58 protein-coding genes, 11 tRNA genes and 3 pseudogenes (2 of these 72 only partly in view) are annotated in these 57,671 nt (G+C 37.4%); 22 read left to right on the top strand and 50 right to left on the bottom strand.

What is annotated here, in order from left to right:
- Positions 1-236, bottom strand: the 5' portion of a protein-coding gene (locus tag NST63_RS03525) for a S8 family serine peptidase (protein ID WP_341041274.1). The gene continues 3,415 nt to the left of window position 1, outside the view; 236 of the gene's 3,651 nt are visible here — the first part of the coding sequence; it begins with the start codon at positions 234-236; its stop codon lies off the left edge, out of view.
- A gap of 366 nt (positions 237-602) precedes the next feature.
- Between NST63_RS03525 and tagU (NST63_RS03520) the strand changes: the two genes are divergently transcribed.
- Positions 603-1,568 (top strand): polyisoprenyl-teichoic acid--peptidoglycan teichoic acid transferase TagU, encoded by a 966-nt coding sequence (tagU, locus tag NST63_RS03520; protein WP_341041273.1) that lies wholly within the window; start codon positions 603-605, stop codon positions 1,566-1,568.
- A 39-nt stretch (positions 1,569-1,607) separates the two neighbouring features.
- Here the strand turns inward: tagU (NST63_RS03520) and NST63_RS03515 are convergent, their stop codons facing one another.
- Both NST63_RS03515 and NST63_RS03510 read right to left on the bottom strand, forming a co-directional pair.
- Positions 1,608-2,756: a metallophosphoesterase gene (locus tag NST63_RS03515; RefSeq protein ID WP_078110135.1), complete on the bottom strand. Its 1,149-nt coding sequence runs from the start codon at positions 2,754-2,756 to the stop codon at positions 1,608-1,610.
- An 813-nt stretch (positions 2,757-3,569) separates the two neighbouring features.
- Positions 3,570-5,576: a penicillin-binding transpeptidase domain-containing protein gene (locus tag NST63_RS03510; RefSeq protein ID WP_341041272.1), complete on the bottom strand. Its 2,007-nt coding sequence runs from the start codon at positions 5,574-5,576 to the stop codon at positions 3,570-3,572.
- Positions 5,577-5,760: 184 nt separating this feature from the next.
- On the opposite strand from NST63_RS03510, the gene NST63_RS03505 reads away from it, so the two are divergent.
- The 4 genes from NST63_RS03505 (at position 5,761) to NST63_RS03490 (ending at position 9,116) form a co-directional block, all read left to right on the top strand.
- Positions 5,761-6,801 (top strand): LysM peptidoglycan-binding domain-containing protein, encoded by a 1,041-nt coding sequence (locus NST63_RS03505; protein ID WP_341041271.1) that lies wholly within the window; start codon positions 5,761-5,763, stop codon positions 6,799-6,801.
- Between the two features lie 229 nt (positions 6,802-7,030).
- Positions 7,031-7,492 carry an HIT family protein gene (locus NST63_RS03500; protein WP_341041270.1) on the top strand — a complete coding sequence of 154 codons (462 nt, stop codon included), beginning with the start codon at positions 7,031-7,033 and terminating at the stop codon, positions 7,490-7,492.
- A complete protein-coding gene (locus NST63_RS03495) occupies positions 7,479-8,282 on the top strand; it encodes a protein phosphatase 2C domain-containing protein (protein WP_341041269.1) in 804 nt (267 codons plus the stop codon). The genes NST63_RS03500 and NST63_RS03495 overlap by 14 nt, the downstream gene beginning before the upstream one ends.
- A gap of 18 nt (positions 8,283-8,300) precedes the next feature.
- Positions 8,301-9,116 carry a DUF2785 domain-containing protein gene (locus tag NST63_RS03490; RefSeq protein WP_341041268.1) on the top strand — a complete coding sequence of 272 codons (816 nt, stop codon included), beginning with the start codon at positions 8,301-8,303 and terminating at the stop codon, positions 9,114-9,116.
- 978 nt (positions 9,117-10,094) lie between these two features.
- Here the strand turns inward: NST63_RS03490 and NST63_RS03485 are convergent.
- From NST63_RS03485 to nagA, 3 genes are all read right to left on the bottom strand, one after another.
- Complete coding sequence (locus NST63_RS03485; protein ID WP_180213659.1) at positions 10,095-10,805, bottom strand: UTRA domain-containing protein; 711 nt, start codon at positions 10,803-10,805, stop codon at positions 10,095-10,097.
- 64 nt (positions 10,806-10,869) lie between these two features.
- The gene (nagB, locus tag NST63_RS03480) at positions 10,870-11,586 is read right to left on the bottom strand and encodes a glucosamine-6-phosphate deaminase (protein WP_071974683.1); all 717 of its coding nucleotides are present in this window, start codon (positions 11,584-11,586) and stop codon (positions 10,870-10,872) included.
- A 2-nt stretch (positions 11,587-11,588) separates the two neighbouring features.
- Complete coding sequence (nagA, locus tag NST63_RS03475; protein ID WP_341041267.1) at positions 11,589-12,737, bottom strand: N-acetylglucosamine-6-phosphate deacetylase; 1,149 nt, start codon at positions 12,735-12,737, stop codon at positions 11,589-11,591.
- 285 nt (positions 12,738-13,022) lie between these two features.
- Between nagA and tagU (NST63_RS03470) the strand changes: the two genes are divergently transcribed.
- Both tagU (NST63_RS03470) and NST63_RS03465 read left to right on the top strand, forming a co-directional pair.
- Positions 13,023-13,958, top strand: a complete 936-nt coding sequence (gene tagU / locus NST63_RS03470) for a polyisoprenyl-teichoic acid--peptidoglycan teichoic acid transferase TagU (RefSeq protein ID WP_071974681.1) — start codon at positions 13,023-13,025, stop codon at positions 13,956-13,958.
- Between the two features lie 70 nt (positions 13,959-14,028).
- Positions 14,029-14,829 carry a helix-turn-helix domain-containing protein gene (locus NST63_RS03465; RefSeq protein ID WP_180213657.1) on the top strand — a complete coding sequence of 267 codons (801 nt, stop codon included), beginning with the start codon at positions 14,029-14,031 and terminating at the stop codon, positions 14,827-14,829.
- Positions 14,830-14,924: 95 nt separating this feature from the next.
- Here NST63_RS03465 and NST63_RS03460 read toward each other — a convergent pair whose 3' ends face one another.
- Positions 14,925-15,410, bottom strand: a complete 486-nt coding sequence (locus NST63_RS03460) for a hypothetical protein (protein ID WP_078110384.1) — start codon at positions 15,408-15,410, stop codon at positions 14,925-14,927.
- Positions 15,411-15,818: 408 nt separating this feature from the next.
- Complete coding sequence (locus NST63_RS03455) at positions 15,819-16,316, bottom strand: DinB family protein (RefSeq protein WP_180213656.1); 498 nt, start codon at positions 16,314-16,316, stop codon at positions 15,819-15,821.
- Between the two features lie 143 nt (positions 16,317-16,459).
- On the opposite strand from NST63_RS03455, the gene NST63_RS03450 reads away from it, so the two are divergent.
- On the top strand, positions 16,460-16,927 hold the full coding sequence (locus tag NST63_RS03450; RefSeq protein WP_235849693.1) for a hypothetical protein: 468 nt from the start codon (positions 16,460-16,462) through the stop codon (positions 16,925-16,927).
- A gap of 135 nt (positions 16,928-17,062) precedes the next feature.
- Here the strand turns inward: NST63_RS03450 and NST63_RS03445 are convergent, their stop codons facing one another.
- Positions 17,063-18,199, bottom strand: coding sequence for a zinc-dependent alcohol dehydrogenase (locus NST63_RS03445; RefSeq protein ID WP_078110386.1), 1,137 nt, complete (start codon positions 18,197-18,199; stop codon positions 17,063-17,065).
- A 189-nt stretch (positions 18,200-18,388) separates the two neighbouring features.
- Between NST63_RS03445 and NST63_RS03440 the strand changes: the two genes are divergently transcribed.
- From NST63_RS03440 to NST63_RS03425, 4 genes are all read left to right on the top strand, one after another.
- A complete protein-coding gene (locus NST63_RS03440; protein WP_341041265.1) occupies positions 18,389-19,843 on the top strand; it encodes an alanine/glycine:cation symporter family protein in 1,455 nt (484 codons plus the stop codon).
- 140 nt (positions 19,844-19,983) lie between these two features.
- Positions 19,984-20,661 (top strand): response regulator transcription factor, encoded by a 678-nt coding sequence (locus tag NST63_RS03435; RefSeq protein ID WP_341041264.1) that lies wholly within the window; start codon positions 19,984-19,986, stop codon positions 20,659-20,661.
- On the top strand, positions 20,658-22,043 hold the full coding sequence (locus tag NST63_RS03430) for a sensor histidine kinase (RefSeq protein ID WP_341041263.1): 1,386 nt from the start codon (positions 20,658-20,660) through the stop codon (positions 22,041-22,043). Before NST63_RS03435 ends, NST63_RS03430 begins: the two co-directional genes overlap by 4 nt.
- Positions 22,044-22,075: 32 nt before the next feature.
- Entirely contained in the window at positions 22,076-22,957 is an 882-nt protein-coding gene (locus NST63_RS03425; RefSeq protein ID WP_341041262.1) for a DODA-type extradiol aromatic ring-opening family dioxygenase, read from the top strand.
- 20 nt (positions 22,958-22,977) lie between these two features.
- Here the strand turns inward: NST63_RS03425 and NST63_RS03420 are convergent, their stop codons facing one another.
- The 3 genes from NST63_RS03420 to NST63_RS03410 form a co-directional block, all read right to left on the bottom strand.
- Positions 22,978-23,802 (bottom strand): hypothetical protein, encoded by an 825-nt coding sequence (locus NST63_RS03420; protein ID WP_341041261.1) that lies wholly within the window; start codon positions 23,800-23,802, stop codon positions 22,978-22,980.
- Positions 23,799-24,290 (bottom strand): CBO0543 family protein, encoded by a 492-nt coding sequence (locus NST63_RS03415; RefSeq protein ID WP_058005208.1) that lies wholly within the window; start codon positions 24,288-24,290, stop codon positions 23,799-23,801. Before NST63_RS03415 ends, NST63_RS03420 begins: the two co-directional genes overlap by 4 nt.
- A gap of 105 nt (positions 24,291-24,395) precedes the next feature.
- On the bottom strand, positions 24,396-24,827 hold the full coding sequence (locus tag NST63_RS03410; RefSeq protein ID WP_058005209.1) for a DUF2935 domain-containing protein: 432 nt from the start codon (positions 24,825-24,827) through the stop codon (positions 24,396-24,398).
- Between the two features lie 152 nt (positions 24,828-24,979).
- Between NST63_RS03410 and NST63_RS03405 the strand changes: the two genes are divergently transcribed.
- The 5 genes from NST63_RS03405 (at position 24,980) to NST63_RS03385 (ending at position 29,180) form a co-directional block, all read left to right on the top strand.
- Positions 24,980-25,630 (top strand): hypothetical protein, encoded by a 651-nt coding sequence (locus NST63_RS03405; protein ID WP_341041260.1) that lies wholly within the window; start codon positions 24,980-24,982, stop codon positions 25,628-25,630.
- A gap of 901 nt (positions 25,631-26,531) precedes the next feature.
- Positions 26,532-26,795: an excalibur calcium-binding domain-containing protein gene (locus NST63_RS03400; RefSeq protein WP_341041259.1), complete on the top strand. Its 264-nt coding sequence runs from the start codon at positions 26,532-26,534 to the stop codon at positions 26,793-26,795.
- Positions 26,796-26,920: 125 nt separating this feature from the next.
- Positions 26,921-27,505, top strand: a complete 585-nt coding sequence (locus tag NST63_RS03395; RefSeq protein WP_341041258.1) for a DJ-1/PfpI family protein — start codon at positions 26,921-26,923, stop codon at positions 27,503-27,505.
- Between the two features lie 11 nt (positions 27,506-27,516).
- Complete coding sequence (locus tag NST63_RS03390; RefSeq protein WP_341041257.1) at positions 27,517-27,855, top strand: NUDIX domain-containing protein; 339 nt, start codon at positions 27,517-27,519, stop codon at positions 27,853-27,855.
- Positions 27,856-28,094: 239 nt separating this feature from the next.
- Positions 28,095-29,180, top strand: a complete 1,086-nt coding sequence (locus tag NST63_RS03385; RefSeq protein ID WP_341041256.1) for a nitric oxide synthase oxygenase — start codon at positions 28,095-28,097, stop codon at positions 29,178-29,180.
- 369 nt (positions 29,181-29,549) lie between these two features.
- Here the strand turns inward: NST63_RS03385 and NST63_RS03380 are convergent, their stop codons facing one another.
- The 7 genes from NST63_RS03380 to NST63_RS03350 all read right to left on the bottom strand — a co-directional run bounded on the left by NST63_RS03380 (position 29,550) and on the right by NST63_RS03350 (position 35,049).
- Positions 29,550-30,152: a nitroreductase family protein gene (locus tag NST63_RS03380; protein WP_341041255.1), complete on the bottom strand. Its 603-nt coding sequence runs from the start codon at positions 30,150-30,152 to the stop codon at positions 29,550-29,552.
- Positions 30,153-30,178: 26 nt separating this feature from the next.
- Positions 30,179-31,030, bottom strand: coding sequence for a VOC family protein (locus tag NST63_RS03375; RefSeq protein ID WP_341044143.1), 852 nt, complete (start codon positions 31,028-31,030; stop codon positions 30,179-30,181).
- A 640-nt stretch (positions 31,031-31,670) separates the two neighbouring features.
- Positions 31,671-32,132 carry an NUDIX hydrolase gene (locus NST63_RS03370; protein WP_341041254.1) on the bottom strand — a complete coding sequence of 154 codons (462 nt, stop codon included), beginning with the start codon at positions 32,130-32,132 and terminating at the stop codon, positions 31,671-31,673.
- A 118-nt stretch (positions 32,133-32,250) separates the two neighbouring features.
- Positions 32,251-33,303, bottom strand: a complete 1,053-nt coding sequence (locus NST63_RS03365; protein ID WP_071975025.1) for an FUSC family protein — start codon at positions 33,301-33,303, stop codon at positions 32,251-32,253.
- Positions 33,304-33,388: 85 nt separating this feature from the next.
- Positions 33,389-33,937, bottom strand: coding sequence for a 2'-5' RNA ligase family protein (locus NST63_RS03360; RefSeq protein WP_341041253.1), 549 nt, complete (start codon positions 33,935-33,937; stop codon positions 33,389-33,391).
- Between the two features lie 12 nt (positions 33,938-33,949).
- The gene (locus NST63_RS03355) at positions 33,950-34,180 is read right to left on the bottom strand and encodes a hypothetical protein (protein WP_341041252.1); all 231 of its coding nucleotides are present in this window, start codon (positions 34,178-34,180) and stop codon (positions 33,950-33,952) included.
- Positions 34,181-34,362: 182 nt separating this feature from the next.
- Entirely contained in the window at positions 34,363-35,049 is a 687-nt protein-coding gene (locus tag NST63_RS03350) for an HAD family hydrolase (protein WP_341041251.1), read from the bottom strand.
- A 259-nt stretch (positions 35,050-35,308) separates the two neighbouring features.
- On the opposite strand from NST63_RS03350, the gene NST63_RS03345 reads away from it, so the two are divergent.
- Positions 35,309-35,821, top strand: coding sequence for a DinB family protein (locus NST63_RS03345; RefSeq protein ID WP_341041250.1), 513 nt, complete (start codon positions 35,309-35,311; stop codon positions 35,819-35,821).
- Positions 35,822-35,895: 74 nt separating this feature from the next.
- Here the strand turns inward: NST63_RS03345 and NST63_RS03340 are convergent, their stop codons facing one another.
- The 7 genes from NST63_RS03340 to NST63_RS03310 all read right to left on the bottom strand — a co-directional run bounded on the left by NST63_RS03340 (position 35,896) and on the right by NST63_RS03310 (position 42,344).
- The gene (locus NST63_RS03340) at positions 35,896-36,759 is read right to left on the bottom strand and encodes a pirin family protein (protein ID WP_341041249.1); all 864 of its coding nucleotides are present in this window, start codon (positions 36,757-36,759) and stop codon (positions 35,896-35,898) included.
- A 62-nt stretch (positions 36,760-36,821) separates the two neighbouring features.
- A complete protein-coding gene (locus NST63_RS03335; RefSeq protein ID WP_341041248.1) occupies positions 36,822-37,388 on the bottom strand; it encodes a nucleotidyltransferase family protein in 567 nt (188 codons plus the stop codon).
- On the bottom strand, positions 37,378-38,307 hold the full coding sequence (locus tag NST63_RS03330; protein WP_341041247.1) for a phosphotransferase enzyme family protein: 930 nt from the start codon (positions 38,305-38,307) through the stop codon (positions 37,378-37,380). The genes NST63_RS03335 and NST63_RS03330 overlap by 11 nt, the downstream gene beginning before the upstream one ends.
- Complete coding sequence (locus NST63_RS03325; protein WP_341041246.1) at positions 38,291-39,304, bottom strand: zinc-dependent alcohol dehydrogenase family protein; 1,014 nt, start codon at positions 39,302-39,304, stop codon at positions 38,291-38,293. Before NST63_RS03325 ends, NST63_RS03330 begins: the two co-directional genes overlap by 17 nt.
- 81 nt (positions 39,305-39,385) lie before the next feature.
- The gene (locus tag NST63_RS03320) at positions 39,386-39,595 is read right to left on the bottom strand and encodes a hypothetical protein (protein ID WP_212945390.1); all 210 of its coding nucleotides are present in this window, start codon (positions 39,593-39,595) and stop codon (positions 39,386-39,388) included.
- Between the two features lie 26 nt (positions 39,596-39,621).
- Positions 39,622-41,442: a S41 family peptidase gene (locus tag NST63_RS03315; RefSeq protein WP_212945389.1), complete on the bottom strand. Its 1,821-nt coding sequence runs from the start codon at positions 41,440-41,442 to the stop codon at positions 39,622-39,624.
- 17 nt (positions 41,443-41,459) lie between these two features.
- A complete protein-coding gene (locus tag NST63_RS03310; RefSeq protein ID WP_212945388.1) occupies positions 41,460-42,344 on the bottom strand; it encodes a helix-turn-helix domain-containing protein in 885 nt (294 codons plus the stop codon).
- A gap of 806 nt (positions 42,345-43,150) precedes the next feature.
- On the opposite strand from NST63_RS03310, the gene NST63_RS03305 reads away from it, so the two are divergent.
- Both NST63_RS03305 and NST63_RS03300 read left to right on the top strand, forming a co-directional pair.
- Entirely contained in the window at positions 43,151-43,921 is a 771-nt protein-coding gene (locus tag NST63_RS03305; RefSeq protein ID WP_212945387.1) for an ABC transporter ATP-binding protein, read from the top strand.
- A complete protein-coding gene (locus NST63_RS03300; protein WP_341041245.1) occupies positions 43,896-45,803 on the top strand; it encodes an FtsX-like permease family protein in 1,908 nt (635 codons plus the stop codon). The genes NST63_RS03305 and NST63_RS03300 overlap by 26 nt, the downstream gene beginning before the upstream one ends.
- 40 nt (positions 45,804-45,843) lie before the next feature.
- On the opposite strand, the gene NST63_RS03295 is transcribed toward NST63_RS03300, so the two are convergent.
- The 3 genes from NST63_RS03295 to NST63_RS03285 all read right to left on the bottom strand — a co-directional run bounded on the left by NST63_RS03295 (position 45,844) and on the right by NST63_RS03285 (position 47,710).
- Positions 45,844-46,383: an NADPH-dependent FMN reductase gene (locus NST63_RS03295; RefSeq protein WP_341041244.1), complete on the bottom strand. Its 540-nt coding sequence runs from the start codon at positions 46,381-46,383 to the stop codon at positions 45,844-45,846.
- A 62-nt stretch (positions 46,384-46,445) separates the two neighbouring features.
- Positions 46,446-46,877 (bottom strand): MarR family winged helix-turn-helix transcriptional regulator, encoded by a 432-nt coding sequence (locus tag NST63_RS03290; RefSeq protein WP_212945384.1) that lies wholly within the window; start codon positions 46,875-46,877, stop codon positions 46,446-46,448.
- An 80-nt stretch (positions 46,878-46,957) separates the two neighbouring features.
- Positions 46,958-47,710 (bottom strand): aminoglycoside adenylyltransferase domain-containing protein, encoded by a 753-nt coding sequence (locus NST63_RS03285; RefSeq protein WP_341041243.1) that lies wholly within the window; start codon positions 47,708-47,710, stop codon positions 46,958-46,960.
- 322 nt (positions 47,711-48,032) lie between these two features.
- On the opposite strand from NST63_RS03285, the gene NST63_RS03280 reads away from it, so the two are divergent.
- Positions 48,033-48,896 (top strand): AraC family transcriptional regulator, encoded by an 864-nt coding sequence (locus NST63_RS03280; RefSeq protein WP_341041242.1) that lies wholly within the window; start codon positions 48,033-48,035, stop codon positions 48,894-48,896.
- Between the two features lie 317 nt (positions 48,897-49,213).
- On the opposite strand, the gene NST63_RS03275 is transcribed toward NST63_RS03280, so the two are convergent.
- The 6 genes and pseudogenes from NST63_RS03275 to NST63_RS03250 form a co-directional block, all read right to left on the bottom strand.
- On the bottom strand, positions 49,214-49,933 hold the full coding sequence (locus NST63_RS03275) for an MBL fold metallo-hydrolase (RefSeq protein ID WP_212945381.1): 720 nt from the start codon (positions 49,931-49,933) through the stop codon (positions 49,214-49,216).
- A gap of 84 nt (positions 49,934-50,017) precedes the next feature.
- A pseudogene (locus tag NST63_RS03270) lies at positions 50,018-50,131 on the bottom strand (ClpX C4-type zinc finger protein); the annotation flags it as partial.
- Between the two features lie 54 nt (positions 50,132-50,185).
- A pseudogene (locus NST63_RS03265) lies at positions 50,186-50,590 on the bottom strand (VOC family protein); the annotation flags it as partial.
- Positions 50,591-50,625: 35 nt separating this feature from the next.
- Complete coding sequence (locus tag NST63_RS03260; RefSeq protein ID WP_341044141.1) at positions 50,626-50,949, bottom strand: GNAT family N-acetyltransferase; 324 nt, start codon at positions 50,947-50,949, stop codon at positions 50,626-50,628.
- 231 nt (positions 50,950-51,180) lie between these two features.
- Entirely contained in the window at positions 51,181-51,747 is a 567-nt protein-coding gene (locus NST63_RS03255; RefSeq protein WP_212945380.1) for a DJ-1/PfpI family protein, read from the bottom strand.
- Between the two features lie 130 nt (positions 51,748-51,877).
- Positions 51,878-52,282, bottom strand: coding sequence for a DUF4440 domain-containing protein (locus tag NST63_RS03250; protein ID WP_212945379.1), 405 nt, complete (start codon positions 52,280-52,282; stop codon positions 51,878-51,880).
- Positions 52,283-52,382: 100 nt separating this feature from the next.
- Between NST63_RS03250 and NST63_RS03245 the strand changes: the two genes are divergently transcribed.
- Complete coding sequence (locus NST63_RS03245) at positions 52,383-52,853, top strand: DinB family protein (RefSeq protein ID WP_341041241.1); 471 nt, start codon at positions 52,383-52,385, stop codon at positions 52,851-52,853.
- 56 nt (positions 52,854-52,909) lie between these two features.
- Here the strand turns inward: NST63_RS03245 and NST63_RS03240 are convergent, their stop codons facing one another.
- The 15 genes and pseudogenes from NST63_RS03240 to NST63_RS03170 form a co-directional block, all read right to left on the bottom strand.
- Positions 52,910-53,386 carry a GNAT family N-acetyltransferase gene (locus tag NST63_RS03240; RefSeq protein ID WP_058005239.1) on the bottom strand — a complete coding sequence of 159 codons (477 nt, stop codon included), beginning with the start codon at positions 53,384-53,386 and terminating at the stop codon, positions 52,910-52,912.
- Between the two features lie 66 nt (positions 53,387-53,452).
- Positions 53,453-53,905, bottom strand: coding sequence for an NUDIX hydrolase (locus tag NST63_RS03235; RefSeq protein WP_341041240.1), 453 nt, complete (start codon positions 53,903-53,905; stop codon positions 53,453-53,455).
- 94 nt (positions 53,906-53,999) lie between these two features.
- Entirely contained in the window at positions 54,000-54,680 is a 681-nt protein-coding gene (locus NST63_RS03230) for an SIMPL domain-containing protein (RefSeq protein WP_341041239.1), read from the bottom strand.
- A 345-nt stretch (positions 54,681-55,025) separates the two neighbouring features.
- A pseudogene (locus tag NST63_RS03225) lies at positions 55,026-56,194 on the bottom strand (IS256 family transposase).
- 314 nt (positions 56,195-56,508) lie between these two features.
- Positions 56,509-56,582 (bottom strand) — tRNA-Arg (locus NST63_RS03220).
- 8 nt (positions 56,583-56,590) lie between these two features.
- A tRNA-Ser gene (locus tag NST63_RS03215) sits at positions 56,591-56,681 on the bottom strand.
- Positions 56,682-56,691: 10 nt separating this feature from the next.
- Positions 56,692-56,766 (bottom strand) — tRNA-Asn (locus NST63_RS03210).
- A gap of 17 nt (positions 56,767-56,783) precedes the next feature.
- Positions 56,784-56,860 (bottom strand) — tRNA-Ile (locus NST63_RS03205).
- Between the two features lie 18 nt (positions 56,861-56,878).
- Positions 56,879-56,952, bottom strand: a tRNA-Gly gene (locus NST63_RS03200).
- Positions 56,953-56,977: 25 nt separating this feature from the next.
- Positions 56,978-57,052 (bottom strand) — tRNA-Gln (locus tag NST63_RS03195).
- An 18-nt stretch (positions 57,053-57,070) separates the two neighbouring features.
- Positions 57,071-57,146 (bottom strand) — tRNA-His (locus NST63_RS03190).
- Between the two features lie 6 nt (positions 57,147-57,152).
- Positions 57,153-57,237 (bottom strand) — tRNA-Tyr (locus tag NST63_RS03185).
- A 12-nt stretch (positions 57,238-57,249) separates the two neighbouring features.
- Positions 57,250-57,325: transfer RNA gene (locus NST63_RS03180), tRNA-Thr, on the bottom strand.
- A 209-nt stretch (positions 57,326-57,534) separates the two neighbouring features.
- Positions 57,535-57,610 (bottom strand) — tRNA-Phe (locus NST63_RS03175).
- Positions 57,611-57,620: 10 nt separating this feature from the next.
- Positions 57,621-57,671 (bottom strand) — tRNA-Asp (locus NST63_RS03170) (it continues 26 nt past the right edge of the window).

Below are 57,671 nucleotides of genomic sequence, written 5' to 3'. Positions count from 1 at the left end.
TCATTTTCTAACTCTTCTTTTGTTTTTTCATTTAATTCGCTAAATTTCATGCCCTTTTCTGTAGCGATATTAATTTTGGGATCATCTTTTAGTTCAATAATGACCCGAACATTTTCATTACTGCTTGCTTTGATTTTTCCCGTTTGCGGTGAAGCCACCTTTGGACTTGCACCTAATGCTGTGCTAGAAAATGCTAAAAGAAAGATTAATAATATTGCTGCACTTCTTTTGATCAATTCTGCTCCCCCTTAAGTTTGATAATTTTTTCTTACTCTAGTTGTATTAATATTCTGCTAATTTAAGAATAACATATTTTATATATATAGTAGGATCATCATTTTCGACATATTTTCCTTAATATCCGACTCGATTCGATTTCTTCTTTCCGCATTTGGTTATTTCTGCTATTCTTGTGTAGTAGGACTAGTGGTCTAAAGTGTACGAATGACCTAGTTACATAGATTTAAATATATGGAAAACATTTAAATTTAACCCTTTATTTACATAGCCGTTCTCAATCATCACGAACACTAGCCTTGAACAGGCGTTTTTCGTATACATTTGACCTTGTATGGCAAATATTCATAGAAAGGGAAACATTTATGGAAGAAAAGAAAAGTAAGAAGAAAAAAATATTAATCATCGTTTTAAGTATTTTAGGAGTGTTTATTTTAGGTGGCGGCGCCTTCGCCTATTCGGTGTATCACAACATCAATCAGACAGCGAAGAAAATTCATCAACCAGTCGTGAAGCGTGAGCAACCAGTGAAACGTGAAAAGGAAGTTACCCTAAAGGAACGTGATCCATTTTCCGTACTATTACTAGGAGTCGATAAACGGAAAAATGATAAAGGACGATCTGACACGATTATCGTTCTTACCGTCAACCCAAATAAAAAGTCTGTTGAAATGTTAAGTATCCCTCGGGATACACGAACTGAAATTGTTGGTAAAGGCACTACAGATAAAATCAATCATGCCTATGCCTTTGGTGATGTTGAGATGTCGATGGATACCGTAGAGAAATTTCTAGGTATTCCAATTGATTATTATGTGATGGTCAATATGCAAGGATTTAAAGATGTCGTGAATGCTGTAGGCGGAGTCGACGTCAAAAATGACTTGGAATTTACGGCAGGGAAAGAAACATTTGCTGTTGGAGATTTGCATTTAAATGGTAGTCAGGCATTAAAGTATTCGCGTATGCGTCATGATGATCCACGTGGTGATTTCGGTCGTCAAATTCGTCAGCGTCAAATTATTGATTCTATCCTTGAAAAAGGTGCCAGCATCTCCTCTCTTTGGACATATGATGACATCCTTGATGCAGTTTCGAAAAATTTAAAAACGAATTTAACATTAGACGATATGGTAGATATCCAAAGTAAATATAAGGATCTTCGACATAATATTAAACAATTCCAAATTAACGGTGACGGCAAAATGATCGACGGAGTTTGGTACTATCTTGTACCAGAGGAGGAACGCCAAGCAGTTTCCAATCGTCTAAAAGAACATTTAGAGTTACCGTCAACTACGGAGAGTGTAAAGACTGAAACACCTCAATAGGCAGAGCATGCAAAAAAGAAAGTAACCTTTCCAAATAAGTTACTTTCTTTTTTTTCTGGCTGTTTTCTTCTGATAATATTCGATCGTTTTCTCATGATCTTCTCGTACGGCATCTACAATGGACTTATCACTACTAACAGTAGCTTTCTTTTTTTTCTTGATAGTTTTCACAATGGGGACTGCCTTTGATTTTGACTGAGTGACTCTCCATCTACCTTCCTGCTGCTCAATAATGAGGTCAACGATTCCGAGGTAATTCCCCCAGCTACCTGCCTCTACTCCTGCTACTCCATTAATCGTACCTGCTTTATTGTCTACACCTTCAATGTTCTTGAACCTCGATTGATCTGGAAAAACGACATGTCGATGGCCAAAGAGGATAACATCAATGCCCTCAATTTTACTCAGCGGATACACTTCATCTTGTTCGTTCTTTGTAGCGTCAAGTCCGGAATGTGCGAGTGCAATGATGATGTCTGCCCCCTCCTCCTTCATTCTCGGAATGAAATACTCGGCTGTGGAGACAATATCCTTAACCTTGACCATCCCTTCTAAGCTTTTCTTTTCCCACTGCATCACCTTAGGTGTGACAAAACCAATGACCCCGATATTCACCGGATGCTTAATGCCAAATGCATCCACCACTTTCTTCCGAAGAATGACATACGGTTCATAAAAATTCACATCATCAAAATCAGTATTATTATAATCATTGATAAAGATATTCGCGTTTACATAAGGAAAATTCGCACCTGAAATTGAATGATGCAGAAAATCAAACCCGTAGTGGAAATCATGGTTTCCAAATGTCGCAGCATCATAATGAAGGAGGTTCATCGCTTTAAAAACGGGATGTAAATTCCCCTCTTCCACCTTCCCCTTTTTGGCAGCAAATTCAGCAAGCTCATTCCCTTGCAATAAATCACCGACATCAAATAAAAGCGTATTCGGTACCTCAGCCCTAGCATTATTTATCAAGCTGGCCGTCCGCACCAGCCCAAATTCATCTGTATATCTATTCTCCTCATAATCGAAATTCATCATCCGACCATGCAAATCCGTTGTCTCAAGAATCCTTAACTGAACAGGGGCTAATGTACTCTCCTCCGCCGCACCATATGGCATCACAGAAAAAAGCACAACCATCTCAATCACCAAAACCAATGTAACTACGATTTTCCTCTTCATACCGAGCACACCCCATTCCAGGAAAAAAATTCAACTGGATTTATAGAATGTGCCAAAGTGTGGAAAATCATTCATTTTCTTTGAGTGTGGATGGAGTGATTTGCGTATATGGATTTCGTTGGGGATGAGGAGAAGTTTGAGTGAATTTTCGATTCCGTTGCGAAGTTGAGGGGGATTCGCGCAAATTCTGGTCTCTTTCGCGCGAATTGGGGATGGATTTGCACGATTTCGATTCTTTCGCACGAATCTGATGTTCTTTTGCACAAATTCTAGTCTCTTTCGCACGAATTGGGGATGGATTTGCACGATTTCGATTCTTTCGCACGAATTTGAGGGCGATTCGCACGTCTTCAGATCTCTTTCGCGCGAATTGAGGATGATTTGCACGATTTCGGTTCTTTCGCACGAATTTGAGGGCCATTTACACAATCTCGATTCTTTCGCACGAATTTGAGGACATTCGCACGTTTTCGTATCCTTTTCGCACGAATTTGATGTTGATTCGCGCAAATTCTGGTCTCTTTCGCGCGAATTGGGGATGATTTGCACGAATTTGATGTTCTTTCGCACGAATCGGAGGGTGATTCACACAATATCGGTTCTTTCGCACGAAGTTGAGGAACATTCGCACGAGTTCTAAATTCTTTCGCACGAATCTGATGTTGTTTCGCGCAAATTCTAAATCCCACTCACAAAAAGAGGTCGGTTCTTTCGTCCCACTAAAGGGACAAGAGAACCGTCCCCCTGTCCCACACAAAAAAGTCGGTTCTTTCGTCCCCACAAAGGGGACGAGAGAACCGACCCGCTGTCCCTCTATTTGAAGATATTTGCTACTTTTTCTACAACGATTTTACTGCCTCCGCCTTTTTGGACGCCTTCGATGAGGAGGGCGATGAGGAGGTCTTTGTTTTTGGAATCGTAAGCGACGAAGACGCCGTTTTCTTTTCCGTTTTTATCTTCTTTGGAGCTTTTGAGTTCTGCTGTTCCTGTTTTTCCAGCTAGTTCAACGTTTGGAAGGTTTGCTCGATGCCCCGTTCCACGTGGATCTGCGATTACTTGTCGCATCATTTTGGAGACCGCTTGTGCGTTTTCTGGACTAATGATTTTTTCCTTCCAGATTCCTGTATTCTTTTCACCTACTAAAAGATAGGGTTTCAGCATGTCTCCTCCATTTAAAAATGGGGTATAGGCGGTTGCAAGCTGCAGGATATTGGTAAGCATTTGTCCTTGGCCATAGCCTGTATCCGCAAGCAAAATTCCTCCATCCTTCAATGTTCCATCCGATGAGATTTGTGATTTTTTCAAAGGATAGGTAAATGGAATTTCTTCAGCAAATCCGAAATTCTTTAATCCTTTAACAAATTTATCTCCGCCCATATCGAGCGCTGCTTGGGCAAAGAAGATATTATCCGAATACATTAGTGCGGTTTCCATGTTGATTGGGCCAGATGTTGCATGGACACGACTAATTTCGTATCCACCCCAGCTTCCACCTTTTCCCCATGTTTTGCCGCTAATCGTTTTAGTATCGGTCGTTTTTAAGGTTCCATTTTGCAAGGCAATTGCGCCCGTGATTGGCTTGATGGCTGAACCCGGTGCATAAGACAGGGCGAAGCGGTTAATTAAAGGCTGTAATGGATCTTTTTCAAGCTTCGAATATTCTTCACCTGATAGTCCTAAAGCAAATGCATTCGGATCAAAGGATGGAGAACTTACCAATGATAGGACTTCCCCAGTTAATGGATGAATGGCAGCAGCTGTACCAGCATTTCCTTTCATTTCATTATAAATTCTGCTTTGTAGCTCCCCATCAATCGTTACGGAAATATTTTTCCCGTTTTTCACTTCTTCTTCAGCAATCACTTCTTCCGATCCATCCGACTTGATAATCGAAATTTTTTCTCCGGCTTTTCCACGTAAATCCTCTTCAAATAATTGCTCTAAGCCACGTTTTCCAATAACACTGTTCGCAGTGTACCCCTTCCCTTTCTGCTTCTCTAATTCCTCCGCAGTAATGGGACCAACATAGCCAACTAAATGGGCAGCTGCTTCTCCGAATGGATACACTCTTCCCGAGGTATCTTGTTTATCTACTCCCGGTAGCGCCCATAATTTTTGTAATAAGGCTTCATTCTCTGATGAAATCTTTTTAATTGGGACAAACAAGTTCGGTTTCACCCAACCAGCATTTAGCTTGTTATCAATTTCCTCTACAGACATATTTAATAGTGAAGCTAGTTGGGTTTTCACTTCTGCATCCTTACCACCCATTTTTTCAGGGACAATTCCTACCTCATAGATTTCTCCATTAATCGCTAAGCCACTTCCGTTACGATCACGGATTTCTCCCCTTTGCGGACTAATCGTTTCAGGTACAATTTTATCTCCCTTTTCAAGTCCTGGTAAAATTAAATTTGGTTTCCAATCAATATACCAATTGGCTTGATCATCTTTTTCCTCTTTTTTCAGCGTCACTTTTTCTTCATAATTTACAGCGCCTGCCATCGTTTGAAACGATAGTTTGACTGGAACAGAGACCTTATCTTTCTTTTTATAGTCCTCTTCCTTTAACTTTTTAAAAGTAATCTTTACATCCTTAATCTCAAGATCCTTATAGATTTTCGGATATCTATCAACAAAGTCTTTCGATTTATATTCTTTCTTTGAATGAGATGAAAGATAATCTGAATACATTTTCTCAAAATTATTTTTTTCCCAAAGCTTTACATATTCATTGAATCTCTCATTAGGTGTCGGCTCTTTTTCACAAGCAGCTAATACGAATAATGAAAGCAAAATAAAAAAGATAGCTTTTTTCAAAAAAAAGACCTCCTTATTTTTTCGTAATTCTATTATACTCATTCTCTCTATCATCCATGAAGAAAATTATCTATGTATTTTTATTTGATAGGACTTTTCTCATATTTTCTAAAAATTAGTAGTACCTTGGTCGCGAAATTTGCTAGAATAGTAGACATAATAGAGAAAGAAGGGGAAATACGCTGTGAAAAAACCATTAGTGTCGGTTGCTGCAACCACGATTCTTACAACCGCCCTTGCTCCGCAAGCATTTGTATATGCAGATACATACAAGGTTCAAAAGGGCGATACCTTATGGAAAATTGCTAATAAATACGGGACATCTGTAGCAAAGTTAAAAGAATGGAATCAATTAAAGTCGGATAATATTCTACTTAATCAGTCCTTAATCGTATCTACTAGCAGTTCCAAACCTAATCAATCGCAAAGTGTTTCCAAACCAACTGTTTCTGATCAGAATCAAGTAAAAACATATGTCGTTAAAGCAGGCGACACCTTATCCAAAATTGCAAGCCTACATAATATCACTTTAGCTCAACTTCAAACATGGAATAATCTTAATTCCTATTTGATCTACCCTGGTGATACGTTGAAGGTATCTCAATCAACCGTTTCAAATTCAGGTTCAAATTCCACTTCAAATGCAAGCGATGTCAATCCAGCTGCCCCAACCTACACCGTAAAGGCAGGCGATACTTTAGGAAAAATCAGCTTAGAATTTGGAATGACCATTGATGAATTGAAAAAACTAAACTCTTTAACATCTGATCTAATCTACGTAGGACAAACACTCATTACTAATTCAAATTCGAATCAAATCACTTCACCTAATAATGGGTCATCATCAACAGGTTACTCAAGTCAAAAACTAATTGATGTGGCGAAAAAATACTTAGGTACTCCATATGTTTGGGCTGGAGCTGATCCTTCTGGATTCGATTGCAGCGGATTCATTTATTATGCGTTTAATCAAGCTGGAGTTCAAATTCCACGTACATCAAGCGAAGGATATTACGGACGTTCATATTATATAAATACACCACAGCTTGGCGACTTAGTCTTCTTTGCTGATACGTACAAGAAAGGCATATCCCATTTAGGAATATACATAGGAAATAATCAATTTATTCATGCAAGTGATAACGGTGTACAAATTTCATCATTAGATAACTCCTATTGGAAGGCACATTTTGATGGATTTAAGAGATTATATATTATAAATTAGTTTGGATTCTTGCAATTATACCTTATTATTTTTAAACCTTGTGACCACTCTTTCCCAGAGTCTCACAAGGTTTTTTCATTAGATATCCTCATTTAACTATCTGCCAATCTTCTACATACTTTCCCGGGAAATGTCATGTTAGGCTGAAAATAAATGTTTGCTGTAAAAATATAGGAAACCGCTGCGAATTGTGTTATAATTCCGAAAATATGTAATTGGGGTGAGGATATTGGATAATAATTGCTTCATTTGTGATAAGCATGCTGGAACCATACAAACAGCTGGAAAGACAATTTACGAGGATGAATATGTATATGTCGGTCATATCGATCATGGTGGAGAGCCCTGCTATCTAGGCCATATTATGATTGATTTAAAAAGACATGTGCCTACACTTGGTGATATGAATATGGATGAGGCGAAGGCTTTTGGAGTGATCATAGCAAGAGTGAGTAAGGCTTTATTACGTACGGAAAATGCAGAACATATTTATTCCCTCGTATCAGGAAATTCGGTCCCTCATCTCCACATGCATCTTGTCCCCCGATATCCGAACACACCGAAGGAATATTGGGGACCGATGTCTGTTCATGATTGGCCGGATGCTCCGATGGGAGATCAGCATTTAGTATCTGAGCTTTGTGAGCGAATCAAAAACGATCTCTTGGAGAATGATGATGAAACAATTTAATTGGGTAGGAAGCGAAAGGAACTTTGTCGATGAACCAACTATCAACAATGTAGGTCCTATTACGGTAGGGCGTTTCGGGGGAAATTCCTCATCTGGTTCAAATAAAAACGAGGATGGCTGCCTCGTTTGGGTAGATGAAGAGAATGATTGGGAATTTGCAATGATCCTTGATGCCCACTATTCTGCTGAAAGTGCCGAGTTGGTTATTGAAACATTCACCAATAAGAAAGCGGAGATTGTGGATGTTTTAGTCCCTGCTGTTAAGAAAGATTTTAATAAAGTACTAGAACATAAGATTCTACATATTTTTCAGGGGGAAGAATGCCTGCAAGCTTGTCGTGAGGTAAAAGGTGAGACTGCTTGTTTAATTGTTGTACGTAAAGCTCAATTCGTGTGGTGGTTTTCTATTGGAGATTGCCTGCTTTACTTACATCATCCCGAACTTGCCACATTAGGTCAATACCAACTGAACCAAAGACATTTTTATGAGTGGGTTGGTCAAGTCAATACATTTGAATTGGATGTCCCATGCTATAGCACTGGAACGAGAGAATTACGAAAAGGTTCAAATCACCTCTTTTTAACAACAGATGGGTTAGTAGAATGTCCAGGTGATCCTTTTTCAACGCCAGATAAAATCTTTCATAGTGGTACCGAGTTATCCTGCGAAGATATGGTTCATTCGCTGTTTCGCACTATTCAAGATCATCATGTTAGAGATAGCACAACCATCCTTACTTGGAAGGTTGATGTCTCAAAGGAAGGATGCATACCTAGCGATCTTAAGTAACATCAGGAGGTTATTATATTGTTAAAAGAACAGCTATATGAAATTATTCTTCATGACTATGCCCTACCTAAGGGGCTAGATGAATTTGAAGCCGTACAGCAAGTGATTGGTGTCCTTGGATCTACGGATGCGGAGGTTAGGGATGAATTAGGCTATCGCATTCTAGCAAATTGGTTGCTTAGGAAAAATTTTTTAACTGGTTCGCAATTGTCTATCCTACTAGAGCAAGCGATATCAGATGATATGCTATTTTTTAAAATCGGCGAAGCTGAATCGGATCATGTATTTAAGCGTACATTTTCCGCTTTACTCATTGCGCTTATTTTGATCCGTGATAATCGGGAAGAATTTTTAGGTGAAGCTGCATTTTTTCAAGCGTTGGAGCGAATAAATTTATATTGCCGCTTAGAAAAGGATTACCGTTCGTATGTGGAAGGAAAAGGTTGGGCGCATGGACCAGCACATATATCAGATGCTATTGATGAGTGTGTTCGCCATCGCTTTACCAGTCTAGATGAATGCGCCAGGCTTTGGGATAGCCTTGTACACTTGATCGAAGGAGCTCCCCACGTATATGATGCGGAAGAGGATGAACGAATCACGATTCCTATCATTGCTATGGTAGAATCGGGCAAGGTTCCATTTTCCACTTTATGTGGATGGCTAGAACGCATTGAATTACCAGCAGAAAATGATCTAACCTCCATGACGCGACGCATCAATATCAAACATTTTATACGATGCCTTACATTTGGTTTACTTGCAAAAGGACTCGGAAAAGTGGAAGATTTAATCATCATCGAGCGCAAATTCAATCCTTTTGTGGCAGATTGAATAGGAGCTAGTCGTTAATTGGATGAATGTATCTCAGGGATGGAATCTGAGGTACATTTTTTGGTGTTACCATTAAAAATCTGCTTCAAATATGGCTTCTGATACACATTTTTCGCTTCTCTCCATGATAATCTGTCTCATGCTTGGCTTCTGACACACATTTTTTACCTTTACCCATGATAATCTGTCTCATGCTTGGCCTCTGACACACATTTTTCGCTTTTTCCTTTGAAAATCTGTCTCATGCACCGCCTCTGACACACATTTTTCGCTTTTTCCTTTGAAAATCTGTCTCATGCACAGCCTCTGACACACATTTTTGGCCTTTACCTTTGATAATCTGTCTCATGCATGGCCTCTGACACACATTTTTGACTTTTACCCATGATAATCTGTCTCAAGTACGGCCTCTGACACACATTTTTCGCTTCTCCCCATGATAATCTGTCTCATGCTTGGCTTCTGACACACATTTTTGACCTTTACCCATGATAATCTGTCTCATGCTTGGCCTCTGACACACATTTTTCGCTTCTCCCCATGATAATCTGTCTCATGCTTGGCTTCTGACACACATTTTTCGCTTCTCCCCATGATAATCTGTCTCATGCGTGGCCTCTGACACACATTTTTGGCCTTTACCTTTGATAATCTGCTTCAAGTATGGCTTCTGACACACATTTTTGCTTTTTACCTTTGATAATCTGTCTCATGCATCGCCTCTGACACACATTTTTGACTTTTACCCATGAAAATCTGTCTCATGCTTGGCCTCTGACACACATTTTTCGCTTCTCCCCATGATAATCTGTCTCATGCATCGCCTCTGACACACATATCCGGCTTTTACCTATGAACATCTGTCTCAAATTTGATCTCTGACACATATTCTTCCCTAAAAACCCATGTTTAGCACACATTCCCCACTTAACCCAAAAAAATGTACCTCAAGAATAAATCCTAAGGTACATCTTCTAATCATAAATAAAATTTAAATCGGCTTCCGGCATATTGTGAACGGACGTATTCGAGGGGAACGCCGTTTTTTAGGTAAGCGACACGCTCTATTTGCAGGATTGGGGAATCAACTGGGAGGTCTAATTGACTTGCCGTTTGTTTATTTGCGGCAATGGCCTCGATTGATTGCTTCGCATCTCCTAATGGGTAGCCTTTTTTCACTTCGATGAATTCATAGAGTGAATGCTGAATATCCTCTTTTGTTAGCCCTTCAGCCAATTTTACTGGAACAATTGAGGTTTCAATCGCAATCGGGATTTGATCGCCCAAACGAATTCGTTCAATATGATAGACATCTGTATCAGCATCAATGTTCAACTGATGTGCCTCTGTTTCAGTTGGCTTTCTAATGTAGAAATCGGTAATGTTACTGGCCGCTTTCTTCCCTCGTTGTTCCATTAGCTTAGTAAAACTGGTGATTACCTTTAGTGGCTGTTCGACCTTTTCATTACTAACATAGGTTCCACTGCCTCGTTTACGAGTGAGAATTCCTTCATCAACAAGGCCTTGTACTGCCTGTCGAATCGTCATTCGACTGACTTCGAATTGCTCCGTTAAAATCCGCTCAGATGGAATGGCCTCGCCTTTTTTCCATTTTTGTTGCTTGATGTTTTTTCTTATATGTTCTTGAATTTGATAATAAATCGGAATCGGTGATTCTTTATTTATCACTGGTATTCCCCACTTTTTTTATTAGGTTACTTCAAGAAAGAAGGGCCCGATTCTCACCAAGCTATTAGCAAAGAGCCTTTAATAATGATGCTGCTTCAGTATCTGCAAGGACAACCACATTTGGGTGCTTTTGCAGAACAGATGCCGGACAGCTTTCATCAACTGATCCCTCGAGCATTCTTTTCACTGCTTCAGCTTTGTTAGCTCCGAAAGCTAATAGGATGATTTTTTTTGCTGCCATAATGGATTGAATCCCCATTGAAAGAGCATGGGTCGGAACATCTTCTTCTTTCTCAAAAAAGCGTTTATTTGCTTCACGAGTGGATTCTGTCAATTCCACGACATGTGTTAATGAATCAAAGGAAGTGCCTGGTTCATTAAAGCCGATATGTCCATTTTCGCCAATCCCTAGGATCTGAACGTCCACTGGATGATCTTGCAGAATGGATTCATAATGTAAGCATTCTTTCTCTAGGTCCTCTGCCATCCCATTCGGTAAAAATGATTCTTTAAAATTCATGTGAGAAAATAATTCTGTGTTCATATAGCTATGATAGCTATGTTCATCTGTTGCCTTTAGTCCAACATACTCGTCAAGATTGACTGTAGAAATATTTGATACATCTAGCTTAGATTGACGAAATTTCTCATAAAATTTCAATGGTGTTCCACCAGTGGCAAGACCTAAAGTACGAATGCTGCCTTTTTCAATTCCTTCTTTTATTATATCAAATGCTTTTGCTGCTGCATCATCAACTGTTGTAAAAGTTAAAAGTTCCATGATTATTCCCCTCTTCTATATTGTTTTCCTAAATGATAGGTTTCTTCTACTTGTAAATTTTGATTCATGATTACGAAATCCGCATCCATACCTTTTTTCAGAAACCCTTTATGTTGGAGTCCGAATTCCTTCGCTTGATTGCCAGAGCTCATTTGAACAGCCTCTTCAATTGAGCAGCCAGTAAATTGAATAATGTTGCGGAATGCTTGATCCATCGTTAATATGCTGCCTGCAAGAGAGCCATTTTCCAAGCGACACTCACCGTCTTTTACGATTACCTTTTGTCCGCCAAGCTCTGATTCCCCGTCTGGCAGGCCTTTTGCTCTCATTGCGTCTGAGATAAGGACAATTCCCTTAGCCCCTTTTATTTTGTATGTTAAATTGACCATATCGGGATGAATATGAATCCCGTCTCCAATAATCTCTGCTTGAATATGTGAAGATAATAATGCATGCCCTGCAACACCTGCTTCACGATGATGAAGCCCGCGCATTCCATTGTATAAATGAGTAGCATGGGTCGTCTTACTCTCTAGAAGCTCTGCGCGCACAGCATCCGTATGTCCCATTGATGGTACAATTCCATTTTCAATCATGATGTTTTCAAACTCACGTGCACCATTTTTTTCAGGTGCATACGTAACCAATTTGATTTGATCCCCTGATGCATGATGCCATTTTAAAAATAATTCGATATCTGGGTCTGAGATAAATTCGAGAGGTTGCGCACCTGCTCTTTTTTCAGAAATGAACGGTCCTTCTAAATGAACCCCTTCAATCGTCGTTCTGCCGGACTCTTTCGCTACTTTTACTGACTTAAGTGCCGCTTCAATTGCTGGATAATCTTGAGTAATCGTTGTTGCAAAGAAAGAGGTAACTCCTTCCTTAAGCAGTTGTTCACTAAGGAAAACAAGTTTTTCAGGATCCGCATCCATAACATCCACTCCATAGCCACCATGGATATGTACATCAATCATCCCTGGAATCACTAATTTGCCTGAAGCATCGATCTCTTCTACATTTGGATTCGATTGATAGGCATTCATCGATCCAGTTTCTAAGATTTTTTCCCCTTCGATACGTAAAAATCCATTGTCTATGATTCCTTCACCAGTATAAATTTTTGCATTGATTACCACTTTTTGTTCCAATGCAATCACCTCATTTTCCGTGTATTTTAGGAAATAATAAATTTATCTTGATACTTTTTATATAGTTGTCTATACCAATTATGGTATGTATTTTTGTTATTGTCAATGAATGAATGGTGATATACACTAATAACTTTTTCCCTTTTTATTATGGCTCGTTTCGTATAAAGTGTTGCATCGATTCTTGCCTTAAACGCTTGCAAAAAAAATTTCATACACAATTGACAGATTATTTGGTAATCTTACGATAGAAAACAGAAAATAATCCCTTTGGAGGAATGCGTCATGCGTTCAGATCGGGCAAAACAGAAAAGAAAAAAGAAAAGATGGAAAATCGTTGGCGTTGTTTTGCTGTTATTACTAGTTGGAGCTGGAGCATACGCTTACTCCATTTACCATTCTCTAACGAAGGCAGTAAATACTATGCACACCCCCATTAAACGAGAAAGTACTCGGGTGGAGGAAATTACATTTCAAAGGCAAGACCCCTTCTCCGTTCTAATGCTAGGTGTTGATGAACGAAAGGGTGATCGCGGACGATCAGATACAATGATTGTTCTTACGGTAAATCCGAATCCGACGTTCAAATCCGTGCAAATGCTTAGTATCCCTCGAGATACACGGGTAGAAATCGTTGGAAAGGGAAAAGAGGATAAGATTAACCATGCCTATGCATTTGGTGGTGTGGAAATGTCCATGGATACAGTAGAAAAATTTCTAGATATACCGATTGATTATTATATTAAGGTGAATATGGAAGGCTTTAAAGATATAGTTGATGCACTCAATGGAATTACTGTAAATAATGATTTAAATTTTAGCTATGAAGGCAACCATTTTAAGAAAGGGCAAATACACTTAGATGGCAAGGAGGCTCTTTCCTTTGTCCGCATGAGAAAGGAAGATCCTCGCGGAGATTTTGGCCGCCAGGAACGACAACGCCAGGTCATCCAGGGTGTAATTAGTAAAGGAGCGAGCTTTACATCCTTAACTAGATTCAATGATGTGTTTAAAGCTCTAGGAAAAAACGTAGAAACAAATATTACTTTTGATGAGATGAAGTCTATTCAAAAGTATTATAAAGATGCTCGTGAAAAAATTGAGCCCTTTCAACTAAAAGGGCAAGGGACAAAGATTGATGGAATTTACTACTTTATTGTACCTAAAGAGGAAATTCAAAATGTACAAAGCCGGTTAAAGAAGCACTTAGAATTGCAATAAGTGTCTGGTACCATTTATGCATGTAACTTTTCTGCATAATGGTGCCGACACTCATAAGAGGTGAATACTGTTGGAAACGAATAATAAAAAACCAAGTGGGTTGCTTAATGTACAGACGGGAAAAGAACATTTTTCACTTGATTTGTACTCACCTTCACCAGAGCTTAATCTATTTATCGAACATTATTGGATCGTAAATTGGGATTTAAGGGGACAGAAACCTTATCTGTCCGAAAATCTCCCACATCCTTCTGTGCATCTTGTATTCGAAAAGAACCAATCTTCTATTTACGGTGTAGTCATGGAAAAATTTTCAATTCTTCTCAAAGAAAAAGGTACGGTTTTTGGGATCAAGTTTCGTCCTGGTGCTTTTTATCCGTTTGTTCGACAGTCAATGGATCATTTTACAGGACAGGCCATCCCTTCTCAGGATATATTTGGCGAAGTTATGAATGAATTAGAGAGTGGTATCTTCTCCCTTACTGATCAAAAAGAAATGATTGATCTTGCCGAATCATTCCTTTTTTCCATAATACCTAACAAAGATGAAACGCTTCTCCAAATTCACGCGATTATCGAAAAAATGAAATCTGATCCACTGATCAATACAGTAGAGGATATTTCTGAACATTTTCATCTCTCGGTACGAACACTCCAAAGATTATTTAAAAAATATGTAGGTATTAGCCCAAAGTGGGTGATCCGACGATACAGGCTTCTTGAGGTAGCAGATCAGCTTTCAAATGGTCACCCTCAACCATGGCAGCAATTAATAGCTGACTTAGGTTATTATGATCAAAGTCATTTTATACGAGATTTTAAAAGCATTGTTGGGCGTTCCCCTGAGGAGTATATCCGAAAGTCAATATAATAAACAGAGACAAAAAAATGGATGAACGTTAGATCGTTTACCAAATATAGACGAGACAAAATGATCATCTCGTCTTTTTGTTCTATTCTTTTCACTTAAAAAATTTCATTTCCAATTTTCGTATCTCGCTCCTCATTTTCTTGGATGATTTTTAGTTCATCATTTTTCGAAATGGTTAAATCCCCCTTTTTTTCTACTACATTTGAAGCTTTTTCATCATAAAACTTAATTTTTAATGTGTAATGATAATTGATTGTTCCATCATTATTCTCATTTACTTTTTTTAATTCTACATCTTCTAGCTCGATACTTTTCTTTGTTTTCTTAGAGATTTCAGGTGCTATTTGAAATAAACGATTTAAATGATGCTTTTCTTGAAGGTCTTTAGATAGGTACTTACTTACTTTTTCTTCAATGTTGGATACATCTGGAGGAGAATTGGGGTCTGTAACTGTATACTGTTCGATTTTATATTGCTTAATAAACTTTTCAACATCCTGCTCCTTTACCGTAGCTTTACTACATCCAATTAAACTAATGAGTAAAAAACAAGATAAAATGAAGCCAAAACATTTTTTCATCTCTTCCCTCCTTTATCTTTTATGAAGGCTCTTTCTCAAACATTATTGCTATTGAAGTAAAACACCGCTGAATCTTTAATTAGGTGTAGAAGCCGGCTGTTAAGCTTTTTACTAAACAGCCTTCATTTAAAATTACGTACCACCATTACAAAAAGTTTCATTTTCTTTCAATGGAGCTAAAATAATCCCCAATTCATTCAAAAATGTACTGGGGATTAGAGCTCCTATCATTTGCTGCTGTAAAAATAGTTAATCAATAACGCGATTCTTCCATTTCTTTCGCCATAATCACTAGTTCATTTATCGTTTTCCTGTTACACGTCGTAGCGGGAACATTCAATTTGTGTAGGTTGGTAGCTAGCTTTGAATCACGTACACTTTTCCTCTTAATAGTGCTAATAAATCCATTTAAATATATGGAGTTTGTCCTTTATCCTTCCAATCATCAAATGTGGGACCATATATGCCAGGCGGTCGTAATCCTGCTTGACGCATGAGCACGGTCAGTTGTCCGCGATGATGGACTTCATGCTGGACCAACAAATGCAAGGATTTCGCCTTTGACCATTCCTCCCCATTGACTTCCTGGGAACTCTGCAAGTCAACATCCTTCCATTGTGTTTCCACTGCATCAGCCAATGCTTGTGACACCTTCTTATATTCATCTGCGATTTTTTTTGCAGACGAGGGTGCTCTTTCTTCCCCATCCGGTTTTTTTAATTGAAGCTCATCGCTTGATAAACTTCCAATAACCCAGACTAGATGCCAAGCAATCTGTCCTAATGTACGGTATTCTGGTATTATGGACTGTTGCAATGACTCATCTGTTAGCACATCCAGTAAGCGGCTTGTAGCTGCTGATTCTGCTTTCCATTCTAAAATAAATTCATCAATGTTATGGTACATTCCTTTAATCCCCCTTACAGTTTGTTTATACTTAAAAATTTAAGTCATTTAAACAAAACTGTATTGTAAAAACGCGACAGATTCACTGTAACTTCTTCCGGTGAAAGAACGTCTGAATTTGTAAAGGGGGATAAAAAACACAGATGATGATGAGAATGGGTCTACTTTTAATATTGTTATTTAGTTTAGCAGGATGCTCGAGTGAAGAATCAAAACATAAGGATGCACAGCCACCAAGTGCCTCGATTCATATTGGAGAAAAAAACTACAAGACGAAATTGGGGACATATTGTTGGTCTTCAAACAATAAAGGAGTTTGTGTGGATACAGCAGGTCCTGTAGAGCTTCTAAAAGATCAAAAACCCATACACACCAAACCTGGGGAAACCATACAATTTGTAATGGATTATAATCCACAGCCTAATCAATTTCATGTTGTACAAATCAATAAGAACGAGGAGCTGGAAATTCCGGTTAAAAACAATCAATTTACCGCACCTACTCAAAAAGGAATTTATTATTATTCCTATGGAGTATGGTGGATGGATAAAAAAGATAAGAATTTATCACATGGTGATGCCTTCTATGCATTTGCCATCGAAGTTAAATGATTAATGTCTGACACCATTTATACATTTTTCAATCAAGGCTCTTTTCCCAAGCATTTGATTTCACAAAGAGAAGAGCGGCTAGGTGTAAAAGCTGGCAGTTAGGCTTTTACACTAGCAACCTGCCTTCATCTCGTGTTAGGGTTTAAGTACTACTTTAATACAATTGTCTTCTTTTTCGTCAAAGACAGAGTAGCCATATTCTGCTTGGTCGAGTGGTAATCGATGGGTGATGATATCTGTTGGATCAAATGTTCCTTTAATAATATGTTGATATAGCTCTGGGATGTAGTGAATAACGGGTGCCTGTCCCATTTTTAAAGTAATATTTCTTGAAAAAAAATCACCTAATGGGAATTGGTTATAACGTGTCCCATATACCCCTACTAATTGGACAGTTCCACCTTTTCTTACACATTGCGATGCCATAACAATCGCTCCCATCGCTCCTCCTTGTAGCTTTAATGCGGATCCAATTGCCTCAAGAACTGTCTTTTTTCCGTCCAGGCCAACACAGTCAATAACGACATCGGCTCCACCTTTTGTTAACTCCTTTAAATAATCACCTGTGTTCTCTATTTTACTAAAATCAACTATTTCTACATGATTTGTTTTCTTCGCATGCTCCAAACGATAGTGAATGTAATCGACCGCTATGACTCTTTTTGCACCTTTCATCCAAGCAAATTTCTGTGTCAACAGTCCAACAGGACCACATCCTAAAACGATAACCGTATCTCCTTCTTTGACACCTGCCGAGTCAACTCCCCAATAAGCTGTTGGGATAATATCAGATAAGAATAAAATTTTTTCATCCTCAAGCTCGCAATCTTCAGGGACTAGGAAAGGAGTAAAATTTCCAAATGGTACCCTAAGATATTCTGCTTGACCTCCAGGGTAGCCCCCGAACGTTTCTGAATATCCGAAGTACCCTCCTGCTTCACCATGTGGGTTTGATTGATCACACTGACTTTCTAAATCATGCTGACAAAACCAACATTGCCCACAGGCGATATTAAAAGGAACAATTACCCTGTCCCCTTTTTTGAGTTTGTTTACAGCCGGTCCTACCTCTTCAACAATCCCCATTGGTTCATGACCAATAATAAAATTATGGGGCATATTGGGCATCATCCCATGAACTAAGTGAAGATCAGAACCACAAATTGCTGTACTTGTGATTTTGACAATGATGTCATCCTCCTTGTGAATAGTTGGTTCCGGAACATCCTTCACCTTTACATCCTTTATTCCTTGATATGTTACAGCCTTCATTAAATTACCTCCTTTGCTATATCAATTTTTCAAAATTAGTTTCCCCATTATTCTTTTTGAGCCACATTCCAATTTTTAACCTGCAATATATTGAATACTTTCAATTTTTAGATTGTTCTATTTATTCAATTCCCATATAATTTATGTCATGGGGAATTACTCCTCTAAAAACACTCAAGGGGGATGAGGATGGATAAATTTGTCGGATGGTTAAATCAAGTACTTTGGAGTCCGCCGCTAATTATTATTTGTATTGTAGTTGGGTTGTTTTTTTCAATCGCGACCCGTTTTTTACAGTTGCGGCTAATTCCAGATATGTTAAGGCAAATGTTTAAAGGAAAAAGCTCGGATGCAGGAATTTCATCATTCCAAGCTTTATCTGTCGCTTTATCTGGGCGTGTTGGTACCGGAAATATTGCCGGTGTTGCTACCGCTATAGGGTTAGGAGGACCTGGTGCCGTTTTTTGGATGTGGCTGATTGCCTTTGTAGGCGCTGCTACCGCTTATGTTGAATCTACTCTTGCTCAAATCTATAAGGTAAAACAAGATGGTGAGTATCGTGGAGGACCAGCCTATTATATTGAAAAAGGGACGGGTATGAGATGGTATGGAATCGTATTTGCTGTTGCGACCATTATTTCATTAACCTTTCTAATGCCTGGTGTACAAGCCAATGCTATTGCCGAAGGACTTAACAATGCATTTGGGATGAATAAAATTCTAACGGCAACGATTATTGCCGTATTACTCGGAATTATCATTTTTGGTGGTGTGAAAAGGATTGCGGGTGTTGCTCAATTTGTCGTTCCTTTCATGGCTCTCGGTTACATTATTGTTGCATTAATCATTATTCTTATAAACTTTTCAGAAATTCCTGCGGTGTTTGCTCTTATTTTTAAAAGTGCGTTCGGTGCTGAAGCTACCTTTGGGGGAATAGTTGGTTCAGCGATTTCTTGGGGTGTCAAACGAGGAATCTATTCAAATGAAGCAGGTCAAGGAACAGGTGCCCATGCTGCGGGGGCAGCCGAAGTTTCTCACCCTGCTAAACAAGGTCTTGTGCAAGCATTTTCCGTATATATTGATACTTGGTTTGTTTGTACAGCTACTGCATTTATGATTCTATTTACTAAAATGTATAGTACAAAGGCCCCCGATGGAACCTATCTTGCTGATAAAATGGGAACAGCTGATCCTGGACCACAATACACACAAGCCGCTGTAGAAAGTGTATTACCAGGCTTTGGTTCTGGATTCGTCGCTATCTCTTTATTCTTTTTTGCCTTTACAACCATTATGGCCTATTACTATATGTCGGAAACAAATGTTGCCTATCTAACTCGTGGAAAAAATAATCGTTGGGCTATTTTAGCCATTAAAATTGTAAGTATGGCAGCAGTGTTCTATGGCTGTGTCAAAACATCTGAAGTGGCATGGGCGTTTGGCGATACAGGACTAGGAATTATGGTATGGCTAAACATTATCGCCATATTGATCCTAATGAAGCCTGCTCTCGTCGCCTTGAAGGATTATGAACGGCAAAAACGAGAAGGAAAAGATCCAGTCTTCGATCCTGAGCCACTTGGCATCAAAAATGCAGATTACTGGGTTGAAAAGAAAACCGAAGATAAGCAAGAAGTCAGCTAATAGGTAGTCTAATTGGGGTCAGACTCCACACGATTGTGTTGTGGGGTCTGACCTATTTTTATGTTTTTTTCATTTGATATCCTGACAACAATCAGCCAAAATGAAACTATTGAATACATACACTGGTAGGTGCTTAGTAAATGTTAAATATTTTAATTGTGGATGATGACTCTCATATTCGAGAGCTTTTAAGACATACGCTTCAATCGGAAGGTTACTTTGTTTTTGAAGCAACGGACGGAAATGAGGCATCACAATTACTCACTAAACAACAGATTCACTTAGCGGTAGTTGACGTGATGATGCCCCATAAAGATGGATGGCAGTTAACTGAAGAGATTAGGAAATACTATGATTTTCCTGTTATTCTACTAACAGCGAAGGATCAATTAGAGGATAAAGAAAGAGGTTTTTCAGTCGGTACAGATGATTATTTAACCAAACCGTTTGAGCCAAAGGAATTGCTGTTTCGTATGAAAGCATTATTACGTCGATTTCAAATGGTGAATTCCGAAAAAATCACACTAAATGATATTGTAATTGATCGTAAAAGCTATGAAGTGCATTGCAACAAAAAACAGCTGATGTTGCCGATGAAGGAATTTGAGTTATTGGCACAACTCGCAAGTTATCCTGACCGAATTTTTACACGTGACGAATTAATTCAGCTTATATGGGGACATGATTTTGAAGGGGATGAGCGGACAGTAGATGTTCATATTAAACGGCTACGAGAACGCTTTAAAAATCATATGAATGACTTTAGTATTAAAACGGTACGTGGTGTCGGATATAAACTGGAGGTCGCCAAGCAGTGAAAACACTTTATTTACGAATCGTCGTCACGACAATCGTTGTGATGATATTCAGCAGTCTACTTTCCTTTTTCCTCTCCAATGCTTACTATCATTTTTATTTAAAGCCTCATAATGATGAAAAGGTAACGAGAATGGCTAAGGATATTCAATCCTATTATCAGAACCATTCCAGTATAGATATAAACCAATATTTGTCCCATATCAGCCAGTTAGGATATCAAATGTATTTAGTCGCTTCTGATGGAAATGGGACCTTCTATGGTGGTGATTTTCGAAAAAAAGAATTGGATCAAAATATTATTCAGGATGTAGTTAGTGGTAAAACATATCATGGAATCAATCAATTTCCTTCTAAACTGTTCGTGACGGGTTTTTTTGATAATGTTTTGAAGAATACAATTGGGGTACCTGTAATCGTTGACGGAGCTCCTCATGCCCTTTTTATTCGCCCAAATCTTGAAGTCCAGTTTGGAGAAATGCGGATCTTTTTTGCCATTTTACTAGCTGTTACTATTCTACTTAGTGTGATTTTTGTCGTGATTAGCACCAGATATATTGTAAAACCAATCAGTAAATTAACAGAGGCCACCAAGAAGATTGCAAAAGGAAATTATAATATTCAATTACAAGTGCATCGGCGCGATGAAATTGGACAGCTTGCAAGTCATTTTTCCTCAATGACCAAGAGCTTGGAGCAGCTGGAAGCCATGCGCCAGGAGTTTGTTTCTAATGTATCGCATGAAATTCAATCACCACTTGCCTCAATTCAGGGATTCTCACAAACATTACAACTAGAAACTATTACAGAGGAAAAGAGAAAGCACTATCTTTCGATCATCGAGGATGAAAGTCGTCGTTTATCACAATTAAGTAAACAATTACTTACCCTTGCATCTTTAGATAAAGAGGAAGGAATTGTTGAAAAGGATAGGTTCGATCTTTCCCAACAAATCAAGCAGGTGCTGTTTATGACAGAATGGAGCTGGAGAGAAAAAGACATAGCCATTGATATGGAGCTTCCATTTGTTTTTATTCATGCGGATCAGAAGCTGCTTCAACAGGCTTGGACGAATCTGATTACAAATAGTATTAAATTTAGAGAAACCGGAGGTACGATTTCAATAAATATCCGTTCAGATAATGAAAAATGTTATATCGAGATATCGGATACAGGAATTGGCATTTCAAAAGAGGATCTTCCACATATTTTTCAACGCTTTTATAAAGCAGATAAATCGCGGATTCGAAAAGAAGGAAGTAGTGGTTTAGGACTGCCTATTACGAAAAAGATTATCGAATTGCATGATGGGAAAATCCACGTAGAAAGCATGTTAGGAAGAGGAACCACATTCTTTATCGAACTCCCTTTAACATCAAATTGATTTTTCCCTACTATTTAAAGGAGTCTCGGCTAATGTTGTCGAATAGATTTGTAAAATATGTTACTGAAAGAGTGATGAGGATGAATCCTTTTGTGTTTGCTTGTATTGCCCCTCATGGTGGTGAAATCATACCTGAATTAGGTGGTACGAAACCAGAAAGAATGAGGCTAACAAGAGATAGTATGATGAAGCTCGGTCATAAAATGCATGATGCTAAGCCAGACACGATTATTGTTCTTACACCTCATGGCACAAGAATTGATGGGTATTTTTCAGTATCTAATAGTGAAAAAATGTATGGATTTGTTGAAGAGAATGATGGATTTTACGAGCTTGAACGGTATGTCGATCGTGATCTAGCACTTGCCATTACAAAAGAAGCAAAGGAGCACAACATTCCTATTGCCTCTATTAATTACGGAACAGCCTCTGGCCCCATTTCCTGCTTGCCACTCGATTGGGGTGCAATTGTTCCTTTATCTTTTATGCCAGATGTACCAATTGTTGTTATCAATCCATCAAGAGACTTATCATTTGAAACGCATATTAAGCTTGGTCAAATGATGAATCAGGTGGTCCAAAAATCGAACAAACGTGTCGCTCTAATTGCAAGCTGCGACTGGGCACATGCCCATGATGAGCGTGGTCCATATGGCTTTGACCCCGCTGCAGCACTACTTGATGAAGAGGTTGTTGGATTTATTCGCTCCAATGAGCTCGAAAAAATGGCCGAGTTTGATCATGAATATATTGATGCCGCCAAACCCGATGGAATTTGGCAAACACTCATTTTAGCAGGTGCTATTCCAAAGGAAGCCCGCAATATTCACCTTTATTCCTATGAGGTTCCAACTTATTTTGGACTGATCTGCGCAGAAATCACATCCAGTCAAACATCCTATCATGTTTACTGATACCATATTAACAAATGGAGTCAGGTGCCTTCTTGGCCTGACTCCATTTGTTTTTTAAATAATTTTACTAATAACAGGTTTGTTAAATGGAGTGGGATCATACAATAAACAGTCCATCTTTTGGCTTTTATCCAGTTGAGACGATATAATAGTTGATCCATTAGGTGAAGGGTTCCTAGTCCTAGTGCCCATTTTTTAGTTAGCAATGCAACATAGGCGATCACAGACTGGATCATAAAATATGCTGGTGCAATGATAAAATGCTGATAGTACTTTTTGCTCCATTTTATTCGGATTAAAAACTTTTTTGAGATAGCCACTAATACGAAATTTGTATTCAAATAATTCACCCAGAAGATTAGAAGAACAGTTATTCGCGCTGTCCATTTTTCTGGTTTTCCCTCAAGAAGTAGTGACCACTTTTTTACAACCCAAAAGAAAAAAGGTAAAGATATAAGCGTGTAGATTGTCTTCCACCAGTTTTTCTTGAATAAGCCTAATCGGATAAATAACCATTCAATTCCAGCATATAAAAATGTTGCTCCGAGACTCCATGTCCATTTTTTTTGAAACAAAGCAAGGGCTGTTGCCATAATCGGGACTGTAAATGCTTGAGAGATAATCGCCCCCAAAATCGTATCTTGCCATTTATTGCTAAAAACCTTTGGATAATATTTATAACTCTTCAATATATTAAGCACGAAATATTCGAAAACATAGGCTTGTCCAATGCTTGAAAAGAGCAGAATCCAAGGTTTTTTATCCCATTTTTTCACAAAGGTAATAATCACTAATACAAGATGTATAAATGTTAAGATCGCATATATCAGTGAGTTTTTCTTCATAATAAGCCTCTTTCATAATGATTACATGCACTTTTTTCTATTTTTACTATCCACTTGTAATATAAATATAATAGGATCAATAAGATCGGATTAAGAATAATGGAATATCCGATATTCCACCAGCCATAATGAAAATATCCCCATGGCTCTGGGAGAAGAGCTAAAAATTCATATCCTAAAGTTCCGATTTCCCATAGTAAATAATATAGAAATACTTTCCACCATTTCGCATGATGTGGATACCATTTTATAAACAATACATTTACAGGTGGAACTACAAGGAGATGAGCAAGCAATCCTGAATACTCAATCCCCTTGGTAAAATACCAATATCCATGGTATTTAAATTCAATATATAGATCGAAAATTGTTTGCAATACGAGGGTAAATGCGATAATGTGTACGATTCGATTAGTTGATAGTTTTTTTGCTGCTACTTTAAATGCAATAAAATTAAAAATAATAATTGCAGTAATAAGTCCTACCATAGCCTATCTCCTTTATTTAGAAGTTCCCATTTTTACTATGTACGATTCTGGATGAATAATACTTAAGAAAAAAGATTCTACAAAAAAGAGACCCCTTCTAGGTCTCTATATGGACTTACTATATAAAACTGCCTGAGCGATTCCGACAAAATACTCCGATTCATCAATAATATGCTTCATAACTACTTTTGCCGTTGGATTGTTGACGATTGGTTCACTTTCCTGAATCAGTTGATTACAAAAAGCAATGAATTGTACACTTTGCTCCAAACAAAAAGATACGAGTTTTGTTAATTCCCGATATAATTCATAAGTAAATGTACCCGTTGTGCGGATGGTTGTTTCAATAAAACGTACCACCCGACCATGTGCCTCACGAAACGCGGTTTCCCATTCAAAAAGTGCATCAAAAAACTCAGTCTCTAAATCTTTTACTAGCTCCCGGATGACGACTGTATGCTCTTCTTCTTGCTGCTTCCAAAACTCGCACTCATCAAGCACGCGTAATGGCATTTGATTTCTATAGTAAAATTGCATGCAATCATTCCTTTCACTTTTTATCCCTATTTAAAGCTTATTACCAGGAAAGAGTGAAAAGAACTACTTTTGTACGGACTTAAACAGGATTTACACTAGATGGTAATGACTGTATAATACAGAATAATCAAATATTTAACAAGGTGGATGTAATGATAAAAAATAGAAGACTATTTATTCTCTCTCTTTTCCTACTGGCTTTATATATTGTGTTGATACTGCCATATCCTAACTCTTACTCTTTAGGTGAAACAATTATCCGAAATTGGTATACCCCTGCAAAAAACTATTATGTTACCAATGTTTTATTCCTTTTGGTTCTTTTAGGTTTAATCCTTCTCGGGATCTCACTAAAAAAATTCCGTTACCGATTGATAATTCTTACAACCATTATAATCGCAAATATCCCACCCACAGTTACTGATTTCGTGCAAAAACATTTTTCCAGTGGAATTTACGCTATTTCTTATGATCAACCGTTGAGTCAATGTCATTTCCAAACAAAAAATAAGCACACCATGCATGCCCAATGTCATTTGATTTTTGAAAACCACAGCAATGATACTGTCCCTTTTACAATCAAAATTTATAATCATGAAATTAGCGATTACCCTAATGGTTTAACTCTTTTAAAAGAAGCTGGACCCTTTGATGTCATGGTAAAAGGAAATCAACGGACAAATATCAAAATTGAAAAGGATATTGATATTACTCATTTGAAAAATTATAGCATTAGCGAGGAAATAAGCCCCATCGATATTCGGATTAAGGCTGGTAATAGAACGAGGGATTTTATTAATTAACATTGAAGATCGTTTTAAATTAGGCGCTTTTCTCAATTGTTGCTTTTTGGGCGTAAAGTTTGAATCAATTAGCGGTAACCAAAGGGCGTGTGCGAATCCTGTGAAGGAGGAAACTGCATGTACTTGGTAACCAAAGGGGGCGGTTGATTACTCGGTTGGGGGATTTCCTGTGGATTCGGGCACCTTTGGGCGGGATTAGTTACCCGGTTGGGGCATTTCGTGTGAATTCGGGCACCTTTGGCCGGGATTAGTTACCCGGTTGGGGCATTTCCTGTGAACTCGGGCACCTTTGGGCAGGATTAGTTACCCGGTTGGGGCATTTCGAGGCGACTCGGGCACCTTTGGGCACGATTGGTTACCCGGTTGGGGCATTTCGAGGCGACTCGGGCACCATTCGGCGGGATTGGTTACCCGGTTGATGGATTTCAGGCGGATTCGGGCACCATTCGGCAGGATTGGTTACCCGGTTGGGGCGTTTCGTGTGAATTCGGGCACCTTTGGCCGGGATTAGTTACCCGGTTGGGGCATTTCCTGTGAACTCGGGCACCTTTGGGCAGGATTAGTTACCCGGTTGGGGCATTTCGAGGCGACTCGGGCACCTTTGGGCACGATTGGTTACCCTGTTGGAGGATATCCCGTGAACTCGGTCACCATTCGACGTGATTGGTTACCCGGTTGGGGGATACACCGCGGACTCGGTAACCAAAAGGCGTAGTTAATTCCCCTCAAAGGAGGAAACTTCGCGTTCACGGTGACCAAACTACTTGAATATTAACAACAAGTCAGCATACAACGATGTTGACTTTTTTGTGTTTTCCTCAACTTTATCAAATTTTCTGAATACACTTGATTTCTCCTCTATCTTTTCATTATATTTATCTGTATAGGGGGTGATTCAATAATGAAAAAACTAGTTTCTCTAGCTCTTGCATGTATTTTAATTCTTGCCTTTGGATTATCAGATACATCTAAAGCTAAGACACAAATCATTTCTTATAAAAACTGCAAAGAGCTAAATAAGGTATATCGCGGTGGTGTCGCTCAATCTGCATCAGTCAAAAACAAAGGCGGGAAAACACGCTATACCCCTTTTGTTTCAAAGGAGCTCTACAATAAGAATACACATTTAGATCGTGATAAAGATTTAATTGCCTGTGAACGATAAACCTCTTCATATGAAAGATACATAACTTGTTAGAGATCTTTGATTGAATAAGATCTCTTTTTTTATTCATCTCTTCTAAAAAGGAATTCTCCCCTCTTCACCGAAATATATAAAGGGGTGATCGAATGAAAAGAAAAGCATTACTATTTATTTTCGAGGGATTCTGTGAGTTTGAAATTAGCACAGCTATTTCAATGTTAAGAAGCACTCATGACTTACATACATTTGCCTTGGCTAATCATGCTTATCGGTCAGAAGCAGGGCTAAATGTGCTTCCTGATATGACTCTAAAAGAGATTGATGGAGCGGATTACGACGTTCTCATCATACCAGGTGGTGATTTAAAGCCTATAGCAGAAGCGCATGAATTGTTTCGCTGGGTTGCTAACTTTGCTGAACAAGGTAAAATTATTGCTGCGATTTGCAGTGGTGTATATGTTCTAGCAAAATCAAAGGTCTTGCAGGATATCCCTTACACGGTAACTTTAACAAAGGAACAACGAGAGTTTTTAGGAGGATTTCAGGAGGAGAATTATCGTTACCAGCCCTTTGTCGTTTATGGACATATTCTGACGGCGCAAGGGCATGCCTTTGTTGACTTTGGGATTAAATTAACGAAAATGATTGGCGAGTTAGATAAGGAGACAATTATGGATCTTCATGACTTTTATCACGGAAAGAAGAATCGCCGGATGGAAGAGTACAATTAAGGAGGTTTTCGATGAAAAATCCATTTCATCATTTAGCGCGAGCCGTTTTTATCAATGAGAATAAAATACTACTTGCTCAAGCAAAGGGGGATACAAACACCTTCCTCCCTGGTGGTCATGTCGAATTTGGAGAAAGTGCCAAAGAAACCTTAAAAAGAGAAATTCAAGAGGAAATGGGTGTTTATTGCGCACCAGATCATTTTCTTGGATTAATCGAGCATAAGTGGGAGAAAAAAGGAATACTCCATTGTGAAATTAATCAACTATTCGAAGTCAAAAGTAGTGAACTTTCCCTTGATATTAATCCACCATCTTGTGAACTCCACCTCTCTTTTTTTGGTGTGGTATAGAGGAATTAGAGAAAGTAAATTTACATCCATATGTATTACGGGATTTAATTAGAAACTATGTGAATGGTGATCAAAAATTATGGTGAGCAAGTACATTGGCCGAAGAGATTAACGAAGATAATAAAAGCTGAATGGAGATTCTGACATAAAATCATCATATCTATCTTGGATTCTCCCTTGTTTTGTCGATTCGGATTTTCTATGATGAAAACAATAGGATTGACAATAGGAGGATCACTTTGAATATAGATATTCTTACAGAAGCAGAAGAATTTATTCGTACATACTACAAAGAAACGAATAAAACCGAAGATCAACTTAAACAAAGACTGAATGAAATCCAACGGGAGATTCAAGAAAACGGACATTATTATCATACATATGATGAATTAGATTACGGGGCAAAAGTGGCATGGCGGAACAGTAATCATTGCATCGGCAGACTATTTTGGGAAAATTTACAGGTCATCGACCAAAGACAGCTAACTACCGAGAAAGCGATATATGCTGCTCTACTAGAACATATTGAGTATGCAACAAATAAAGGGCGAATCCGTCCAACGATTACGATTTTCCACCAGCAAACCAAACATCATTCTGTCCGGATCTGGAATCATCAATTAATTCGTTATGCAGGCTACGAAACAGATGATGGCATAATCGGGGATCCAGATTCCCTCGCATTTACTAAAGCTTGTCAAGATTTGGGTTGGAAGGGTAAGCACACTCCTTTTGACGTTTTACCTTTAGTCATTCAAATCGATGATCATTCCCCAAAATGGTTTGATATTCCAAGCGAATTGATTCTTGAGGTTCCGATTCGCCATCCGGAGCTAGAATGGTTTGAGGACTTAGGATTAAAATGGTATGGCGTTCCTATCATTTCTAGTATGCGTCTTGAAATCGGTGGCATCACTTATTCTGCCGCCCCATTCAATGGCTGGTATATGGGAACCGAAATTGGTGCACGTAACCTTGCAGATGAATCTAGATATAATATGCTCCCAAAAATTAGTGATCTTATGGGTCTGAATAAGCGAAGCAATACCTCACTTTGGAAAGACCGGGCATTACTTGAATTGAATACCGCTGTACTGCATTCATATAAAGAAGACGGTGTCAGTATTGTGGACCATCATACAGCAGCAAAGCAGTTTAAACGATTTGAAGAAAATGAAGTTGATGCGGGAAGAACTCCCACTGGAAATTGGGTGTGGCTCATACCACCTCTATCACCTGCAACTACTCATATTTTTCATAAGCCGTATAAAAATGAGATTAAAAAACCAAATTATTTTTATCAACCTGTTCCATTTGCAAAATAAGCTGGATTTACATTAATTTGTGGACGATAATTTCAAGTTTGTGGATAATTGAAACTTGTGATGATGGTCCATTCTTTTTGTAATAAATTTTTGTGGATAATCAATCTTTTAAAATTAATTGGCCTTGTTTTTGTGGATATATATTTGAAATTAAGATCTCTTATTCCAGTTTTGTGGATGAGATCTTCTATTTTGTGGATTATATCACCTAATTGATATAATTTATTCGTTTTTTTGCGGATCATCAATTTTTTGTTGTGGATAATAGTCGCCAAAATGGAATCATATATCCAGATTTGTGGATGATATTGTGGATACTATAAAATCTACAAATAAAGGAGCATAGCCATTAGGTATGCTCCTTATTTATTAGTTATAAAATTTCACACGATCTTCTAATGGTGCGAATTCTTTGTCACCTGCTGGTGCAGTTGGTTTACCAAATGGCATTTGAGCAATTAGCTTCCATCCACTTGGAATGTTCCACTCTTTTTTCACTTCATCATCAATAAGTGGATTGTAGTGTTGCAATGATGCGCCAAAGCCTTCAAGCTCTAATGAAGTCCAAATTACATGTTGAAGCATTCCGTTTGATTGTTGTGACCAAACTGGGAAATTCTCTGCATATAATGGGAATTGCTTCTGTAATGATTCGATTACAGTATTATCTTCAAAGAATAATATTGTTCCATATCCACTACCGAAAGCATTCATCTTGTCTTGTGTAGAACCAAAGTTTTCAGCTGGAACGATTTTTCTTAATGTTTCTGTTGTAATATTCCATAGTTTTGTATGATTTTCACCAGTTAACACAACCACTCTTGCTGATTGTGAATTAAATGATGAAGGGGTATGCTTTACCGCATGATTAATCACTTCTTGAATTCTTTCATTAGATACTACCGCTTCACTGCTGATTCCATAATAAGAACGTCTATTTTCAATAGCAGAATAAAAATCTTTGTTTGTCATGTTTATCTTCTCCTTGATGTGTTTGTCTAAATGTTTAACTGAATTCGATTTCCAGAAGGATCTTCGACAAAGTAACTTCCCTCTATCTCACTTACCATAACTTCCAGGCTTCGCAAATTTTCTAGTACCTGTTGTCTCGCTTCTTCACTTGGAAACTGCAATGTGAACCATTTCAGTCCAACACTATTATCTGCAGGCTTAGGTGCGCCTATTCCATTCCAAGTATTTAAACCGATATGATGATGATAGCCACCTGTAGATAGGAAAAGCGCTTGATTTCCATATCTAGTGACAATATTGAACCCTAATCCCTTACAATAGAATTCCTCAACCTTTTCTAGCTCTGAAACATGCAAATGAATATGGCCCATCGTTGTTCCACTTGGGAGTCCCTCCCATTTTTGTCCACGTCCCTCTGCTAAAAGACCTTGTGCATCAATGGGTTCAGTTGTCATATGGACCTGTCCATCGTTCCATACCCATGTTGAGGCAGGACGATCTGCATAAATCTCAATTCCATTTCCATCTGGATCTGCTAGATATATCGCTTCACTGACTAAATGATCAGAAGCCCCTTGTAGCGGATAACCAACTTCAAGAAAATGCTGTAATATCTTCCCCAAATCCTTTCGACTCGGTAAAAGTATGGCAAAATGATATAGTCCAGTTGTTCTTGATTGCTTTTCACGTACATTATCAGGCTGCTCAATCTTTACTAACGGTGTTTTTCCATCAGCAGTTAAAAAGGCAACTTTATCTGTTTGCTTAATAATTTGAAAGCCAATGATCTGTTGATAAAAAGCAAGAGAACGTTCCAAATCTGAAACCTTCAAGTCAACTTGACTAACGAAAGTCTGAGGTGCTTGATGGAATTCCATCATGATTTTCTGCCTCCTAAGTTACTTTATGTAAGTTATTATATTTTTTATAGTATAGTTAGTCAAGTCATTTTATCTTAAAACCGTGCCTCTTTTTTCCCTAACGAATTGAAACATAGAGAGCAAGATCGCCTTCAAAAGAAAAAGGGACAAAAATTGATACCTTTTAATTCTTACTAGGGAGCCATAACCAATCTTCTTAAAAAGATTGATGATGATATAAACGAAAATTGTATCAATAATAAAATTGATAGCCAAATACCTTTTAAACTTTCCATAGGTAAATTTGAGTATCCACAATGAACCCACAAAAAAAGGACCTGCAATAATGAGAAACATATCGGATATCGGCTTTGGCATAATTTTATTATAAAACCACCACCACACTCGTTTGTAAGCAACTATGCTCTCTAATAAAACGATAGAACATATGAATAACACACTTGGATAAAACCGTTTGAACGTGGATCTTCCTAAGAAGGGTAGCGTGAGAATAGGTAAGATTAAGGCCATTGCTAAATAAGGTTTGTATTTTTTCATTTGTGTACTCCATTCTTTTTCCTATAAATTATCCTTAACTACCTAGAATTATTAATAGAAAAGGCGATTGCTTTGTTTACAATCGCCTTCTTGTTTTTTATTAGATTATTGAAGTTTTCTTTTTTAAAAACTCTTTCACAACCGGCCAATCAGGAGGGCTAATTTTTTCAGGTAATTCCTTAAGTGAATAAAAACGTAACTCCTCCACTTCCTCTTTATCTGCCTGTAACTCCCCTTCATAATCGGAACAGATATAAGTAGCTACAACATTATAAACCTCATCACCATGTGGATATTGATAGTAGAACTCCTCTCCTGAAAAAATCTGAAATAAAGAAAGCTTTTTTGCCTTTAATCCAGTTTCTTCGTGTAACTCTCTTGCCGCTACTTCTATGAGGGATTCTCCCGGCTCCAATGATCCGCCAGGAAGCCCCCAGCAATGATTATCTTTTCTTAACTGCAATAATAATTCATTTAGTTTATTTAGAAGGATGACATTCGCTCCTGTCATAATAAGCGGACGACTTCCGACTACCTTTCTTAATTCCATGATATACCCCATCAACTTGACTCCTTACACGTCCTTTTACTATTCCTATTCGTCACATCTATAGGCTAATCCTTCTATATCAAGGAAAAAACGGTACCTTGTTTTACACTTAGTAACGTTTACGGAAATTTTACGATTTTTCTGATCGCTTCCATATAAGATAGGCGGTTGCTAATCCAATTGCACAGCCTAATAATGTTTCAAGCAATCTAGCCTCTATGAGGGCAGGAATAACGGTATCGGAACGGCCTGTTTCTGCAATAAGTAGGGCAAGTGGAGTAATGAATACGACGGCAAAGGCATAGTTACGAACAATAATCATTTCTACTAAAAATTGTAATGTCATGACACATAGCCCCAATAACCAATAGGAGGGCTGTAGGGCAAGAATTCCACCTGCAATAAAAACACCTACTGCTGTTCCTATTGATCGCTGGAAACTCCGATGGAGAATAATCGAGATCGTCGCACCTTGTAGCACACTTGCACATGAAATGGATACCCAATAAGGTCTGTGAAATCCTAAAGCAAATGCTATAAGTGTTGCAACAAAAATAGCTGCTCCATTCCTTATTGAAGCTAATAGTATACTTGAATCATTTAAGGCAGCTTTCCACGTATGATTTCTTGTTGTTTGAGTGATTTCCTTTTTATCAAAGAACCATTCCGACATTCCAATCAACCATGCAAGACATCCCCCCATCAATGCGATGCCAATAGGAAGTAATGCTGCAGTTAAAGTCATCTGCAAGCCCGTACCAATTCCACAAACAAGGACAAAAAAATAGCCTGATGGAGGAGGAACCTTATAGGCACTACAGATAAAAGTCGACAGAAAACTAATGATTCCTAAAATCAAGGAAGTAGACAAAAAGGAAAAACCACAAATAATTCCTAAAGCAAAGGAAACTACTAATCCAATATTGACAATGATTAATTTAATCGCTCTTTGTTTATAAGATTCATTATGAACATATAAAGAGGTAAAACCTCCGATACCAGCAAGCAAGCCCCATTCAATATGGCCAAATAAAGCACCTATCAAAAAAGGGAGTCCCATCGTTATTGCAGCTGAAATGGCCTTTTTCCATGGATATTTCGGGGTACGATTAATATGAAATACCCCTCTCCACCCCTTATGTTTCGATGTCGTTCGTATTTTAATAATTTTTTTCTTTTTCACTGATAGCCCCCTAGGTTCAAGGTCATCTCTGCTCTATTTTATGATTCCTTTAACCTAGGCAATTCATGTATTCTATCATACCTCTTTATCTGAGGGGACATGCTTTTATCGTTTCTACTCTAGATCTTCCCCCACCTTCATCCACTACTTTAATTAAAGCCACCTCACTTATTTGCGCATCAATGGGTTTCATTCGCTTGGTGCAATACTCGAAAGCTTCTTTCAACTTATCCATAGGTAATCGATTTGCAATTGTACAATGTGGAATCCATCTAGTTGGGAGATAAAGTGAGTCGGGTTGATCATTAAATTCCTCGAGCATTTGATGATGCTTCATATGCAAAGCTAATAACTCAATAGAAGGTGTAGGAGCTAAAAATATCATCCCTGTATTCAAAAAGGTTCCTAGGGTACTTAATGTAATAGGTAGATTAGAACTCGATTCATAACAAGATTGAAAAAGAGGAAGAAATCGATCCATATTTAGCCTTTGATAAGAAGCAAGTGTAATATGTGGTCTTCTATCTATTACTTCTTCAGCATAGGTGGATATGGCTTGATCGCTAAGTTCTTTCCACACTTCTTTAATATATCTCTCTGATTCTTCGTCAAAATGCGCAACAACTCCGTACATAGAAGCCTCCCTTTAAAATTCTTTCTTTTTATCATTCAAATAGCTTTCATATACTTCTGTAACCTTGTTCTTATCCGGAACTAAGACATTCAGTTTTTTATTCAGTTTTTCAAGCAAAACAATCCCACGGAATAAACAGCCTCCAATAATTCCAAAGGCAATGATCGCCCCATAAACTGGTGGAATCATCACTAAAATGATTCCTAGTGCAAATGCTACTAAAATTGACCAAAATAAATTCATGCTTCACCTCTAATGATCGTAATTAATTCCGAAGGATGCGTTAATTTAGGATAAATATTTATGTTTTCCTTTCTACTTCAGAGGGCTTTTTATCGTATTGTTCGTTGCTTTTGTAAAAGCCCAACTGCCGGCTTTTACACCCTATAAAGGATTCAGCGACATTATGGAGTTTGCAGCTCTTTTCACAGTAAAATGAAAAATGTAGCGAACTTCAACAGATAGTTATTAGTTAAAACTACCTTAAATAACAACAATGTTTGAGAAAAGAGCTTTTCAGAAAGAAACCATGTGGCTTGATAAGGGATCATTCCCACTTGTTCAGCACCGAATAATTCATTTGATCCACCGTCACCAATAAAAATAACCTTTTCAGGTTCAACCTTTAAATTTTTGCATGCCATTAAATAGATTTCTGGGTTTGGTTTGGCACACTTCACCTTATAGGAAAAAATGACATCATCAAAGTACTGAGAGAGTGTACATGCCTCCCATCCAGATATCTCCTCTGGTGTACAATTACTGATTAGCCCTACTTTGATCCCTTGTCGCTTAAGTTCGGACAAGCACCCTATGATTTCCTCATTGATTTGTTCAAATGGAAGTGATTTTACTCTTTCTCTTTGCTTTTGCGCAGCGTCTAGCACTTTTAGATCAATCGGCATATTTTGTGCTCTTAAAATGTCAATCAACACACTTCGGTAATTAGAAAATGTACCATCCATTCTCTTATCTAAACGCTTATGCCACTCTTTTTTGAATAGTTCCTCATTTAAGCCAATTTCCTTGAACATATGGCCTTTCTCTCTTTTTCCATTTCTCCATTCAGAAATAAGTGTTTCAAATAAATCAAATACCACTGCTTGGATCAAGATAAGTCTCCTCCCTCAGTTCCCATTATCTACTTCTGCAAATAAAGACCAATTACCTCCTATCAATACAGAAATAAAGGAGTATTAATGACTGTTATTTAATATTAATAAAAATTAAGAATATTTCTATCTAGATAATGATTAACGAATAAAAAATTGGGGTAACACCAAAATCCTAATCAACTTCGTAATAACTGTATTAGTTGTAAAAGTCCACTGTAAAGGCTTTTATAAATATCAAAATAAAAGGAGAAATGATATGAAACATCCTGCCATTGAAATGTATGAGTATCATTTTTGGGCAAATACTGTGATTATTGAACGTTTGAAGGAGCTCCCTCTAGAGATTTATCATCAGGAAACAAATAGTGGCTTTTCCTCTATCGCGAAAGTGATGTCACATATTTATCAAGTTGATTATGCATGGTTTGAGATTATAAAGGGTATGAGTATGAAGGAAACAATGAGTGATGCCTTCCAAAAAGGTGAACAGCTGGAAGTGAAAGCTATTGAGGATATGGAAGCAGGTTACTTGGAATTATCGGAGCAAAACAAAGCTTTTCTGAACCAGTTAGATGATATAGAAAAGAAGCTAGTCGTCGATAATCCTTATGCTGGAATACTCGAAACGTCTATTTCTGAATCTGTATTACATATTGTTACCCATGGTTCCTATCATCGTGGAAACATTGCCACGATGCTTCGGCAATTAAGGCAAACATCCGTCATGCAGGATTATGGACTTTATCTATATGCAAAACAAAAAAAATAAGGGGACTTCCCCTTATTTTCTCAAACAGTGGTTCTATTTAGATAACGTTTAACAAGGACTTTTACAATCCGCCCTTACTCCGCTGGTGGTCCGAACTTTCCAGCATTAAAATCGCGATAGGCTTGGCGAATCTCTTCCATTGTATTCATCACAAATGGGCCATACGCCACTACCTCTTCGTTTATAGGAACCCCTGAATAGACTAATACCTTTGAACGTTGGTTTCCCTTTATTACTAATTCACTGCCTTGCTGCCCGGATTCATTAAAGGTAAATGTTGCCACACCTGTTTTGCCTAGTGCTATTTCATTTGTACCTAATTCAACCTCTCCAGATAACACATAAAGAAAGGCATTATGATTTTCGGGAATACGATGGATATATGTTGCTCCAGCAGCAACATTGATTTCAGACATAGTGATTGGCACTATGCTATCAAGTGGTCCCTTTACACCCTCGATATCACCAGAGTAGACTTTTACAACTCCCCCATCAAAAGGCACATGTGGTACATCTTCTAAACGAATATCCTGATACGTTGTTTTCGTATTCTTTAACTCCTTTGGTAGGTTCAACCACAATTGTAATGTGTGGATTAAATCATCATCTACAGCTTCTTCTGCATGCCGTGCTGCCCAGCCGGCATTCATATATTGAACATCTCCTGCATCGAGTATAGAGTGACCGCCAGCATTATCAATATGCTCCAGCCTGCCATCTATTACATAAGTAATCGTTTGAAATCCTCGATGAGGATGGTCTGAAAAAGTACCACGTTTAAACCAATCATCTGCCATCAGTATAAAAGGGTCAAACTCTTTTAATCGTTCAGGATGTAATACAAATCCTTGTTGAACGTGTGGATACCCATTTTGCTGATAGTTTACATACCAATGGTCTTTAACTGCTCGTTGGAAAATTGCTTTGTTTTCATTCATGTTCCATCCCTCCTATAGGAACATTATAAATCCAAAGTCCCATTAAACCTATTAATATGTTTTTAGCAATGATGGACAGTAATGTTCTCCCAAACAGATTGCCAATCTTTCGCAACAATTCTATTTTCATAAATGATTCTTCGTTCTTCATTCTCCTTAAAATAAGCAGTCGGCTTGATCAACATATTGATTACATCCGAAACCCCACAAGGGGCTGCCAAATTAAGCTGCTGGTCATCATCCAACTTCACCCCTAAAGCCGTGGCTGTTTCAGGAAATTTTGCTATAGCATCCACTGAGGAGGTATATGGTGGAATACCATTAACCGTATGCATCCTTGCCTCATTTTTGACCGACCATGGTACATCTGGAAGTAAGCTCCTTAGCTTTACTTCTAACCTCTTTTCTTCCTCCTCATCTATCCTCTCCGGATCAAAATATATGACATCAACATCTGCCAATGGGGTCCGATCCTTAACATGATGAAGCGTATCCCAAATCTTCGACCGGACAAATCCTGCACATACCCACCAATCAGGTAAATGAAGGGTTTGTGCTGCACGTAAAATATCCATCATCCATACATCCTCTTGGATTAATTTGAGGATATCCTCTTTATTATTTAGCATGTTTAACACTTCCTTTTAAAAGTTCCTTTCTATCAAAAAGCCATAAAAACATCGCTTGATTGTGATCGAATAGATGGGGAATCCGGGCAAAATAAGCCATAAAAATCGATTGAATGGCAAGCATGACATACCAAATTGCGTCATATTCTAACTTACTTAATGGATTTTTTTGATGATAGGAATCAACTAATTTTCCTACAAAAGTTAACCATTCTGTGCTTAATCGTTTATCATGAAAAACCTCATTAAGAACACTTGTCGCACAATAGCAAAGATCAAAAATCCTTACATTCACCTCAGCTAGCTCAAAATCGATGACACCTAGCAAATCTTTTTCTCCATAAACAAAATTAGAAAGATGAGCATCACGATGAATAATTTGTTTAGGAAGATTTTTTACTTTCAGTTGAAATTCTGATTCCAATTCTTGATAAATTTGCTCTAGCCGATCACTTCGGCTTTCTACCTTGTCCATTGCCTTTCTTGCAAAATGATAGACTGATTGATATGCATCTCTAGTTGGAAATTGACTGATAAGGGGATGATCACTTAACAAATGATGGAGCATTGCGAGTGTCCTACCAAAATGCTGCGGTACTAGTGGATTTTCAATGATTTCCCTTGCTGAAAACACTCGACCTGGCAAGTAGGTATATAAGCTAAAATACCTCCCCTCATCATCAATGATATATGTATTCTTTTTACATAGCATGGGAGTAGGAACGCTGATATCGAAGTCCTGCAAATACTGTAAAATAGCAAGTTCGTTTCTTGCTGCTTGGATATCCAACTTTCGTTTCAAAACATATTTTTCATTAGTTTTGTCTTTAACTAAAATGGCTTGCTCAGAAAGTTTAGATATCTCTCCGACATGGACTCCCCAATATTTAAGGATTTTTTCTTTATTCATCTGCGCCATCTTCATTCCCCATTTTCAAACAGATTTTTTTCCCCTTCCTATTAGGAGATTCCGCTTCTACTACTGCTTCCCGTACGTTTAACAAATCAAAATATATTTCCGGCATTGTAATTTTTAGACGTTGCTCCTTGACGAAGTTCATTATTTGATGAAATTTTTCTTGCCAATCATATGGCGAGACTTGCTTGTTCCAATGGCGTAGGTGAAATAATTTCACATTGACTGCCGTTCGCTTTGAAACTTCCTGCCACTGAATCGGAATTCCCGATAAAAGTCCAATCGCTAAATAGTTTCCATGAGGTTGCAAACAATCAACTAATTGGGTACCCTCTGTACCTCCAATTGAATCAATTGCTGCACTCACCCCACGCCCACTCGTTATTTCCATTATCGATTCCTTAAGTGAGGAGCAAGATGTATCGATTACATATGCTGCACCTAGTTGAAGGAGCTCCTGTGTATCATTCGAATTCCTCGTAACCGCTATAAATTGAAAGCCAAATATCATCGATAGCTGAGCAAAAATCCGTCCAATTGCAGAACCAGCCGCATTCATAAGTAAAACATCCCCGAATCCCAAACATAAAACTTCCTGACATATCACCAAAGCTGTTAATGGGTTGATATATAATTGGGCCGCAGTTTGATCGTTAATTGATGGCGGAATCGGTACCAACCATTCGGACGGAACCTTTACAAAATCCTGCCACGTCCCATCACCTCTTAATGGGAGAACCCGCTTCCCTAATAGATTTCGAGATACAGATGGACCTACTTCCTCTACAACCCCTACTCCCTCATAACCAGGCACCATTGGCAATGAAATACGATGGGAATACGAGCCTCTTACCGGAATTAAATCGGAAGGATTAATCGGACTCATCAACATCCGAACGAGAACTTCCCCCTCTGCTGGCGGATTAACTCTTCTATTCACCACATAAAGAACGTCCTCTGGTTTTCCAAACTCATAACAAATCACACTTTTTGCTTTCAACACGCATGTCTCCTTAAAAAAGTACTATTCTCTTATTCTATAAAAAAAGCGTTACTTCCTCCATGAAGCAACGCAATTCATTTATGAATTTTTATATTCCTGCAGCATATACACATAGCTGCTGATAAAAATGAGAGTGAAAATAATCATTGTGCCTGTAGAGAAAAAATCCCTTTGCCCTCTATCCATAAACAAATGGATCAACATTCCCAGAAGATAATTGGCACTAGTAATTAATAAAGCAATCATGATGCTAGTTAGAATTGCTTTAAAATGGACGTGATCATTCACCATACCATCCTCCATTCAACTCTTTATTACTTTTCATTATTTATTACTTTAATTGCCTGTTCAATATACTCGTCTTTGTTATTTTTAATCCCGTTAATCGATAATTCCACTGGAATCGTTGGCATAATACCAATTGCGTGTAGCTGGGAGTGATCCCCCTTTATTACCTTCATTCCCGTAAAAACAATTTTTATTCCACCAGGTAATGTAATTAAAGAACCATTTCCATTTGCTCCAGCGGTTGGCTTACCTAGAATCTCTCCAATTTTATTATCCTCAATAAAACCTAATATGCTTTCGCCAGCACTAATATTGCCCTCGTTTGTTAGAAAGACGAATTTCCCCTGCAAACGTGGTTTTATCGGAATTAAGCTTTGACGATAATTAGAATTATAAGCTACCTTTTCTTGGTCCGGATAAATATATTCTGGGATCAGAAAAATTTGTCCTTTTATCGGTTTATTAATTAAATGCGATAAAATATAAACCTGTTCCTCATAAGAATTCCTACTAGAGTAGCGGGTGTCGAAAATGATTCCTTTTGCACTTTCTAGTTTTTCAATAAATTGATCAAATTCTTCTTTTCTAATACCAAATAAATCAATATAGAATATTCCATCCTGAAGCTCTTTTATTAATTTATCAAAAGGAGTTTTAAAAAAACCTTCATTTGAACCATATTTCGATGGTATCACAAGTTGTTTTTCATCACGAAGAACCTTTATACTAACTTCTTTTGGATCCTTATTAAGAATAAATTCTCTTAAGGCAACAGATTCTTTTACCTGTGGTGAACCCGATATTTCTGATTTAAGTTTTTCCAATACTATATGAATATCCTCACCATCAATTGTCAAGAGAATATCTCCTTGCTTAAACGGAGAATCCTTTAATAACTTAGTAACTATAATTTGATTATCAATTTTCTCTAATCCAAATGGCAAAATATAGTTTGCTTCTTTATTCATCGATCTTCCAATATGGCCATCTTGAAGCTTTTCCGTCATGATATTAATTAAATGCGTATAATCAGCTCTATCTTTAGTGTTTAGACCTTTCTTTAACGAATTGTATAATTCTTTATCCCAATCTATATGAATTTCATCGAAATATGGATAAAAATGTTGGATCCTATTCCACAGTTCAATAACACCAGCCATTCTTGTTGTTTGTTTTGAAGCAAAGATATCTGGCTTTAATTTTAATAATTGGGTTTGTAACTTTAAAAATCCATCTTTTGACTCTTCTGTTGAACCGAGGCTTTTACCATTTTGAACAGCTAATACAATCGGTAGTTTTATATTTAAAGTTTGGTTAATAGGTTTATCAATAACCTCGTTTATATTCGGTAGCTTTGAAAAAAGAGAATCTTTCGCCTGTAATTGACGATCAAATATTACTCTTTTGCTTTGATAGAGTTGTCCTTCTGCATTTATGGATCCCGGCCCTCTATGCTGCCAAGCAATAAATTGGTTTGATTTCTTTGCTGAATTCGTTTTATTTGCTATAAGATTATCTTTGTTTTTTTCATAAATTACTAATGTAGGTGCAATCGGTTGAAATAACTTTTCTAATTGCATCTTAAGTTCTTGTTGATTCCTAGCATCTATAACTTCCCCCACTGCAAATGTAAGGAAGGAATCCCACGTTACCTTTTCTACTTCATCACTTGGATGAAAATAACGGACATATCCGTACAATTTTGCTAGTGCATGTAGATTTTCAATTCTTTGACCATTTGTTAATGAGCCATCCACTTGTTTTTGCTTAGATTGATTAAACAGTACCGCTATGCTAATCGAAAGGATTACTATGATAATTGGTAAAAACCAATAGACTTTTTTCATCTACGTCATCCTTTACATTACATATCAAATGACAAATTCACTGGTTCATCCAGCAATTCATAAGCCATTTCAATATTCGTCGTTGGTGTTTTTTCATCAACCACCTCAAACTTACATTGATCTAACCAAACATGACCTCGTCCAGAAAGTATAACTCCGAAAGCGATAACTGCACTATTTTCAGGGATATCAAGCACAATAGAATATAGATTCCAATTGGTATCCTTTACAATCGGACGATTACTCATATTATCAAATTGCAGTACATCACCCGCCGCATTGTCTATTCTCATCCATAATCCGCAATATCCATCTACCTTTTCAGATTTGACAAAAGCAGAAAACTTAAGCCTTTGTCCAATGTATTTTTTTGCTTTAAACTGCTGCATCATCGTCGCAAATTCTTCAATAGTTGCCACTGACCTTGATCGGATATATCCTGAAGCTTTTCCTTGGTGGACATTTTTTGTATCTAACCCCATCTCGTAATTATGCGGACTCGTTCCTGTAAGAAACCAACCTTTTATTTCTTGTTTTTGTTGTTTCATGTTTTCCCCTCCATTTTTATTCAAAATAATATTCATTGCTCGCCTATATTCCCCTGGTGGCATATGGTATTGCTTTTTAAATGCACGTGTAAATGCTTCAGGTGCCCCAAAGCCAAAATAAAAAGCTATATTAATAATCGATTCATTCGTATCTATTAACATTCTTGCAGAATTGGTCAATCTTCTCATTCGAATATAGTCCCCTATCGTCATACCAACTTCGTTCTGGAAGACTCTTAAAAAATGAAATTTTGAAAATCCACAAACACTAGCTACTAAATCAATCGAAAGCGGTTGGTGTAAGTTTTCCTCAATATAATCAATAGCTTTCTGAATAATTTGCTGGTATTTCAAGTTTTGCACCTCCCTTATTCATAGAGTACTAAATATTTCCTTTCCCTTCTTGACTTTTATTGCTAATTTCGTAAATTCATCAATCAAATTTCGTATTGCTTGTCCACTCGTGGCAAAACTCAACTGCCAGCTTTTACACCCAATAATGGATTCCAGCTGTTTTTATAAAGTTTTCCGTTCTTTTCTCGTGAAATGAAAGAAGACACCTATATGGATCGGTTTTTTCTTCCTTCACGGTAATCAAACTCGATCTTTCGTTACCTTGGCCTCTGGTTCCTCCTTCTCGGCAACTAAACTCGACCTTCCGTTACCTTGAACACCCGTTTTCCCTCTTCTCGGTAATCAAACGCTTCCTTTCGTTACCCTGCACACTCTGGTTCCTCTTCCTCGGTAACTAAACTCTACCTTTCGTTACCAGGACAACCGTTTTCCCTCTTCTCGGTAACCAATCTCGCTCTTTCGTTACCCTGAATACTCTCTTTCCTCCTTCTCGGTCACTAAACCCTCCTTTTCGTTACCTTGGACACCCGTTTCCTCCTTCTCGGTAACCAATCTCGCTCTTTCGTTACCCTGAACACTCTGCTTCCTCCTTTAAGGTAATCAAACTCACTCTTTCCTTCTTCACAGGATTTCCGCTCACTCTTTTGGTACCGCTTATTGATTCCAACTTAACTTAAATAGCAACAATGTGGGAGAAAAGAGCCAAATATAAAATTTCCGGTTGACCTCATGGTGTATTAAACATATAATACACACATAGTGTATGAACTATGTAATACATACACATCAGACAGGAGGAATTATAGATGAAAGTGTTGACTGTAAAGAATCTTAGCAAAGTATATAAAGGGAATATTGATTACGAAGCTCTACGTCAAATTAACCTTTCCATTAATGAAGGGGAATTTGTTGGAATTATGGGGCCTTCTGGGAGTGGAAAGACGACCTTATTAAATATGATTTCAACGATTGATCGACCTACCTCTGGAGAAATTCAAATTGGTGGGGAGAATCCTTTTCAATTATCCCATAAAAAACTAGCTATTTTCCGCAGACGTGAATTGGGCTTTGTCTTCCAATCATTTAATCTTCTTCCCACTTTAACTGTAAAGGAGAATATTGTTCTTCCCCTTACACTTGATGGCGTCGATCTAAATGAAATGAATACAAAAGTGAATACATTTGCCGAAAAGCTAGGGATTTCAGCTATTTTAAATAAACGGACATATGAAATATCAGGTGGGCAAGCCCAACGAACTGCCATTGCACGTGCCTTGATCAACCATCCGAAGCTAATTTTGGCAGATGAGCCTACTGGAAATCTCGATTCGAAGGCGGCAAAAGATGTCATGGAGCTTTTAGAAAAGCTGAACAACGAAGAAAAATCTACCATGCTACTTGTTACACATGATGCATTAGCAGCTAGCTACTGTGATCGTGTCATCTTTATAAAGGATGGACAACTCGATCACGAAATTCAAGCGAGTCATAATCGCTCTGATTTCTATCAAAAAATAATTGAAAGGCTATCAATTATAGGGGGGACATCAAATGAACATGCGACAATTCGCAACTAATAATGTTCTCCGTAATAAGCGAACCTATTTAGCTCATTTTTTAAGTAGTGCTTTCTCGGTCATGATCTTTTTCATCTATGCCATGCTCTTATTTCATCCTGATTTACAAGGAGAGCTTAAAGCAACTAGCCCAATGATTGCCTCATTAGGATCAATGGGGATTAAAACTGCGCAAGTGATTATTTTCATTTTTTCATTTTTCTTTTTGCTATACTCTGTCAGTGCCTTTTTAAAACTACGTAAAAAAGAGTTTGGTATTCTAATGATTCTTGGAATGTCTAGGAAGCAATTTCATCGCCTGCTTTTCGTTGAAAATATGATCATTGGATTTGCCTCTATTATTGTAGGAATTGTTGTAGGGATTGTTTTTTCGAAGCTTCTTTTAATTATCTGCGCACATATTCTTGCTATTCAAGCTGGCTTAAAATTTTACTTGCCACTAAAAGCAGCTTTCATGACTGCTGGAGCATTTCTCTTACTCTTTCTTTTGATTTCATTATTCACTTCTAGAGTGATTCGCAAAGGAACAGTAGTGGAACTAGTAAAATCAGAAGAGAAGCCAAAGCCTGAACCAAAGGCTTCCCCATGGCTATCCTTTCTTGCTGTACTTTGCCTTGTTTTAGGATATGGGATGGTCCTTTGGTTTGCCATCATGCAGGTTTTTTCATTTAAGTTATTACTCTCTGGAGTTGCCCTAACAATTGTAGGAACCTACTTTTTATTTACACAGTTCAGTGTCTATACCATCCACAACTTAAAGAAAAAAGAAAAGTTCTTTTTTAAGAAAACAAATATGTTAACTATTTCGGAATTAATGTATCGAATAAAGGATAATGCAGTGATGTTTTTCTTAGTAGCTGTCATTTCTGCATCAGCATTTACTGGAATCGGAACATGCTTAGCGCTAGGAAACTCAGGTTTGTCCGAAATGACCAATCCTTATGCATTCAGCTACACATCTACAGATGAAAAAACTGAAAAGCAAAAGGTTCAACAGATTGAAACAGAACTAAAGAAAGCTGATTTTCCATTTAAAATGGGATCTTACACACCCCTTTACTCTTCAAATGGGGTAACTCTCATAAAGCTAAGTGATTATAATTCTTTGGCTAAAGCACTAGGCTACAAGACAGAAACTGTCAAAAAGAATGAAGCGATATTTACACCTACCTCTGTCACTCAGAAAAATGCTTGGAGAATTAAGGGACAAAAAATCGAACAATTAGATGTTGAAAAAGGGGATTTTTCCACCACATTTACGTTCAAAAAGACATTGCCTTATATCGTATTGCCTGATATTGGCGACAACACAGCCGTTGTAGCTGATGAAATATATGAGAAGTTTTCCCGTCTCGAGAAGGAAGAAGGATCCTATTACTTTAAAGAAATTAGATTCGTTGTAAAAGATTGGCCAAAGACCAAGGAAGTAGCACAAAAATTAAATAAAGAGATGGATGATTATGGATTTAGTGCACTAGTGTTAAATTGGTTATATTCCAAGCAAGAGAATGGACTATTATTTATATTAAGTGGTTTAATCGGAATCGTGTTCTTTACTTTTGCAGCAAGCTTCATCTATTTCCGTCTTTATGCAGATTTAAACCGAGATGAACAGCAATATCGTATGATTTCAAAGGTTGGTTTGAGTAGAAAAGAAATGAAACAGATTATTTCACGGCAGTTAGTGCTGTTATTTTTCTTGCCCTTTGTCATGGCCCTTATCCATAGCTCTGTTGCCTTTTTTGCCTTGCAAAGACTAGTAGACTTTTCGGTAATGAAATCATCATTAATGATCTTTATTGCATTTTTATCAGCACAGATCATTTACTTTTTTATAGCTCGTTGGCGTTATTTGAAGCATTTATATAAAGAAGTAATGTAAAGCAAAAACACCGTTCCCTTATTGGAACGGTGTTTCTCTATTATCGTTGGTTCATCCAGTTGATAAAATTATCAACAACTAAATCAATAAACTTAACTGTTGATTCATGTGTTAGATTCCCTGATTCATCAATTTTTTCATGAACAGAACCTACATATACTTCGTTTCCTGGAAGTAAAGGAGATCCTACACCTGGACAGAATAAAATATCACGTAAATGTTGTTGAGCGCGTACTGTACCTAAAGCTCCCATTGTTGCACCCATGATCCAAGATGGTTTCCCAATCATGACTTTTTCCACACGAGATAACCAATCAATCGCATTCTTTAAAACACCTGGAATAGAATAATTGAATTCAGGAGTTACCCAAAGGACTGCATCGGCTTCAGCTACTTTTCCTTTAAATTCAGTAACAACCTCTGGGGGATTCATCTCAATATCTTGATCATAATGCGGTAGATCCTTAATATTTAGTATTTCAAGGTCAAAGCGATCTGCATATCTTGTTTGTATATATTTTGCTAGTTTTAAATTATATGATTCCTTACGAATACTTCCAACGATTGCAACTATTTTCATGTCTTTTCCCTCCAATTATTAAAATAGTTGATATATCAACTATTAATCCGTCTCAAACCATATTAAAGTTCAGCCACATTCTCACGAACTTTTGTCAAAAGCCTTTGTAATTGAGTGACTTCTTCATCAGTCATCCCCTTACTTATTGTGTTAATAATATTCTGGTTAATCGGGATAACGTCTTTCCCAAGCATTTTTCCCTTTTCAGTGAGAAACACTTCAATCGAGCGTCGATCCTTTTGGCAAATTGTTCGATAAATGTAACCTTTCTTTTCAAGAGTAACAATCATTCTAGCAACACTTGATTTATCCTTATTTAGCCTTAAGGCAATCTCATTTTGAGATACTCCCTCTTGTTCCCAAAGAATAGCCATAATTAAATTTTGTTCCGATGTTAACTGGAAATCCGCAAGCTTTTTATTCACAAAGCTAGTAATTTCTAAATCAACCGAATGAATGAATACACCTAAATTATTTAATGGTTCATATTTCAAATAGATCACCCTAATTAGTTGACATATCAACGATTTACAAAACCTATTTTACAAAAAGGGATGAACCATTGTCAATCAAGTCAACCTACAATCTCAAATGACTTAATTTCCTGCAGCATATACGTGGCAAATTCCTTTAGAAACATATCGTTTACCCCAAATCCACAAAATTTTGGATTCATATATTGGGATAGAGCCTTTGAAATTAATTCTTTATATTCATGAGGAACCATCTTCTCTCCCCATTCACCCCCTTCTTTTTTAGAAGAGACTACACCCTCTGATAAATAATAAAGCACTCTACATAGATTAAGTATATAGTACACGGGATTATGGATAATTTCTTGAACCGAATTGTCAATATCAAAAACAATGGATTGAATATAATAGCTTCGATCGATCTTCTTAAAGACAGATTTCACTGGTTTTCCTAAAAGACAGATTCCCCTTTCATAGGTAACAACAAGATGCGCTGCCAGATCCGGATCAACGGTATCCCCACAAAGATAATCAGGATCTTGCAAATATCTATCCCTATGTACCTGTGAATAATGTAGCTCAAATGGTGAAGGATGCTTGAAATCGATGATATCTTTTTCTACTAAAACACTCATCTCTAGGTTATATTCTTCCAATTGCAAAATATCTTGAATAAGCCCCTTCTTTTTCTCCTTAGAAAGTTTCTCTTTCACAATAACTAAAATATCTACATCACTTTTTTGAGGTTGAAAACACCCCATTGCTAGTGATCCATGTAAATAAACTCCTATTAAATTTGACTTTAGATGCCTCTCGAATAGCGAACAAACCTTATCCAAAAATTGTTCAACCACCGGATTTCCCCCTTCCATTTTTAAGACTATTCTAATTTTTTATGATATAAAAAAAGGGATGACTCGTCAAAGTAAGTAGTCCCTTTTATGCATTTGTTTATTCAATCATCACGATAATGTTTAAATCACATAGAAAAATTAACGTCGAGAAAATTAGGATGCTATTCATGTGTTCATTTGAGGATATTTTGAAAAAGAATCGGATGATATAAAATTAGTGAATTGACGATGGCGAAGCAGCAGGATTCCGATAAATTCCGTATAAGAAATATCGAGTGAATCTTAGATTTTAAAGATACTATGTATTAAAGGAGGGAAATGAATGTTACAGGAATTCAATCACTTAATGGATTATATAGAAACGCATTTAACAGAGGATATTTCCGGAAAGGATATATCAAAAATTGTAGGACTATCTGATTATCATTTTAAGAGAATGTTTTCGTATATGGCTGGAATGTCATTGAGTGAATATATCAAAAACAGGAGGCTATCACTTGCAAATGTTGAATTAATTAACGGAGCAAAAGTGACCGATATTGCCTATAAATATGGGTATCAATCAATAGAAGGATTTTCACGAGCCTTTCGTGAATGGAGTGGTTTTTTACCTTCAGAAGTAGCTAAAAACAAAATTCAAAAATCATTTCCCAAATTTTCATTCTATATCGATATAAAAGGAGGAAAATCTATGGAATTCAAAATCGAAAAGAAAGAGAAATTTAATATAGTAGGTGTTTCAAAAAAAGTGCCTATTCAATTCGAAGGTGAGAATAAAGCTATCTTAGAACTCGCCCAGTCTATTTCCGAGCAACAAAAAAATGACATGCACCAATTAGCCGATTTATATCCTCATCAAGTATTGAATGTATCTTATAATTTTGATGATGGCTACCTAGAGGAAAAAGGATCTTTAACTCATATGATTGGTTTTGCAACTACAAAAGAAAATCCATTTGATCATTTAGAGCAAATTACTATTGAAGAAAGTTTATGGGCAATCTTCCCTAATCAAGGTCCATTTCCTACTACACTTCAAGAAACTACTGCAAAAATTTACTCTGAATGGCTGCCTTCTTCAGATTATGAATTAGTAGAACTACCTGGAATTTCTTTCACAGAGTACAATAGTACATCGGAAAATGTATATAGTGAAATTTGGATAGCAGTAAAGAAAAAAAGTTAAAGAAACTCGCGGATTATATCTACAAAAAAATGACACATAAAATCTAAAAAGGTTGGGATTCTTATCATTTAGGTCTCAACCTTATTTTATATTAATTTTGCTTTTATATTTTCTCATATAATCGGAAAGTCGTACCTTTTTCATATATTAGAGCTTGTCTACGGCACTTCTTAGCTTCTTAAGAGACTCACCTTAAATAGAAAGAATTTAAATGGGTAATGAGAAGGAAAAACTTGTTAAACTGAGTCCGTTTCGTAGACTTTGTATAAAAACAGTAGGGACTGTCACTGTGGTAATGCCCGACAGTCCCATTTAAATTAGTTATTCTGAACAATCTCTTGGATCTGTTCTTTGATATTTTCATTCGTATATCCGCCATGATAACAAATAACAGATTGAATATCATAGTCTAGAAATTTACTAAGAGAATGTATAGCCGTTTCCATATCTGGTGTATTTCGCGGAACGGGACCATTGATAGCTCCATTATTTAAGACCATGGCATCTCCCACGACAAGCGTCTTACTTTCATTAAGATATAAACTAATATGTCCCGGAGTATGGCCAGGAGTAAAAATGACTTGGATTCCACCAAAAAAGGTCAGTTCCTGCCCATCCACAAGCGTATGGTCGACCTTCGCTTTCGGAGGATTCATATATAAAGCTTGCATCGAAGGCGGAAGCGTATCCCATACCTCTTTACTTATTTTAGTAGGGTCTGCCTTCATCATATGCTTAGTTCCTTCGATATAAGGTTTGTCTAACTCATGTGCATATACTTCAATTTTCCCTTGTGATTCCTGAAGGATTTCTGGAAGACTGCCAATATGATCAATATCCTGGTGTGTCAAAATGACCGCTTTCAGCTTTTCAAAAGGTACTCCAACTTGTTGCATTGCAGCCTTTATAGCTGAAAGCTGACCTGGCATTCCTGTATCCACCAATATCGCCATTTCATCATCCCATAGGAGTGTTGGATTGATCTTAAAACCTTCAATATTGAGTTCAATCATTTCTACGTGATCAGCTACTTTCATTTCTCTTCCTCCTTCATATGTAATGCTTTATCAGAATATCCTAATTGCGTAAAAAAATGAAGAAAGCAAAACAAAAAATTTTTATCAATTATTTTGATGCGATTTTAACACTTCCTTGCCAAATTCCAAACACTCCTTACAGATTGAGACACTAGGCCCTACTGCTAGCTCCCCGATCTCCGCTCGACTTCTATTACAAAACGAGCAAACATCTGTGTAAGTTGCACCAGTTGCTTCTGAATTTTCTAACTGAAATAACTGTTTATAAACTGGACTTAGCTCGCTCCATACATCGAATTGATTATTATCTAGGTCATAAAAAACAAAGTTCCTTCCAGTATGTCCTCTATCCTCAATCTCCCCCACCTTCATTCCTTTTTGGACGAAAGATTCATGTAAGGCTTCCAATGCTTGTAGACCATTTACCTCAAAAGTAACAGAAAAACGTTCATGACCGTAGTAATCAATGAAATTAGCAGTTTGATTTTCTATTGATTTAACAAGAAAAAAGCTTTGATTGGCAAAGTTCAATATCGCTTTGTCCTGATCATTATAACTTAACTCCGCCCCTAAATTATTCATATACCATTCAGTGGATTGTTCTACATTTGATACGGGTATATACACTGTCCCTACTCTAATTAATGATTCTTTCATCTTCTCATCTCTCCTTTTATGAATTTATATGTTTTCTATATTTCAACCAATCTTTTCGTTTTACTATCCAAGAGAAAATAGTGGGTCGATTGAGGAAAAGTATTTGTCTTTTTAAATCCAAATGAAACATAAAATTGATCCGCTGGATAAGTATCCGTACGAAGAACAACGACTTTAAAAAATCCCCTCGCAAAGCTTAGAATTTCTTTTAAAAGAAGATTACCTACTCCTTGCCTTCGAAATGATTTACTTACATAAAATCTTCTTATACGCCCAATATTTTTATCATTTGAGTAAGGGTCAATAGTTAATCCACCAATTCCAATTAACTCTCCATTTTTATGAAATGCTCCAAAAATCCCTTCACCCGGTTGTTTAAAAGTATTCGCCCCACTTCTATATTCTTCTAAAAGTCTTTTAAAAATCGAAAACCATCTTGTTTGCTTTCTAGAATTAAATCGGATAGATCGTGATTGAGTAAGTGATTAATAGGCATAATCTTAATAGTAATGATAATCGCCTCCACAACTTCCAATTCGACACATGCAACACGGATGAAACCTTTGATTCGATTATTTGTAAGGGTATTGTCAAACCTCTCCTTTACAAAAGCGTAATGCATCACTACTTTGCGCATCATTTTTCCACATTTTCATTTGATCGCCAACAGCAATAGTAAATTCTGCAAATGCCGTGCCTTTAGCCGTGATGATATTATCTAACACCTCAATATTGTTCCCCGTATAAGTAGCTCCTTCGAATACCTCACTAAAGTGAGTAAACGTATTTTCTGTACAGGTAAACTTTTTTCCTTTTAGTAAACCAGCCTTTCCTAGTAAAGTTGCAGCAGCACATATGGTTGCAATAGGAGTTCCTTTTAAATGAGCATTCTGTAAAAACCCAGATAACAATGAATCATTTATGATTGTCTCAATTCCATCTCCGCCTGAGATAAGTACTAGATCATAATCCTCAACTTTCGCTTCTGCTAATGTTATTTGTGGTGTCGTGATTAATCCCCCAACACTTTCTACATGTTTTCCATCGACAGTTGCAGTAGTTACTTTGACTTTTCCAACCTTTCTTAAGAAAAACAATGTATGAGCGATCTCAAAATCTGCATATATGGGATATGCGATAAATAGAATATTTCTCATTCAATACCTCCATGAAAAAAATATTAAATAAGTTTTTTCGTACTCTTTCTTTAACGGGTTCCTATAAATTCTAATAAGATTTTTACTCTATTAGAAACAGCAACAAAGTTTTTTTGCGAAGGGCTTTAAGTTACAGAAGCTTTCCCTTTTCTTCATACCAACGTATCATTCTCCACTTGCCATCTAATTCTTTCCGCCAAACTTCCAAAGATAGCCCCTTCATCATTTTGTCTTCTTGCTTAAATGTCACCTCATAGGAAACAGCTGCTTGCGTTTCTGTTTGAGGTACAATCGCTAAACCTGAATAAATAAATTTTATGTTTTTTCCTTTATAGAATTCTGCCGCCTCTTTGTTTCCTGCTCTTATCTGCTCTGCATTATAATGCTCTACTTCTCCCACATGAGGAATATAAAGCATGCCCTGAAAATCATCAGCATACATAGTGTTCATTTCTTCGTATGAACCGATAGAAAAATTTTCATGTAGCTGCATCATTCTATAAATTTGATTTGCAACTTCGGATTCAATGCACAAAAAAATCACCCGTTTCTTTTAAAAATGGTTATTAAATATATTAATTTTTCAATCTATTGAGTAAAATAGAGACAGTTCACTAGGTTGGGAATGATCATTTATGATAGATTTGTTTTATTATAATTGGCAAGTTCGAGAAGATTGGTTTCAATGGTGTGAAAATATTTCTCATGAGGAATTAACTTTCATGCGTAATGGTGGTATGGGTAGTTTCTTAAAAACTTTATTTCATGTGATTGATTGTGAGCAGTTATGGATTCATCAAATGCAGGGAACATCAGTATTGAAAAAGGAATTTAATTCTTTCTCGACGCTTGAGGAGGTTCGTGAATTCTCTCAATCTACCAGAATGATTACCAAAAACTTTCTTATGAATTGGAATAAAGAACAAGAGGATAAACTCCTTTATATCACAAGAAAAGATGGCTCGGTGCTATCCTTTCCATATGGGAAAGTTATCAGACACCTTATTTCACATGAAATTCATCATATTGGGCAACTTTCTATTTGGTCCCGCGAACTTGGTCTTAAACCGGTAAATTCTGACTTAATCATTAGAGAATATATTTAATATTGATGAGGCTGTTTAATAAGGAAAAGACGAAACAGCCCCTTTTTTTACCTTTATTATAATGACAGACTTAGAATTAATTGCTCTCCCATCTTTCCAGGTCTTCTACGCCCTGTATCAATATACCCGACTCTTTCATACACTTTTTGAGCATGTACATTTAGTTTATTAACCGATAAAACAATTTCATCACAATTGGGAAATTCTCGATTAATAAAAATCGGTAATTGCTCTAGTCCTTTTTTAGCATAACCTTTTCCCTGCTGTGAATGATTGACTGAAAAAGCAGTTAATAGCATTGCATTCGGATTATCTGTATATTCCTTCACTCTATCACTAGAATGCAACACAAAAAATCCAACAGGAACATGATTACTTACAATCATGATTGGATGACGTTCATGAGAAATTTCAAGCATTTCAATTGGTAACGCAGTAAAACGTACTTGTTCTTCAGGTAAATGATAATCAGTTATCAAGTCATACCATTCAGATTGATAAAACTGTAATTCAACCTTATCCACTGTAATCATATATAGCTCCTCCAATTGGAATATTCAATAGAATTATACCAAAATAGAACATGTGTTTGCAATAGTTTAGGAGGAGAATTTAGAAACTTTTGATTTTAATAATTCAAAGAGACCTTCCGGAACTAATCGAGACTCCTTTTGAAAATCTGATAAAGGCTTCCACATAACATCAAATTCAATCCCATTATCTTCTTTTCCTTTAAATATTGAAAGATTATAATAGGAGGAATCAATAAAGTCAGCTGCATATACTTGAACAATTTCATGACCTAGATCACCATCATACGTAAATATATTTTCTAACGTACCTAAGAGTTTTAAATGACAGATGTCTGCACCAATTTCTTCCTTAACTTCTCGTATGACTGCATCCGAACTCCTTTCACCATACTCAATACCTCCTCCAACTGGACGATAAAAATAATTTTCTGTTTTCGGATCAATCCCTTCCGATACTAGAATTGAATCGCCTTTTTGAAAAATACAAATCGCTAAAGGTCGAATGATACCCTTTCTCATGCAAAAACCCCCAATCTCTAGAATATTATCAATTCAACTTTTGTATGAGAAAATCCTTTTTTATCTGAAATAAAATTCTAGTACTTCATCTTTCTTATGAAAAATAAACAAATTCTGCTTCAATCATGGCTTTTATCTGAGTTTGCCCTGTTTGAATGGGAGTTCCTTCACTTTTTGCAAATAACGCTACATGGAAAGGTGATGTTGAGGGGGCCGAAGATATTTCAGTGATTTTTACTGGAATGTGATAAAAGGAGATGGCTAATTGCTTCGTAATTGTTGCTGCCTTTTGCTGGGCATCCTTTAACGCTAGGGACAAAGCTTGATGGTAATATGCCTCGGGTTGGGCTAATGTAAATTGAATATCTGCTATCATATTAGCCCCATTCTGCACGGCTACATCTATAACATTCCCTGTAAAATTAATCTCTTTAATTATTACCTTAATAAGATGTGTAACTTTATAACCCTGCCTGATTATTTTTCCATTTTCATTTTCATATTGGACATCGATACGGTAATCAACAGTTTTTATATCGTCATTGGCTATTCCCATTTGTAAAAATGCCTGAATGATTCTTGACATTACTCTTGTATTTTCTGACTGTGCTGTACTGACATCTTTATTTTCTGTCACTACACCTAATGTGATCTCCGCCATATCCGGTTGAGCGTTCACCAATCCTTCACCCGAAACCTTCATAAGATGTTTTTGCTTTCGATAAATTTGTGAATCTCTTGCTGAAACATGTGGATAATTTTGTTTACTATTCACACTATCCCCCCTTTTAAATACTAAGTCTTATGAATTTGCTGTGAGGGATATTCACTACAATGAAAAAAATTATATTTATCCACAGTTAGGTTAATCTCGGTGATTTAAGATGTGTCTTAAAACTGGTGGGTGAGACACATTTTTGAGGATTTGGATTCAAGTCCTGGTTTTTGTGTAAAATCACTGGCAAGTACTTTCAACCTTAACCCTTTTATTTTTTTTTGCGAAACTTCCATGGATTTTGAACTTTATATCCGGTAAGGGATGTCAAATGGTTTTCAATTTGACATCCCTTACCGGATATGTGACCATCCATGATGGAAGTTTAGCTGAAAATAATCTGTTCTACCTTCCACCCATAAGTGCTTTTCTATTAGAGTAAACCGTATCCTGATATTGCATTAGAACAGCTCCAATCAAGCGAAAAGCCGATTGGGTGTTTGGAAAAATACGAATGACCCTTTCTCTTCTACGGACTTCTTGGTTCAGCCGTTCAAGGGAATTGGTACTACGGATGTGGTATCGGATACTTTCCGGAAAGATCATATACTGGATGGTATCTTCGAACCCCTCATCCAATATAGAAAGTGCTTTTTCAAACTTTGGCTCTGTCCCGAACCTACTCATTAGCTCATCTTTAAACAGACGGATATCATCAATGGTTACTGCTTCAAATACGCGTTTGATCATTGTCTTGATTTCAGCCGAGCTCTTTTTGGGAAGTTTATTAAAGATATTTCGCTTAAAATGGACATTATTTGCCAAGCAGTCCCAATAAATTCACGTTGTATCGCTTTCTGGAGACCTTGATGAGCATCAGAAATGATTAGTTTGGGAGATTGAAGGCCACGTGATTTTAGCTGTTGGAAGAACCGCCCCCAACTCTCAAAACTTTCCGCATGGTCAACACTCAAGCCAATTATTTCACGTGTATTCTTCTCAGTAATGGCAGTGGCAATATAAACAACCTTGGAAACAACGCTTTGGTGCTCGCGCACCTTTATATACATAGCGTCAACGAATACGAAAGGGTAGTATGTTGTATTTAAGGGTCTCTTAGCCCACTCGTTCACAATGGGATCAAGCTTTTGTGTAAGTGATGATACAAACGACTTGGAAATGTTCTTGCCGCAAAGCTGTTCGACAATATTGGTAACATTCCTAGTTGAAACACCATTGATGACCATTTCCAGCATAGAGAGGACCAACGCCTGGTCACAACGGGCATATTTTTCAAAAACGGTCGTTGAGAATTCCCCGTTGCGTGTCCGTGGTACTTTAAGTGTTAAGGTACCGATGCTCATCATAAGATCACGCTCATAATAACCGTTGCGATAGTCACGGCGTTCAACAGCTCGTTCATAAGGTGCAGCCTGTAAATAGTCATCCCTTTCTTTTTCCATAAATTCGTTTAGTACTAAGACAACCGCTGATTTTATAACCATATCAAGGTTGGAATTTACAATGGCTTCTTTTAAAACATCCAAATTTAGGTTAAACTGTACTTGAGTCATTTTTATTCCTCTTTTCATTGTTTATCGTGGTTGAAAACAGTGTTGCCAAGAGTGAATAAAATGACTCATTTTTTTTGCATTTTCTTTTTACACAATTATACGGACTTAATCGTTTTGAATTCATAGTGTGTGTTAAGCCCAGCGCGTGAGACACATTTTTTGGGGTTTGCATTCATTATGTGTTTTAACTCTAGGAATGAAACATATTTATATAGATTTTTTAATACTTTATTTGCTTTACTATGAGACTATGAAGGATTTTGGAAAAATAAAAACCTCTACTTTTTATGTAGAGGTTTTTATTTATGATTTTACGCGCCTTAGAGGATTCGAACCTCTGACCCACAGCTTAGAAGGCTGTTGCTCTATCCTGCTGAGCTAAAGGCGCATTCATTCTGGCGGAGAAAGAGGGATTTGAACCCTCGCGCCGGTTACCCGACCTACACCCTTAGCAGGGGCGCCTCTTCAGCCACTTGAGTATTTCTCCATATAAAAAATGGCTCCGCAGGTAGGATTCGAACCTACGACCGATCGGTTAACAGCCGATTGCTCTACCACTGAGCTACTGCGGAACAGGAATATTTATAGATGGTGGGCCTAAATGGACTCGAACCATCGACCTCACGCTTATCAGGCGTGCGCTCTAACCAGCTGAGCTATAGGCCCGTTATGAGTGATTATGTATGGAGCGGGTGATGAGAATCGAACTCACGACAACAGCTTGGAAGGCTGTAGTTTTACCACTAAACTACACCCGCAGATCTCTTATCTTGAAATAAAATATGGCTGGGCTAGCTGGATTCGAACCAACGAGTGACGGAGTCAAAGTCCGTTGCCTTACCACTTGGCTATAGCCCAATAAAATAGTATTAATAATGGGGCGGATGATGGGAATCGAACCCACGAATGTCGGAACCACAATCCGATGCGTTAACCACTTCGCCACATCCGCCATAAATGGTGGAGGGGGACGGATTCGAACCGCCGAACCCTGAGGGAGCGGATTTACAGTCCGCCGCGTTTAGCCACTTCGCTACCCCTCCACTAATGAAAAATGGTGCCGGCCAGAGGACTTGAACCCCCAACCTACTGATTACAAGTCAGTTGCTCTACCAATTGAGCTAGGCCGGCATTAATAAATTATTATCCCCAAAAAGAGATTAGTTGTAATGGTCGTCCAGCTTTCAGTTTGCTTATTCAAGCAGCGGTTCAAGCTGTACGCTGATGTATTTCAAAGTCGTTTATTCGGTCGTGCTCTACCAATTGAGCTAGGCAGGCAAACTATTATGTTATTATCCCCCAAAAGAGGAAAAGTATCAACATGATTAAATTTATCTTAATGGTGGCTCGGGACGGAATCGAACCGCCGACACATGGATTTTCAGTCCATTGCTCTACCGACTGAGCTACCGAGCCAAATATAAAATGGCGGTCCGGACGGGACTCGAACCCGCGACCTCCTGCGTGACAGGCAGGC

This window comes from Heyndrickxia sp. FSL W8-0496 (genome assembly GCF_038007825.1).
Classification (GTDB): Bacteria; Bacillota; Bacilli; order Bacillales; family Bacillaceae_C; genus Heyndrickxia; species Heyndrickxia oleronia.
The sequence above is the reverse complement of the archived record's forward strand: the minus strand, read 5'-3'. Positions and strand labels throughout refer to the sequence as shown.

Excerpts from the sequence above, each read along its gene's own strand:
- tagU (WP_341041273.1), top strand. The coding sequence starts at position 603 with ATGGAAGAAAAGAAAAGTAAGAAGAAAAAAATATTAATCATCGTTTTA.
- NST63_RS03515 (WP_078110135.1), bottom strand. The coding sequence starts at position 2,756 with ATGAAGAGGAAAATCGTAGTTACATTGGTTTTGGTGATTGAGATGGTT.
- NST63_RS03495 (WP_341041269.1), top strand. The coding sequence starts at position 7,479 with ATGAAACAATTTAATTGGGTAGGAAGCGAAAGGAACTTTGTCGATGAA.
- nagB (WP_071974683.1), bottom strand. The coding sequence starts at position 11,586 with ATGGAACTTTTAACTTTTACAACAGTTGATGATGCAGCAGCAAAAGCA.
- tagU (WP_071974681.1), top strand. The coding sequence starts at position 13,023 with ATGCGTTCAGATCGGGCAAAACAGAAAAGAAAAAAGAAAAGATGGAAA.
- NST63_RS03460 (WP_078110384.1), bottom strand. The coding sequence starts at position 15,410 with ATGAAAAAATGTTTTGGCTTCATTTTATCTTGTTTTTTACTCATTAGT.
- NST63_RS03455 (WP_180213656.1), bottom strand. The coding sequence starts at position 16,316 with ATGTACCATAACATTGATGAATTTATTTTAGAATGGAAAGCAGAATCA.
- NST63_RS03450 (WP_235849693.1), top strand. The coding sequence starts at position 16,460 with ATGATGATGAGAATGGGTCTACTTTTAATATTGTTATTTAGTTTAGCA.
- NST63_RS03445 (WP_078110386.1), bottom strand. The coding sequence starts at position 18,199 with ATGAAGGCTGTAACATATCAAGGAATAAAGGATGTAAAGGTGAAGGAT.
- NST63_RS03440 (WP_341041265.1), top strand. The coding sequence starts at position 18,389 with ATGGATAAATTTGTCGGATGGTTAAATCAAGTACTTTGGAGTCCGCCG.
- NST63_RS03435 (WP_341041264.1), top strand. The coding sequence starts at position 19,984 with ATGTTAAATATTTTAATTGTGGATGATGACTCTCATATTCGAGAGCTT.
- NST63_RS03425 (WP_341041262.1), top strand. The coding sequence starts at position 22,076 with ATGTTGTCGAATAGATTTGTAAAATATGTTACTGAAAGAGTGATGAGG.
- NST63_RS03420 (WP_341041261.1), bottom strand. The coding sequence starts at position 23,802 with ATGAAGAAAAACTCACTGATATATGCGATCTTAACATTTATACATCTT.
- NST63_RS03415 (WP_058005208.1), bottom strand. The coding sequence starts at position 24,290 with ATGGTAGGACTTATTACTGCAATTATTATTTTTAATTTTATTGCATTT.
- NST63_RS03410 (WP_058005209.1), bottom strand. The coding sequence starts at position 24,827 with ATGCAATTTTACTATAGAAATCAAATGCCATTACGCGTGCTTGATGAG.
- NST63_RS03405 (WP_341041260.1), top strand. The coding sequence starts at position 24,980 with ATGATAAAAAATAGAAGACTATTTATTCTCTCTCTTTTCCTACTGGCT.
- NST63_RS03400 (WP_341041259.1), top strand. The coding sequence starts at position 26,532 with ATGAAAAAACTAGTTTCTCTAGCTCTTGCATGTATTTTAATTCTTGCC.
- NST63_RS03395 (WP_341041258.1), top strand. The coding sequence starts at position 26,921 with ATGAAAAGAAAAGCATTACTATTTATTTTCGAGGGATTCTGTGAGTTT.
- NST63_RS03390 (WP_341041257.1), top strand. The coding sequence starts at position 27,517 with ATGAAAAATCCATTTCATCATTTAGCGCGAGCCGTTTTTATCAATGAG.
- NST63_RS03380 (WP_341041255.1), bottom strand. The coding sequence starts at position 30,152 with ATGACAAACAAAGATTTTTATTCTGCTATTGAAAATAGACGTTCTTAT.
- NST63_RS03375 (WP_341044143.1), bottom strand. The coding sequence starts at position 31,030 with ATGGAATTCCATCAAGCACCTCAGACTTTCGTTAGTCAAGTTGACTTG.
- NST63_RS03370 (WP_341041254.1), bottom strand. The coding sequence starts at position 32,132 with ATGGGGTATATCATGGAATTAAGAAAGGTAGTCGGAAGTCGTCCGCTT.
- NST63_RS03360 (WP_341041253.1), bottom strand. The coding sequence starts at position 33,937 with ATGTACGGAGTTGTTGCGCATTTTGACGAAGAATCAGAGAGATATATT.
- NST63_RS03355 (WP_341041252.1), bottom strand. The coding sequence starts at position 34,180 with ATGAATTTATTTTGGTCAATTTTAGTAGCATTTGCACTAGGAATCATT.
- NST63_RS03345 (WP_341041250.1), top strand. The coding sequence starts at position 35,309 with ATGAAACATCCTGCCATTGAAATGTATGAGTATCATTTTTGGGCAAAT.
- NST63_RS03340 (WP_341041249.1), bottom strand. The coding sequence starts at position 36,759 with ATGAATGAAAACAAAGCAATTTTCCAACGAGCAGTTAAAGACCATTGG.
- NST63_RS03335 (WP_341041248.1), bottom strand. The coding sequence starts at position 37,388 with ATGCTAAATAATAAAGAGGATATCCTCAAATTAATCCAAGAGGATGTA.
- NST63_RS03330 (WP_341041247.1), bottom strand. The coding sequence starts at position 38,307 with ATGGCGCAGATGAATAAAGAAAAAATCCTTAAATATTGGGGAGTCCAT.
- NST63_RS03315 (WP_212945389.1), bottom strand. The coding sequence starts at position 41,442 with ATGAAAAAAGTCTATTGGTTTTTACCAATTATCATAGTAATCCTTTCG.
- NST63_RS03305 (WP_212945387.1), top strand. The coding sequence starts at position 43,151 with ATGAAAGTGTTGACTGTAAAGAATCTTAGCAAAGTATATAAAGGGAAT.
- NST63_RS03300 (WP_341041245.1), top strand. The coding sequence starts at position 43,896 with ATGAACATGCGACAATTCGCAACTAATAATGTTCTCCGTAATAAGCGA.
- NST63_RS03295 (WP_341041244.1), bottom strand. The coding sequence starts at position 46,383 with ATGAAAATAGTTGCAATCGTTGGAAGTATTCGTAAGGAATCATATAAT.
- NST63_RS03280 (WP_341041242.1), top strand. The coding sequence starts at position 48,033 with ATGTTACAGGAATTCAATCACTTAATGGATTATATAGAAACGCATTTA.
- NST63_RS03275 (WP_212945381.1), bottom strand. The coding sequence starts at position 49,933 with ATGAAAGTAGCTGATCACGTAGAAATGATTGAACTCAATATTGAAGGT.
- NST63_RS03255 (WP_212945380.1), bottom strand. The coding sequence starts at position 51,747 with ATGAGAAATATTCTATTTATCGCATATCCCATATATGCAGATTTTGAG.
- NST63_RS03245 (WP_341041241.1), top strand. The coding sequence starts at position 52,383 with ATGATAGATTTGTTTTATTATAATTGGCAAGTTCGAGAAGATTGGTTT.
- NST63_RS03240 (WP_058005239.1), bottom strand. The coding sequence starts at position 53,386 with ATGATTACAGTGGATAAGGTTGAATTACAGTTTTATCAATCTGAATGG.
- NST63_RS03235 (WP_341041240.1), bottom strand. The coding sequence starts at position 53,905 with ATGAGAAAGGGTATCATTCGACCTTTAGCGATTTGTATTTTTCAAAAA.